The sequence below is a fragment of the Pseudomonas extremaustralis genome, assembly GCF_900102035.1.
Lineage (GTDB): Bacteria > Pseudomonadota > Gammaproteobacteria > Pseudomonadales > Pseudomonadaceae > Aquipseudomonas > Aquipseudomonas extremaustralis.
In genome coordinates, this window is sequence record NZ_LT629689.1 from 2,097,380 (window position 1) to 2,155,050 (window position 57,671).

A 57,671-nucleotide genomic window follows, 5' to 3' on the forward strand; every position below is an offset into this window, starting at 1 on the left:
GTCCACCTGGGGGCTGTCGATGTATTGACGCAGTTTCTCGGTGATTTCGACGCGCAACGCCGCCAGGGTCCGCCCCTTGGCGACCACTTCGCCGACATAGGGGTAGAACAGATTGCCGTCCGGGTTGACCAGCCGGCCGTTGGCGTCGATCTGCTGCTGCGGGCCAGAAGGCGCAGTCAGTTCGGGGTGATCCCACACGGTGATATACAGCGCATCGTTGGCACCGATCAGATAAGGCGCCGGTTTATAGTTCAATAATTCCGGCGCAATGGAATAAGGCACTTGAGTTGCCGCGTCCATGGCCAATAACTTCGGTGTAATTGGAATTAACTCCACGCGACTACTTTCAGCACCGCCTTCTTCGGTCAACGCTGCGGTATCCATATATTGACCGGGGGCAAACATGCAGCCTTGCAACAATGCAGCGGCCACGGCCGCCACAGAAAAAATACGCATCATGGTGCTAGGACACTCGCGATAATCGACAAGAAAAAAAGACCACTTGGGCGGGGAATCCAAGCGGTCTGAAAGCGGAAGGTTTACACCTTAGTTGCCGGTACCGGTGGTGCCGGTCGTGCCTGTGGTACCGGTGGTGGTGCCGCCGTTGGAGCTGCCGCCGCTGCTGGAAGCAGCGGCAACGCCGGCGATGAGGGCACTGCCGACGAGCAGGGTTTCACCTACCGTCACAGACCCCACCACCGTGGTATCGAGCCACAATGGCAACTCGGCGGCCAATGCGGAAGTACTCATTACACTGAGCAAAACGATAGCCAATGGTGTTCTCATAACAGACTCCTTATTGTCAGTGAGTAGCCGGGCCGATAGTGCCATCCAACTAAACAACGCACCAGCGCGGTCACGTTCAGTGCAAGTAGTTGAAAATAACGTTTTTCCGGCCAAGCGCCCGGCGGCCAATGCATTGCGGCGGCGCAAGTTATATAAAACGTTATTAATTGTCGGGAAACTTCAGATCCTGCCGTACTTGTCCTCGAAACGCACAATATCGTCCTCGCCCAGATAAGTGCCGGATTGCACCTCGATCAACTCCAGGGGATCACCCCGGGATTTTCCAGCGCGTGCACCTGGCCGATGGGGATATAAGTCGACTGGTTTTCCGAGACCAGGTACGTCTGCTCGCCATTGGTGACGCGGGCCGTGCCGCTGACCACGATCCAGTGCTCGGCGCGATGGTGATGCATCTGCACCGACAACTTGGCCCCCGGCTTCACAGTGATGCGCTTGACCTGGTAGCGCAGGCCATTGTCGACCGAGTCGTACATGCCCCAGGGCCGGTACACCTCGCGGTGGTTGAGATGCTCCTGGCGCCCGGCCTGCTTGAGCTGGTCGACGATGCCCTTGACCTGCTGCACCTGGTCCTTGTGGGCGACGAGCACCGCGTCCTTGGTTTCGACGATGATCAAGTCCTGCACCCCTACCGTGGCCACCAGCCGACTGTCGGCGTGCACGTAGGTGTCGCGGGTGTCCAGGACCAGCCCATCGCCGCGAATCACGTTGCCATCGGCGTCTTTCTCACTGGCGTCCCACAGCGCCGACCACGAGCCGATATCGCTCCAGCCGGCCCGCAACGGCACCATCACCGCGTCGTCGGTTTTTTCCATCACCGCGTAGTCGATCGAGTCGTCCGGGCACGCGGCGAAGGTGGCTGCATGTACGCGGGTAAACGGAAGATCCTGGCTGCCGCCTTCCAATGCCACGCGACAGGCTTCGAGGATGGCCGGCTGGAAGCGTTCCAACTCTTGCAGGTAGCGACTGGCGCGGAACATGAACATGCCGCTGTTCCAGAAATACGCGCCACTGGCCACATACGCCGCCGCAGTGACTTCATCGGGTTTCTCGACAAACCGTCGGACCCGATAACCGCCCTCGCCCACCGCTGCGCCTTGTTCGATATAGCCGTAGCCGGTGTGGGCGCTGGTGGGGGTGATGCCAAACGTCACCAGTTTGCCGTCCCGAGCCAGCGGCAGCGCCACTTCCAGGCTGGCATGAAACGCCGGGATATCTTCGATCAAGTGGTCGGCCGCCAGCACCAGCAGGATCGGGTCATCGGCCTCGGCCAGCGCCTTGCATGCCGCCAGCGCGATGGCCGGCGCGGTGTTGCGCCCCACGGGCTCGAGCAGGATGCTTGCGTGCTCCATGTCCAGTTGGCGCAATTGCTCGGCCACCAGGAAGCGGTGTTGTTCGTTGCAGATCAACTGCGGCAAGGCGACGTTGGCGCCTTCGAGCCGAGTGATGGTCTGCTGCAACATCGACAGGTGCGCATCGGTCAGGCGCAGGAACTGCTTGGGGTTCAGCTGCCGCGAGAGCGGCCACAGACGTGACCCCGAACCTCCCGCCATGATCACGGGTAATAACATGAGAGCATCCTTGGGAGAGAGAGTCAGAAATAGGCACGGGTGTTTTCATGCACCCGTGGGCTGATACGCAGTTCATCCTGGGGCCACCAATGGAATTGCTGGTGTTGCTCCGTGGGCGGTTGCAGGATTTCATCGTCGGCCAGCTCCAGGCAATAGCTGAGCACCACATAATGGGTGTCCGGGCCGAAACCGGCATTGGCAAACACGCTGTCATCGTAGAAGTGTTCGAACACCCCCAGCAGTCTGGCATTGGCGCGCTCAAAAGGCTGCCCCAATTCGTCGCGCGCAATGCGCCGGAACGCGTCATCCAGGCGTTCGTTCTTTTGAATGCGCCCGCCGGGCACGAACCAGTAACCATACGCCGGCCGATTGAGCCGCAGGCCCAGCAAGACCTCGTTGCGACTGTTGCGCACCACCAGGTCGATCGCCACCAACGGCGTCGACGTTACGACCGTATTGAAGGTCGGTAAATCAAGCCACATACCCGTCAAACCTGTGCCAGAAAACGTTGCAGAATGTGTTCCTTGTCAAGGAACTCCTTGGCGTAGTTCAACGCCACATTATTTCGTACGGGTAATCCCAGTACCCGTTCGATCCCCGCGTTCAACGCGGCGACGCACTCCGGTTCGATCAACACCGCAATGCCAGGGTGTTCCTCGCACAAGCGACCGAGGGTGGTGTCGGGGTCGGCGGTGATGATTGCGTTGCCGCCCACCGCCAGGATGTTGGTGAGCTTGGACGGCAACACCGCATCCGCCACCCCACGCTTCTGGATCACCAGATGCGCGTCGGCCGAGGCCAGCAGCGCCGGCAGATCGTCATAGGCCTGCAAGGGCGCAAACAGCACATTGCGCAGACCGTCGCGTTGTACGCGGTCCAGCAAGCGGGCCTTGCCGGTGCCCTGGCCGACGATCAGAAACACCAGGTCCGCGCGATCGGCATAGGCCTGGGCGGCATCGAGGATCAGCTCCAGACCCTGCTTTTCGCCGATGTTCCCCGAGTACAACAACACCCGCGCCCCGGACGGCACGCCCAAACGTTCCAGCAGTGCGTGGCTGCGCAGCACCTGGCGAAACCGTGCGGTTTCCGACCAGTTGGGAAAAAACACCAAGCGCTGGCCGTTCACGCCTTTGCCGCGGGCCTTGTCGAGCATGCCGCTGGAAATCGTCGAGACCCGGTCGAAGCGCCGCAACAGCCAGCGCTCGATGGCAAATGCCAGGCGGCGCACATATGAGCCGCCGCCGATCCCCAGCCCGAACATCGCATCCACTTCATAGTCCTGGATATGCAGCACCGAGCGCGCGCCACTGAGCTTGGCCAGCAACAGTGCCTGGGGCGCACAAAACAGCGTGGGCACCACCAGGATCACCAGGTCCGGTTTCCAGCGCAGTTGCCCCAGCACCGCCAGGCACGAACTGGCGGAAAAACTCACCAGGTGCAGCAACCGCGTCAACGTGCCGGGCTGGCGCGGCACATACAACGGGCAGCGGATAACGGTGACGCCGTCGTCCTGTTCGGTGCGATAACGCCACGACGAATAGCCCGCGCCCACCTGCCACTGCGGGTAGTACGGCGGCGCCGTCACCACCCGGACCTCATGCCCCTGCCCCGCCAGCCAGCGCGCCTGTTCGCCGCTGTACTTGCCGATGCCGGTGAGCTCCGGGCTGTAATTGATGCCATACAGGAGGATTTTCATCAGTGGCCCCGAGGCTGTTCGAGCGCGGCCAGATAAGCGTTGTAGGCATCGCGCAAACCGTCCTCGAGCGGCACGTAGGCCTCCCAGCCCAGAGCGTTGATACGGCTCACATCCAGCAGCTTGCGCGGCGCGCCGTCGGGCTTGCTCGCGTCGAAACGCAGACGCCCCTTGAACCCGGTGACCCGTACCAAGGCCTGGGCCAGTTCGGCGATGGTGCAATCCACGCCGGTGCCGACGTTCAAGTGCGAGCGCATCGGCTGGGTCTGCTCGCGGTAGCGCTCGGGGCTCAGTTCCATCACATGCACGCTGGCGGCCGCCATGTCGTCGACGTGAAGAAATTCGCGCCGAGGCCGGCCACTGCCCCAGATCACCACTTCCTCATCGCCACGCTGGGTGGCCTCATGGAAACGTCGCAGCAACGCGGCGATCACATGGCTGTTTTCCGGGTGGTAATTGTCGCCAGGCCCATACAGGTTGGTGGGCATCACGCTGCGGTAATCGCGACCATGCTGGCGGTTGTAGCTTTCGCACAGCTTGATGCCGGCGATCTTGGCCACGGCATAGGGTTCATTGGTGGGCTCCAGCGCACCGTCGAGCAACACCGCTTCGATCATCGGTTGCGGCGCGTGCACCGGGTAGATGCACGAGGAGCCAAGGAACAACAACTGCTCCACGTCATGGCGGTGGGCGGCGTGGATCACGTTGGCCTGGATCATCAGGTTCTGGTAGATGAAATCGGCGGGGTACGTCGCGTTGGCGTGAATCCCGCCGACCTTGGCGGCCGCCAGGTACACCTGGTCCACGCGATGCCGGGCGAAGTACGCCTGCACCGCCGCCGCATCGAGCAGGTCCAGCTCATCGCGGCTGGCCGTGAGGATCTGCGTATACCCCAGGGCCCACAGCCGGCGCACGATGGCCGAACCGACCATGCCGCGATGGCCGGCGACAAAGATCCGTGCATCAAGATCACGTGCCATGCTCAGTTCTCCACGGCGATCGGTGTGTCGTGCCCGTGGGAGCGCAACAGTGCGTGGCGCTGGGCGATTTTCAGGTCGGCACGGACCATCTCCGCGCACATCTCCTGGGCACTGATCTCCGGGGTCCAGCCCAGTTTCTGTTTGGCTTTGGACGGGTCGCCCAGCAGCGTCTCGACTTCCGCAGGGCGGAAGTAACGCGGGTCGACGCGCACAATCACATCCCCCACCAGAATGCCCGGCGCCAGGTCGCCGTCGATCTTCTCGACCACTGCCACTTCCTCCACGCCTGCGCCGACAAAGCGCAGGTACAGGCCCAGTTCCGCTGCCGACCAGCGAATGAAGTCACGCACCGAATACTGCACGCCGGTGGCGATCACAAAGTCTTCGGGGCTGTCCTGTTGCAGCATCATCCACTGCATGCGCACGTAGTCCTTGGCATGCCCCCAGTCACGCAAGGCATCCATGTTGCCCATGTACAGGCACTGCTCCAGGCCCAGGGCAATGTTGCTCAGGGCGCGGGTGATCTTGCGGGTCACGAAGGTCTCGCCACGACGCGGCGACTCGTGGTTGAACAGGATGCCGTTGCACGCATACAGCCCATAGGCTTCGCGGAAGTTCACGGTGATCCAGTAGGCATACAGCTTGGCCACCGCATAAGGCGAGCGCGGATAGAACGGCGTGGTTTCCTTTTGCGGGGTTTCCTGCACCAACCCGTACAGCTCGGAGGTGGAGGCCTGGTAGAAGCGGGTTTTCTTTTCCAGGCCCAGCAGACGGATCGCTTCGAGGATGCGCAAGGTACCCAGGGCGTCGACGTCGGCAGTGTATTCCGGCGAATCGAAGCTCACGGCAACGTGGGATTGGGCGCCGAGGTTGTAGATTTCATCGGGCTGGATCTGCTGGATGATGCGCGTCAGGTTCGACGAATCCGCCAGGTCGCCATAGTGCAGGATCAGGTTTTTATGCAGGGCCTGGGGGTCCTGGTAAATGTGATCGATGCGCTGGGTATTGAACGACGAAGAACGTCGCTTGAGGCCGTGCACCGTATAGCCTTTTTCCAGCAGCAGTTCCGCCAGGTACGAGCCATCCTGACCGGTGATCCCGGTGATAAGCGCAACTTTGTTCATGTCTGTCTCCCAATTGATAGGCGAGCGAAGGCCGACACCCAAACTTGGGTGTTTGTTAAAAACGCTCAGTTACTTCGGTGTGGGCAGGTTCAAGTTATGTCCGGTCAACTTGGAAAGTTCCCGGACAATGGCTTCCTTATCGTTTAAATGTGCAATGGCGGTTTCCAGCTCGAGCACTTTGGCGCCCACCAGAAAGCGGTACCAATAGCCTTGCAGCAGGTGATAGACCAGGCCGCTGCGGCCATCGAGAAATCCCAGTTGAATGAAGTAGCGCCACAAGAAATAGGCGGTCGAACTCAGGGTGAACGGCACGCGGTTATACACGCGGTTCTTCACCAGCCGCTTGGCCTTGGCCTGGAACGAACTCTGCCCGGTATGCAATTCATCGCGGATCGCAAACAACCCCAGGCGCGCGTTCAGCACTTCGATCGCTTCACGGGTGGCATAGCCGTTGTGCTTGGCGGTGAAGAACGTCAAGTCCCGCAGGTTATGGTCGGCAAACCCGCCCTCGAAGGTCACGGTGCGGCCCTCGGCCACCGAGATGTGCTCGTCCATCCAGCGGTCCTCCATGCGCCCCAGCCCCGTGCGCCACAATCGCAGCATCTTCAACGGATAACGCCCGCCATGGCGCACCCAGCGCCCCATGAAAATATGCTTGCGCTTGAAGTTGATGCCGGTGATGTCGCTGGCCAGCGTCGGCAAGCGCGTATTGATCTCGGCAGCCAGGTCGGCCTCGATGATCTCGTCGGCGTCCAGGCGCAGGGTCCAATTGCCGGTAATCGGCAAATGATCCAGCGCCCACTGGAACTGCTTGGCCTGGTTGACGAACGGATGCTGCACCACCAGCGCACCGTGGCGGCGGGCGATGTCGCAAGTGTCGTCGGTGGAAAACGAATCCAGCACCAGCACTTCGTCGCTGAAGGCACGCACGGAGTCGATGGCCCGGGCGATGTGCAGGCTTTCGTTGTAGGTGAGGATGATTACGCTGACGGTTTCGCGCGTCATGACGTCGACTCCTGCAAGTGGTGTGTACGCAAACGGATTTGCCGGGCCGGATGGCCGGCGTGCACGGTCCATGGCTGCGTAATGCTCTTGGTCACCAAGGAACGGGCCCCCACCACCACCCCATCGGCAATACAGACGCCCAGGGAGACAAACGCGTCGGCACACACCCACACGTGCTCCCCCAGCACAATCGGTTTGGCATACAACTGAAAGTTCCGACTGTTGTAGTCGTGGGAGCCACCACACAAATGGGCGCCCTGGGAAACCACGCTGTAGCGTCCGATCCGGATCAACGCCATGTTGTAGAGGGTGGTGCCATCGGCAATCCCCACGTGGTCGCCCAGCTCCAGATTCCACGGGGCCCAGACCTTTGCGCGGGGATAGACGTGCACACCTTTGCCCAGGCGTGCGCCGAACAGTTTGAGCAAAAACGCCCTCCAGGCATGAAACGGGCGCGGGCTGGGCCGGAACAGCAGCACGTAGACCATATTCCAGGCCTGACGGCGCAGCCGGTGTCCGAATGAAAACGATGGCGAGCAATGCGGGTCGTTACCTTGAAGAATCATGGGAGGCACTCCCGCACAATCTCCAGCAAGCGCTGGGCGCCACGGCTGATATGGAAACGCTCGGCAAAGCACGCCTTGGCGCGCGCGGACATCTGCCCGTAGCCAGGCACATCGAGTTGCAACCAGCGTTGCAGGTTGTGCACGGCGCCGGCCACCGTGTCTTCGCTGACAAACCCGACGGCGTCCTTCTCGATTTCGCGCCAGATATTGACCTTGTTACTGATCAGCACCGGTTTGCCGCAGGCCAGCGCCTCGGCCACGACCACACCGAAATTTTCCTGGTGGGAAGGCAGGCAAAATACTTCAGCCGCGTAAAACGCCCCCCACTTGGCCGCGCCCTGCAACATGCCCGGCCACGTCACGCGATGGGCGATACCCAACGCCACGGCCTGGGCCTTCAGCGCCTGCACCCAGCCGCCTTGATCGGGTCCGGCCATGACCAGGTGCAAACGCTCATCCTGGCCAGCGACCTCGGCGAAGGCCTGCAGCAGATGGTCGCAACCTTTCTTTTCATGGATCCGACTCAAGAACAGCACCACCCGTTTGCCCTTCAACTGCGGGTGATCACTGACGAAAGCCTCGGCCAAGCGCACGTCGTCGGACGGTGGGCTGGCGGTGCCATAGGCGGTTATCGTTTCATTGGCGCGGTACAACCAGAACGACTCGCGCGCACGGATCTTCTCTTCCTCACTGGTAAACACCACGCGCTTGGCATCCCTCAGCACCCGGTATTCCCCCCACGGCCAATACAACCACTTCTTCAAATGCTTGAGCGGATAGGCGCGCTTGAACCAGGGGTCGAGCATGCCGTGGGTATACACGATGTATGGCCGGCCCAACTTGTTCAGCACCTGGCGGGCGACATAACCGTGGTACTGCCACAACCCATTGATGATGAAAAAGTCGTAGTGCCGCGCGTGCTGTTCCAGCCATTGGCGGATGTTGCCGTTCAAGCCATAGCCGAACCGGCTCGGCCCGGTGAAGTGCACCGTTCCCGGATAGTCGACAGCGAAGTCCGCATCCAGCGTCAATACATCAACCCGATGCCCGTCCTGGACAAGCACCTTGTCAATTTCCCGAGCGGCATTGATGGGGCCGCCATTTTCCGGTTTAACCGAAGATATGATTCTTAATAACTTCAAGTGCTGTCGTCCGCTGATGCGTTGAGTTGATTCAGGTTTTCTTGCAGGCCGCGAGAATCAGGCAGGCGTAGAACACACCGAACGCCAGGAACGTGCCCTGCATGGTCATGACGCCGTTGAACAGGATCGGCGCCAGGAAACCGCAGAGCAGCAACGGAACACCCGTGCCCTGCCTGACCAGCGCTTTATAGGATTTGAGCAACAACCAGAGCAGCACGAAGATCCTGAAGAGGATAAACATCGCCCCGGCGGGAAGCCCCATCTCGAGGACGATCCGCGACCACTCATCCTCGGCCAGCAAGAACCCCGCGCCCTGCTCCCGCCCCGCGCGCAGCAGAGTCGAGGCCGCGTTGGTACCCGATCCGATACCGTGCCCCCAGAGCGGCGCATCATCGACCACGCGGGTGAACGCATACAGGCTGGAGAACGCCCGGGTCACCGGCGAGCCCTCACTGGCGACCGCGCTGCGGTTTCGCTCGACCAGTACCTGGTAGCTGTCGGTCGACATGAAGATCAGCAGGCTGACAAATAACCCCGCGGAAAGCAGGAACAACGCCAACAGGTTGCGTTGCGACTTCTTGATCAAGGCCACCACCAACGCCGCCAGCAAGACGATCGCCGCGTACGCATAAATGGACCTTGATCCGGTGAGGAAACACATCACCGCCACGGCCGCCGCCGACACCGCGAAGAGTACATAGCGTCGCGCGAACACCGCCTGGAACAGCGCCTTGTCAAAGACCGCCGCCACCAGGAAGGCAAAGCAGGCCGAGACATACACAACGTGGCCGGCGGTAAAGGTGAAGGTGCCATACGGCCTGACGACGCCGTCGGCAATCATGAAGATGAAGTCATCGTCACCAATGCCTTTGTTTACGTAGGCCTGGGGCCCGGACGAATACTGCAGCACCACCAGAACGCTGATCGGGATCGCGGAAAACAGCGTGATGCGCGCGAACCGATAGACATCCGTCAACCTCAGGGTCTTGCCGGCCACAAAGATCAAGGGGAAATACAACAGGTAGTTGCGCACGCCATAGCCGTAGATGACCAATCCTTCAGGGCTGCTCAATAAGAATGCGGACACCATTACAAAGAACACGATGACCAGTACGACGAAGTAAGCCGACACCAGGTTTTTCGAAAAGAAGCCGAACCTGAACGCGCACCAATAGATGTAAATAACAATCGGGTCCTTGATGAAATAAATGGCCGAGCTGAGCCCCGGTGCCACCCATTTGCGCAAGACCCCTTCAAACAGGATGAACAGGTAGATGAGCACGAACGCACTGACCACACGTTTGCGGTAGCGCTCGTGCAGGCTGACCCTTTCAAGGCTGGCAGAGGATTGCATCCAGCACCTCCCCGGCATAGCTGTCCCACGTCACGCCGCCGGCAGACAACACGGCGTTGTGCTTCAGCGCATTGAGTTTTTCCTTGTCGTCGGCCAATTCAACCAGGCGGGTGGCGATGGCTTCGGCGGACCTGATCGGCACCACGTAGCCATTGAAACCATCGACAATCAGGTCCGCCGCGCCGCAGTTCTGCGACACGATGACGGCCGTCCCCGTGGACAACGCCTCGCCCACCACCAGGCCAAACGCCTCGGCGAGTGACGGCAAGACCAAAACATCGGCCTCCATCAAGTGACGAATCACCTGATCGTGGGAAGCCGAGCTGAGCCACCGGTACTTCTTCAGCTCGGTATTGAGTGCCGGGTTGCGTCCATTGGCGTAGTCGCCGCCGATCACGGTGACGTCCAGCGCAATGCTGCTCGCGGCAAGATTCAGGGCTTCGAAAAAATACGAGATGCCCTTCTGTTGGGTCAGTGCACCGACAAACATCACCTTCAGGCGCGCGCCCGGCGGCACTGCCGTCTCCCGGCAGACCAGCGGCGCGGGTGCGCCGTAGGGCGTGACCGCGATGTTGTCGGGGGCAATGCCGTACTCACCCAGGGTTCGCTTGGCGAATTGACTCGCCACAATGATCCTGTCCGCCAACTCAAGCTCCGCGGTCTGTTTGCGCACGGTGTCGGCACTGATGTCCGGTATGCTCGCCCGCCAGGCTGGATTGGCCTCGCGTTCGTGATCAAGCATCCGGCACGCGTAGGCGATGGAACCGAAGGCCGCCTCATAATTGAGGGTGATCCCGCCTATGTCCCGGGACGCGCGGAACAAGCTCAGGCACTTGCCGTCATAGCCGTATACCTGGCTGGGTTTGCGAGGCGTCCGGTACAGGAAGTTGGCACTGGCCCGGTCAATGTGGTTGTACACATTTTCCGGGCAGAAAATGCCGCTGTTGCGCTGCGTCAGGCGATACCACTTGAGCTTGTCGCAGAGCACGCGAGGCACGTCGTAACGCGGATAGCTGTGCAGCAACGCACCGTCAACCTGATCGAACGTGCGTCGCAGGCACTCTTTGCCCACGACCGGCAGACGACACAGGAACGAGTCCTTGTGCAGCGCGAGCGAAGTGTGGAAGGAATGCAGCAACCGCCGTTGATTCAACGCGCGCAGCAACGCACGCACGTTCTGATTACCGACAGGATGGGCGACCAGGATCATCTTATTTCCCCATCCAGGCTTCAACGATGGCACTGGACCGGACCGGGCTGTAGGTAAACGTGCGCGCGGCCCGCAACCTGACGACCCGCGCCGGATTACCCGCCACGACCGTGAAAGGTTCCACGTCGCGGTTGACCACACTGCCCGCCCCCACCACAGCCCCTTCACCGATCGTCACCCCCGGCAGAATCATCGCGCCCGTGGCGATCCAGGCGTAATCACCGATCGCCACGGGGGCAACCTTCAACCGCCACGCGGGATCATCCAGGCCATGGGAGCCCGTCAGGATCCTCACGCCGTCATTGATCGCCACGTGGGCCCCGATCCGTACCGGTGCATGCAACTGGATAAAGGTGCGCTTGCCGATAAAGCTGCCGGTGCCGATGCTGAAACGCGCGACGCCGCCTTCGAACTCAACGTCGTTGAGCATCACCAGCGACCCCAGGGTGGCACCCTGTCGACGCAGCGCGCGTTGTCGAGTGTTGGCTTTGAGCAATCGCCCCAGCAACAGCACACGCTTGGCCAGGTACTTGAGCCCATCGAGCGTCAGCGGGTTCACTTTCAATCGATGGCGGATCAGGTCATTAATTAACACGGGCCATCCTCAGTTCAAGACGATGGAAACCGTGCTTGGCGAAGCAGAACAGAACCACCTCCGTTGCCACCAGCACATAGCAGACGCCAAGCAGGCCAAGGGTTTTGGCCAGGAAGAACACCGCCAGCAGGCTGGCCATCGACACCAGCATGAACACCACCGCGAAGGAGGTGTAGGAAGCCGTCGCCATCAAAGCCACCCAGTACACCTGCCAGGCCACATGGGTCAGTGCACCGATGGTCAGCACCAGCATGATGGTGGACGAGTAATCGTCTTTCCTGCCTGACCACACATCGAATATCGTCCCGCCGAACACCACCACCAAGACCCCCATCACACAGGCGATAGGCAGCGAAAACTTCAAGGCGTATCGAATCATCTTTCTGACCAATTGGTTGTCACCGACAGAGAACGCATAGGAAATCTCCGGCCAAAGCGACTGATTCACCACCGTCGAAAACTGCACCAGCACCCTCGAGATCGTGCGGTAAAGACCGAAGATCGCCGCATGGGCCGGAGACAGCAGCACCGACAACAGAATGATCAACCCCTGTACGTTCAGCGCCAGACCGATGGGAAAGGCCAGGGAGGCAATCGAGGGTTTGATCAAGGTGGTAAACGCCCGCCTGCCGATTGCCGACGAGTCGAAATGCAGGCCGATCCCCAACCGATTGGCAATCAGGTTTTTGCTGAGAATGCCGACCAGGCGCACGGTGAGCAGCGTCAGGCTGGTAGCGACCAGGCTGTGGGTGAACGACGCGCACAACAACGCAGCCGTCCACTCCAGCATCCTGATGACATTCATGATGAGTGCCGACAACGGCAGCGCCTTGCTGGCCCTGTAGCGTATCGAGATCATGTTGGTAAACAGACACAGCAGCGAATACCCCGTCAGCGCCGAAAGGATCAACACCCCATCACTGTTCCTGATGGCCTTGAGATTGAGTGCACTGAACAGATCGAAAAACGCCAGGGCGCCCAGGGTCAGCACCAGCACGCTGAGCCCGGCCATCAATAGAAACGCAAAGCTGGTGCTGTAGATCGCGCGGGCCACCCTGACGCGTCCTCGTTCATGCCAGATCACGACCTTGCTGGAAGCCGCGGTGGTCACGCCCAGGTCGGACAGCGCCAGATAGGTCGGGATCGCCGACAGCACGACCCACTCGCTGTAGGCGGCAAAGCCCCAGCTGGCGATCAACACCGGCACGCTGACCAGCTGGATCAACAGGTTGACCACCTGGCCAAACGAGTTGGCACCAATGCCATTGATGATTCTTTTGAGCACGCTCATGGGATGACCTATACCGTGCCGAGAGGTCGCCCAACGGAAATGTATTCAATGCCTTTCTTCAGCACGCTGACGGGGTCGTACAGGTTGCGTCCGTCAAAAATCAGCGGCTGCTTGAGTTGCTGTTTGATCACATTGAAATCCGGCGCCTTGAACACCTGCCACTCGGTGACAATCAGCAAGGCCTCGGCGCCCTTGAGGCAGGCCTCCTTGGTACCGCACAGACGCAAGTCCTCGCGGTCGCCGTAGATGCGCTGGGTCTCCTCCATCGCTTGCGGGTCGAACGCCTGGACCCTGGCGCCCGAACGCCAGAGCGCTTCCATCAGTACCCGGCTGGGTGCCTCGCGCATGTCATCGGTATTAGGCTTGAAACTCAGCCCCCACAGCGCAAAGGTCTTGCCCGCCAGCTCACCTTTGAAGTGGTTGGACAGTTTGTTGAACAGGGTATTTTTCTGTTCCGCATTGCGCCGCTCCACCGCCTTGAGCAGCGTGGCATCGAAGTCGATGCTGTCGGCGGTCTGAATCAACGCCTGGACGTCCTTTGGAAAGCACGAACCGCCATAACCTACGCCGGCGTAGAGAAAGTGATAGCCGATGCGCGGATCGGAGCCGATGCCCTGGCGCACCATCTCGATATCGGCCCCCAGTCTCTCGGCCAGGTTGGCCATTTCGTTCATGAAGCTGATCTTGGTGGCGAGCAGGCAGTTGGCGGCGTACTTCGTCAACTCGGCGCTGCGCACATCCATCACGATGATCTTTTCGTGGTTGCGATTGAACGGTGCGTAGAGTTCGCGCATGACGTCTTCGGCATGCTGGCTGGCAGTGCCGATGACAATCCGGTCCGGGCGTATGCAGTCAGCCACCGCACAGCCTTCCTTGAGAAACTCCGGGTTGGACACCACGTCGAAGGTCAAGTCGCTACGCTCACGCGCAGCCAGCATGGCGGCCACGCATGCACTGACCTTGTCGGCCGTGCCCACGGGCACGGTGGATTTATCGATGATGGTCAGCGGCACCTGCATGTGCTGGCCAATGGTCTCGGCCACCGTCAGCACATACTTCAGGTCAGCGGAGCCATCTTCATCGGGCGGCGTGCCCACTGCGATAAATTGCACTTCACCGTGTTTGACGCCGGCCACGGCATCGGTGGTGAAATTCAAGCGGCCGGCCCCGTGGTTTTCCTTGACCAGTGCTTCCAGGCCAGGCTCGTAGATCGGAATATGCCCCTGGTTCAAGCGCTCGACCCGATGGGCATCGATATCGACACACAGCACATCGTGGCCGACTTCGGCGAGTACCGCACCCTGGACGAGGCCAACATAACCGATACCAAAAACTGTGACTTTCATAGCGTTTCTCGTTGAACTTGCGGCCAGTGGTAAACGTGCTGGGCATGGGACTTCAATTGCCGACAGCTCGAGGTCAAACGCTGTCTGACTTGTATTCGTAGTTGTAATAGCTGTAGGCGCCGTACCCGTACTTGGCGGATGAGCGTTTCTCGATGCCGTTGAAAATCGCGCCTTTGAGTTCGATGCCGTTTTGTTCATAGCGACGCATCGTCAGCTCCACCTCGCGCACCGAGTTCATCTCGAAGCGGGCCACGATCAGGTTGGTGCCGGATTGACGGCCGACAATGGTCGCGTCCGTCACCGCGAGAAACGGTGGGGTATCCAGAATCACCAAGTCGTACAACGCGCTGACCTGTTCAAGAAACGCGGTGAAGTTGGCGTGCATCAATAATTCGGATGGGTTCGGCGGAATATGCCCGCGACCGATGACGTCAAGGTTGTCCACCGCGGTGTGGTGGATGGCCGCCGAGAGGTCGCAGCTCTTGGCCAGCAGATCGGACAACCCGTTTTCAGCCGACACCCCAAAGACCTTGTGCAAGTAGCCTTTGCGCATATCCACGTCCACCAGCAACACGCGCTGGCCAGAATGGGCAACCACCGCCGCCAGGTTCGCCGAGATGAATGTCTTGCCCACCTGCGGGCTGGGACCGGAGATCATCAGACGGTTATTCCCGGCCTCAAGCATGGCGAAATGCAGGCTGGTACGCAGGCTGCGCAACCCCTCGATAGCCAGGTCCGTTGGATTACTGACAGACAACAACTGCATCGCGTCGCTCTTGCCACTGCGATGGTTTCTCTGGTCAACGTCTTTTTGCAGCGCGCTGAAGGGGATGGCCGCATACACCGGCAGCCCGAGTTTTTCCAAGTCATTGGGGTTGGTGATGCCCCGATTGAGCGCCTTGCGAAACAGCACCAGAGCGATGGCGACAAACGCACCGAGCAGTGTGGCGATCACCACGATCAGCGCCTTCTGCGGCCTGACAGGATTGCGCAGGTCGACATCGGCGGCGTCGATCAGCCGCACATTGCCAACGGTGCCGGCGCGCATCACATCCAGCTCCTGATACTTGTTCAGCAACTGTGTGTAGATTTCGGTACTGACTTTCAGGTCGCGGGTCAGGCTCAGCAGTTCCTGCTGCGTGGTGGGCAGGCTCTCCACTTTCTTGGCCAAATCGTCCTGGCGCGCGGTTAGTTCAGCCAACTGGGTAAGCAAGGCGCGATACACCGGGTGCTGGGGCGTGAACTTTCGCTCGATTTCCGCCTGCTGCATCTTGAGTTCGGAGATGCTCGCATCCAGCGCAACGATCTGATCGAGGATGGCCTTGGCTTCCAGGCTGATGTCGATGGTTTTATTGCGTATCTGAAATTGATTCAGCGCCGCTTCCGCCTGTTCGACGTCCTTGCGCACCTGGGGCAATTGGCCCTTCAGGAACGCCAGGCTTTGGGCGGCCTCCGCCGATGTACGATCGATATTCTGCCGCACGTAGATCCGCATGACTTCATTGAGCACCTGAATCGCGGCGGCCGGCTGGGTGCTTTCCAGCGCCAGGCCGATGATGCCCGACTCCTTGCCGCGCTCCGCCACATCCAACAGTTTCTGATAGCGCAAAATGCTGGTCAGGCGCGGCGAACGCACGACGCGAAATTGGGTACCCGGATTGGCCTGCAGCGTCGCGACCTGCAACTTGATGCCATTGCTGTCGTAGAAACGCCCGACCTGACCGATAAGCAGAACGTGGTCGTCCTGATCGGACAGGGTAAAACTGTTGCCGCTGCCCGCCGTCAAGGTCAGTTCCTGGCCCAGCAGTTCGGTAGGCAGCTTGAGTTGCGAAAACGTCAGCGCCTCTCCGCCCCAGGCGAAACTGTCCAGCCCAAACCAAGGACTCGCCACCGCATGGGGCTCGGCAGGTTTGAAACGGCGCGCGATAAAGTCACCCACCAGCGGCAAGTACCGAGGCTTGACCTCAAGATCCAGGTTCAGATTATCGACGGCAGTACCGATGGTGATTCTCGAGCGGATCAGCTCGATTTCCGTCACCGTGGGCGACTCTTTCCCGAGGAGACTGCCGACATCCGAAAACCCCAGCATGTCGCTCTTCTTCGGTTCAACCTGAACCAACGCCGTCGCTTGATAGACGGGAGGCGACAACAAGGCATAGGTCGCACCCAGCGCCATAAAGACCATACTGATTCCACCGATCAGCCACTTATGATCCAGCAGCGTCCCCAGCAGCATCATAAAATCCAAATCGGTTTCTTCGGTGTTCTGTGAAATAAAAGCGGGTGCTGATCGCATAAGTCAGTTCTTTTTCTTACCAATAGTCAAGGAATGGCACAGGGTGCAAGACGCCCGGCTCCATGCACGTTTAACGACTTCACTCAATACACAAACTCTCACTAGAGCCTGACAAAACAATCATTAGACTTTTCAGTTAAAACCCACTTTTTGTAGTGCATTCGATACACACTTCAACTGTCGTGATCTGCCACAAGAAAGACAGACAAGTCCTCGCTGCCGCACTTAACCCACCAATCGCTGCGCCCATGCCTCGGCGGCTTGTTCGATCAATGCATAAGCGTGCACAAAGGCGGGTTTTCCTTGGCGATAGGGATCTTTGATCTCCCGGTTCTGCTGCCACTTACCCAAAAGGAACACCTTGCCCCTCGCCTCGGGGGCGAGATTGAGCACGCCTTCGATATGGCGTTGTTCCATGACGAGGACCAAGTCGGCATCACTCACCGCTTCACTTGTCAGCTGACGCGCCTTATGGGCGAGCGGGGTATGCCCATGCTCCTGCAGCAACTGTGAAGCGATAGGTTCCAAGGGGTGGCCGGGCAATGCCGCCAATCCCGCCGAACTCACTTCAATGTCAGAGGACGCCAATGCCGCACTCAGCAGTTTTTCCGCTGTCGGACTGCGACATATATTGCCGACGCATACGATCAAAATCCTATTGAACAAGGCAACCTCCCTCGCGCCGCATTGTATTAACCCTAAACAATTAGTTAAAAAAGCAGCCAGGCAATTATGATCACAACCTCTAATCCTCAGCCATCTCTCGAGGCAGACTAAAAATAACAAAGCGCTGATTAGCGGACAAAAAATAACATTAACTTACTTCCTCGCAGCCACGTAATAAAGTGCAAGTCGATTAGAGCAATGAGGCAAAACCATGAATACTGCTAAGTTATTGGTAGAGCGTATTGGCCTATTTCCTTCTTCGGGAAATATTCATATCGAGGTGAATAACTCGACACGCGTCGTCGAACGCATGCATGTGTTATATGCCGACAATTCCCTGGACAGCGACGAGTCCTGCTCGGGCCTGTCCATGGTCTTCGCCGATTGGCGCTTCAAGTTGCAGGTCAGCGATGCGCTGTCGGTATGCCTATGTGTGGAGAGTCGCGGTGATAGCCAGTTCATGCAGGTCAAGACCGCCGAACTGCTGGCCAATATCTCTGGCACCGAGGAGCGGCCATGAGCCGGTGGCGTATGTGTTGAGAACGCCGACGCCGGGCCTGGTGACTTCACTCGGCCTTGTCGTGCGCCGCACCATCCTGTCGCCAGTCAGGTTCCCGATGGGCCTGTTCAGCACCTGAAAGGCTCACCGCGACGCGGTTGAGCAGCAACTCGGCGTTGTACTTGGGCATCAGGGCACAGGCCAGCAGCGCGACCAGGCCGGCGCCGATGAAGGCCAGGGGAACCTTGACCTGCTCCGATTCAATCCGCCACAGAAACCCCAGAGCTGCGACCATCCCCAGGACTGCACCGGCCAGGGCCTCGTTGAGCGGGTGGATATAAGGCGCGACGCAATAGGCACTGAAAACACCACCGAGCAATACGCCCGTGAGCGCCGCGGGCCAGCGTAAGGCCGGATTGAATTGGCGCGCGATCAAACTCAGTCCCACGATCAACATCAAGCAGGTATTCATCGCATGGCCACTGAGTACCGCAATGTCCATGTACTGAAACGCCAAGCCCCAGCCTTTGAACAGCAACTTGCTCAAGGCAACAATCGAATACGTCAGACCTACCGTCATGACCCAGGTGCGAAGTGCCCAGGGAATGGAATATCTCAACCAGACGGCAATGATGATGGCGGCCGGAAACATCGCGGTAATCCCGCCATATTGTGCAAGTTCTGCGCGCATCATTCCCCAACCGTTGACGTATCCGCTTCGGCGCCCATCAGACCGTAGGCCTTGAGGAATTACAACGTTATCGATGGTCAGGGTTGTGCTGCCCCCCCCTGAGCCAGGGTCAGGCAGCGTTGCGGATTTTGTCCAGGGACGCCGCCACCCATTGGCCGAACGCATCCACCGGCCCTTGCAGGTTGCCGAGGAAGTGCGGGTAGATCAGCCATAAATCCATCACCGGCTTGAAGTCCTTGAGCGGCATCGCCGCCAGTTGCTCGCGATGGGCACTGCGTTCGAGCAAGGGGCGCGGGACCAGGCCCAGGCCCAGGCCGTCCGCCACCAGGCCCAGCTGCAACTCGGTGCCGAAGGTTTCCAGGTTGACCCGCAGGGCCAGGCCCTGATCCGACAACGTGCGCTGCAACCCCGCGCGAAAACCGCAGCCGTCCGGGTTCAGAATCCAGCCGTGCTGGTAAATATCGGCCAGCTTGCACGGCTTCTTCGGCAACTGGGTCTTGGCGCAGACCACCACCAGTTCCATCTTGCCGATGGACTGGCCGATAACGTTGTCCGGGAAGATCTTGCCCGCCGGAAACAGCGCCGCCGCCGCGTCCAGCTCGCCGCGTTCGATCTTGCCCACCAGTTGGCTGCCCCAGCCAGTGGCGACCTGGGCGCGCAGGTCGGGGTATTCGCTGCGCAGGTGCTTGAGCGCATCGAGCAGCACCACGTCGCCGATGGTCTGCGGCACGCCCAGGCGCAACACGCCGGTGGGCGGTGCGTCGGTGGCCACCAGTTCGCGCAGGGCATCCATTTCGCGCAGGATCAGCCGGCATTGCTCATAGACGCGGGTGCCGATCAGCGTAGGCTTGAGGGGTTTGGTATTGCGGTCGAACAGCTCCACCCCCAGCGCCTGCTCGAAGTTCTGCACGCGGCGGGTAATGGCCGGCTGGGTCAGTTGCAACGACTCGGCGGCATGGCTGATGGACTGGCAACGAATCACTTCGACAAAGGCATCGATATCGTCAATTTTCATTTGGGCCGCACATAGAGAACCGTCATTAAGATGTGTGCGAAGCATAGTTGCAGGAAAGCTGCGTGGATAGCTCGTGCTGTGATCGATAACGTCTAACGCTGTTCAGACCGGTTCTAAATTACCTTCAGCTATAAGCTAATCATTAAAAAACAGCATATTAACCAATAACATTATGCTTATATAAACCATCATCACCGACCCTACGATGGAATTGTCATGACCCAGGCCCGACACCCCGAGAGACTCAGAGCCTTCATAGGCGCCCTGGCCGAATTGATCGACGGCAATCCACGCGAAGGCGACCTGTTGCACCGTGGCGGCAAGCTGTTGGCGCAACTGGTCAGCCATGACGATTGGCTCCCCGATGCATTCGCCCAACCCGATCCCGAGCGCTACCAGCAGTTTCTGCTGCATGTCGATTCGCGCGAGCGGTTCAGCATCGTCAGTTTTGTGTGGGGGCCGGGGCAAAGCACGCCGATTCATGACCACCGGGTGTGGGGGCTGATCGGCATGTTGCGCGGTTCGGAGTTTTCCCAAGGCTTCGCGCGCGCCCCCGATGGCCGCCTGATCGCCGAAGGCAAGCCGATCCAATTGGTGCCGGGCCAGGTCGAGGCGGTATCGCCCAAGGTCGGCGATATCCACCAGGTCAGCAATGCCCACAGCGACCAGGTGTCGATCAGCATTCATGTGTACGGCGCCAACATCGGTGCGGTGCGCCGCGCGGTGTACCAGCCCGATGGCAGCGAGAAGCTGTTTATCTCCGGTTATTCCAACGATTTCCTCCCGAATATCTGGGATTTGTCCAAAGAAAAGAGCCCTGCCCTATGAGCACCGTGTCGACCCGTAGCTTCGCCCGGATTCGTCAGGCCCTGCTGGACCGTGAAGAAGTCGCCCTGGTGGACGTGCGCGAGGAAGCGCCGTTCGCCGAGGCCCACCCGCTGTTCGCCGCGAACATCCCGCTGTCCAAGCTGGAGCTGGAGGTGTACTCGCGCATTCCACGGCGTGATACCCAGGTCACCGTCTACGACAACGGCGAAGGCCTCGCCGCCCGCGCAGCCGAGCGTCTGGTTGCGCTGGGCTACACCCAGGTCAGCCTGCTCGAAGGTGGGTTGGACGGTTGGCGCAAGGCCGGTGGCGAGCTGTTCATCGACGTCAACGTGCCGAGCAAGGCCTTCGGCGAGCTGGTGGAGAGCGAGCGCCACACGCCGTCCCTGGCCGCCGAAGAGGTGCAGGCGCTGCTCGACAGCCAGGCCGATGTGGTGGTGCTCGACGCGCGCCGCTTCGACGAATACCAGACCATGAGCATTCCCACCGGCATCAGTGTGCCCGGTGCCGAACTGGTGCTGCGCGCCCGTGAACTGGCGCCGGACCCGGCCACCCGCATCATCGTCAACTGCGCTGGCCGCACCCGCAGCATTATCGGCACCCAGTCGCTGATCAACGCCGGCGTGGCCAACCCGGTTTGCGCACTGCGCAACGGCACCATCGGCTGGACCCTGGCCGGGCAGAAGCTCGCCCATGGCCAGTCCCGTCGTTTCGCTCCAACCTCCGTAGCCCATCGCCAAGCGGCCGCCGAGGATGCACGCCGCGTGGCCGACAAGGCTCGCGTCGGCCGTGCCACCTTCGCCGATCTGCAACGCTGGCAGCAGGAGGCGACACGCACCACCTACCTGTTCGATGTGCGCACCCCGGAAGAATTCGACGCCGGCCACCTGCCCGGCGCCCGCTCCACGCCGGGTGGCCAGCTGGTGCAGGAAACCGACCATGTCGCCAGCGTGCGCGGTGCGCGTCTGGTGCTGGCCGATGACGATGGCGTGCGCGCGAACATGTCCGCCTCGTGGCTGGCGCAATTGGGCTGGGAGGTATACGTGCTGGACGGCCTGCAACCGACGCACTTCAGCGACAAAGGTGCCTGGGTCGCCCCGGTGCCCGCCCCACCCCAGGCCGAATTGATCAGCCCGCAGACCCTCGCCGAATGGCTGGCCCATGGCGACACCGTGGTGCTGGATTTCACCGCCAGCGCCAACTACGTCAAACGTCATATCCCCGGTGCCTGGTGGGTCCTGCGCGCGCAATTGGCCGAGGCCCTGGCCAACGTGCCGGCCGCCCAGCGTTATGTGCTGACCTGCGGCAGCAGCCAACTGGCGCGCCTGGCGGTGGCGGAAGTCGAGGCCATCACCGGCAAGCCCGTGTTCCTGCTGCAAGACGGCACCACCGGCTGGATCAACGCGCAACTGCCGCTGGAAGAAGGTGAAACCCACCTGGCCTCCCCGCGTATCGACCGCTACCGTCGCCCGTACGAAGGCACCGACAACCCCAGGGAAGCCATGCAGGCCTACCTGGATTGGGAGTTCGGCCTGGTCGAGCAACTGGCCCGCGACGGTACCCATGGTTTCTATGTGATCTGAAATGACGGCGGCGCGGCGCCCAATCAGCCCGCGTACCCGCACCGTTGAACACTGGGTTCGATAATCGAACGGGATCGCACTTCTGCCACTCAAGTTCCGCGAGTGAATGCGGATAGTTCGAAGATTATTAATCCAGTGGTCTGCGGAGTACGTCCATGTTCGCCCATCTGAAAGTTCGCACCGGCATGCTTGGGGTGCTGCTGTTGTTTGTCGTCGCACTGCTGTTTTCGACCCTGAACGGTTGGCGGTCGGCGGTGCTCAGTCACAACCAGATCGACGAGTTGGGCCGCACATCGCGACAAATCGACGGCATCAACAACGCATTGCTGCTGGCGATCCGGACCAGCGCCAACGTGTCCTCGGCGTTTATCGAGATCGTCGGCGGGCGTACCGAAGACGCTGAAGCCCGTCTGGTGCGCAGCGAAGCGATCTGGAATGAAGCCATCGCCAAGGTCAATGCGTCGACCACTGACTTGCGTGACCCACAGCTGATGGCCCTCGCCGACGGTCTCAAGCAGGCATTCGACGAGTACGGCGCGGCCGTCGTCGGCCAGCGCGCCGCCGCGCGTGCGCACTCCGCCGAAGCCTATTTCCACGTGAATATCGCCGCAGGCAACGGCATGACCAAGCTTCAGGAGATTCGCGTCAAGCTGATCGGCGCACTGGATGCTCGGACCCAGGCGATCAACACCCAGGCGGCTGCGCGGCTACAGGCTGCGCAGACGCTGGCCATCGCCTTGATCCTGCTGACCCTGGCGCTCGCCGTCGCTTGTTGGTTTTTCATCTCGGGCACCGTCCTGCGTCCATTGCGCGTGGCCGGCGAGCACTTCAAGCGCATTGCCGGCGGCGACTTGACCCATGAGGTTGTCGCGCCCGGCCGCAATGAAATCGGCGAGCTGTTCGTTGAGCTCCAACGCATGCAAGCGAGCCAGCGCGAAACACTGATCCAGATCGGCGATTCGGCCACGCAGTTGGCCTCGGCCGCCGAAGAACTCAATGCCGTCACCGAAGAAAGCAACCGTGGCCTGCAGCAACAGGACATGCAACTGGAACAGGCCGCGACCGCCGTCAACCAGATGACCAGTGCGGTCGAAGAAGTGGCGCGCAACGCGGTGTCTACCTCACAGGCGGCCACCGCCTCCAATACGCTGTCGGAAAAAAGCCGCCAGCAGGTGCGCGAGAACATCGACGGTACGCAATCGATGACCGCCGAGATCCAGGACAGCGCCGAACGGATCCAGCACCTCGCCGATGAAGTGCGCAACATCGGCAAGGTGCTGGACGTGATCCGAGCCGTCTCGGAACAAACCAACCTGCTGGCCCTCAACGCAGCGATCGAAGCTGCCCGCGCCGGTGAAGCCGGGCGCGGGTTCGCGGTGGTGGCCGACGAGGTGCGCACCCTCGCCTACCGCACTCAGGAATCGACCCGCGAGATCGAACAGATGATTGCGAGCGTGCAAAGCACGGCCGAACAGGCGGTGGATTCGATGCGCAGCAGCACGGCGCGGGCGCGCGGCACCCTGGCGATCACCCAGGCGTCGGGCGTCGTGCTGGAGGATATCTTCGCGGCCATCGGCCAGATCAATGAGCGCAACCTGGTGATTGCCAGTGCCGCCGAAGAGCAGGCCCAGGTCGCCCGTGAGGTGGATAGCAACCTGGTGGCGATCCGCGACCTGTCGGCACAATCCGCGGCGGGCGCCTTGCAGACCAACGCCGCGAGCCATGACCTGTCGCGGCTGGCGGCCGAACTGAGCGGGCTGGTGGGGCGCTTTCGCACCTGATCCCGCAGGTTTGTCGAGGTGGTGCGCGGGCTCACCTCAACAAGCCGGCCCGCATCAGATGCAATAAAAGAATAATTAACCAACACATAATCAATTATTTTAATAATTAACATATAACCAAAAAGAACTTCACAGCAGGTTTTTATGGGCATAACGTGAACTCCTCACCGACCCCTTCTCCAGGCGGAGGTAAGCGAATCCTTATCACGATCTGCCTGGAGCCTGCATCCCATGGTCTTTACCACCCCGTTCAAACGCCTGCTCCTGGGCACCGCACTGGCCCTTGGCCTGGCCGCTACCGCAGCAGCCGCCGACCTGCAACCGCTGCGGGTGGCGAACCAGAAATCCACGATCAAGGCCCTGCTGGAAGTCTCCGGCGAGGCGAAAAACGTGCCCTATACCATCCAATGGTCGGAGTTCCCTTCCGCTTCGCCCCTGGGTGAAGCCTTGAATGCCAACGCCGTCGATATCGGCGCTCTGGGCGATGCACCTTACGTGTTCGCCCTGGGCGCCGGCGGGTCACTCAAGGTGGTCAGCATCATCCACGCCGAAGGGCGCAACACCACCGCCGTGGTGGTGCCCAAGGATTCGCCGATCAACACCGTGGCCGATCTCAAGGGCAAGAAAATCGTCACCGGTCGCGGGTCCATCGGGCACTACCTGGCAATCAAGGCCCTGGCCAGCGCCGGCTTGAGCACCCAGGATGTGCAGTTCATTTTCCTGCTGCCCAGCGAATCGCGCCTGGTACTGGATAACGGCACCGTCGACGCCTGGGCCACCTGGGACCCATATACCACCGTGGTCACCTCGCAAAGCCAGGCCCGTGTGCTGGTCAGCGGCAACACGCTGCTGAGCAACCACCTGTACCTCGCCGCCACCGGCCAGGCCATCGCCGACAAGCGCGCGCAATTGGATGACTTTGTCGCGCGGGTGGATCGCGCCTACGCGTGGGCCAACACCCACCCCAACGAATACGCCGCCGCCCAGGCCAAGATCACTGGCCTGCCGTTGGCCGTGCACGTGGAAGTGGCCAAGGACACGCGCCTGAACCCCGTGCTCATCGACGACGCCGTGATCAGCGGCCTGCAAGTGACCGCCGACACCTATCAAAAAGAAGGCCTGCTGACCCGTCACCTCGACGTGTCCCAGGGCTTCGACAAGAGCTTTAACGCCAAGCGTGTCCCCCTCGATCAAGCCTCACGCTAAAGGAGCAGAACATGAGCAAGCCACGTCAACTGAAACTCGGGGCCATGGTCCACGGTGTCGGCCACGGCTGGGGCGAATGGCGCCACCCGCAGGCCCAACCGAATGCCAGCACGGATTTTGGCTTCTACAAGCAGCAGACCGCACTGGCCGAAGCCGCCAAGTTCGACTTCGTGTTCATCGCCGACAGCCTGCATATCCACCCTAAATCCAGCCCGCACTACCTCAACCGTTTCGAGCCGCTGACCATCCTCTCAGCCCTCGCGGCACTGACCACCCATATCGGTCTGGTCGCCACCGTGACCGTCAGCTACACCGAGCCCTACCAGGTGGCGCGCCAGCTCGCGTCCCTGGACCATATCAGCGGCGGTCGCGCCGGCTGGAACGTGGTCACCTCATGGCTCAGCGGCACCGCCGACAACTTCAGCAAGGCCGAGCATCCCCCCCATGCCGTGCGCTACCGCATCGCCAAGGAGCACCTGGATGTGGTCAAGGGCCTGTGGGACTCCTGGGAGGACGACGCCTTTACCTACGACAAGCAGCGCGGCGAGTTCTTCAGCCCCGGCAAGCTGCATGCGTTGAACCACAAAGGCGAGTTTTTCTCGGTAAAAGGCCCGTTGAACATTGCGCGCTCGCGCCAGGGCCAGCCAGCGATTTTCCAGGCCGGCACCTCGGAGGCCGGGCGCAACTTCGCCGCGCAAAACGCCGATGCGATCTTTGTGCATGTGGACAGCCTCGACGAAGGCCTGGCCTACACCCAGGACCTCAAGCGCCGCGCCAAAAGCTTTGGCCGCGACCCCGACAGCCTGTCGATCCTGCCGGGTATCCGCCCGATCGTCGGGCGCGATGAGGCCGAGGTGGAACGCCGCTACCGGCAGGCCGTGGAGCTGGTCACCGTGGAGGACGCCATCGTCGCCCTCGGCCGCCCGTTCAACGACCACGACTTCAGCCAATACCCGCTGGACGCGCCCTTCCCGGAACTCGGCGACCTGGGCGCCAACAGCCAGAAAGGCGGCTCCGACCGCATCAAGCAACTGGCCAGGGACCAAGGCCTGACCCTGCGCGAAGTGGCGCTGCACTTCTCGCGGCCCAAGCGTGATTTCGTCGGCACGCCGGAACAGGTCGCCGATGCGATCCAGACCTGGTTCGAGCGCGGCGCCAGCGATGGTTTCATCGTCAACTCGGTACTGCCGGACGGCCTGCAGTACTTCACCGAGCTGGTGGTCCCGGTGCTGCAACAGCGCGGCCTGTTCCGCAGCGAGTACAGCGGCCATACCCTGCGCGATAACCTCGGCCTGGACGTGCCGGCCAACCGCTACAGCGGCGCCACCGAGGTCCAAGCCCAGCAAAACGCCCTGGCATAAACACCCCGCCCGACCTGCATACCCCCTGTAGGAGCGAGCTTGCTCGCGAAAAACGTCCAGGCAACGCGTTCATCCAGAATGCCCGCGTTATCGTTAACGATCTTCGCGAGCAAGCTCGCTCCTACGGTATTACGAGTGATCGCATCATGACCCAACCGTCTCTACGCTCCGTGGAAGTCGCCAACTTTGAAGCCCTGCTCGAACGCCTCAGCGCCGAGCTGGCCAGCACCGCGCAGCGGTACGACGAGAGCGGCGCCTTCCCCCACGCCAACTTCCAGTTGCTGCACGAGCATGGCCTGCTGGCGCTCACCGTGCCCAAGGCCCTGGGCGGCGGCGGCGCCGGTCTGTCCCAGGCCCGCAAGGCGATCAGTGCGATCGCCAAGGGCGAACCGTCCACCGCACTGATTCTGGTCATGCAGTACCTGCAACACACGCGCCTGCAAGACAGCAAGACCTGGCCCCAGCACCTGCGCAAGCGCGTGGCCGAGGATGCGGTGCGCAACGGTGCATTGATCAATGCCCTGCGCGTCGAACCCGACCTCGGCACCCCGGCGCGCGGCGGCCTGCCGGCGACCACCGCCGTGCGCACGGCCGACGGCTGGCGCATCAGCGGGCGCAAGATCTACTCCACCGGCAGCCATGGCCTGAGCTGGTTCAGCGTCTGGGCGCGCAGCGATGACCCGGACCCATTGGTCGGCGCCTGGCTGGTGCCCAAGGACAGCCCTGGCGTGAGCATCATCGACACCTGGGACCATCTGGGCATGCGCGCCACCTGCAGCCATGACGTGCTGTTCGACAACGTGCTGGTGCCACTGGACCACGCGGTCAGCGTCAGCCCCTGGAGCACGCCGCAACCGGAACTGGATGGCGAAGGTCTGCTGTGGATGTCGGTGTTGCTGTCCTCGGTGTATGACGCGGTGGCCCAGGCCGCACGGGACTGGCTGGTGAACTGGCTGGAACAACGCCAGCCGTCCAACCTGGGCGCCGCGCTGTCGACCTTGCCGCGATTCCAGGAAACCGTCGGGCATATCGACACCCTGCTGTTCGCCAACCGCAGCCTGCTCGACGCCGCCGCCGAAGGCCACACCCCGGCGGCCAGTGCGACGCAGTTGAAGTACCTAGTGACCCACAATGCCATCCGCGCCGTGGAACTGGCCATCGAGGCCTGCGGCAACCCCGGTCTGTCGCGCCATAGCCCGTTGCAACGGCACTACCGCGACGTGCTGTGCAGCCGCGTGCACACCCCACAGAACGACGCGATCCTGCAAGGCGTGGGCAAAGCGGTATTCGCCCAACGTCAGAAGGAACGCACATAAGCCTCTCATTTGATGCGGTAGTGAAAGGTGTTACGCACTGCCGGTACGGCGACCGCCTTGCCCTCGACGATCCTTGGCTGGTAGCGGAAGGTAGCCGCCGCCGCCAATGACGGCCGGATAAACAGCGGATGACAGCCCTCCAGCACCTTGGGGTGTTCCACGCGGCCCTGGGTGTTGACGGTGTATTCGACCGAACAGTCGCCTTCGATCTGCTTGTCCAGGGCGCGCTCGGGATAGTCCGGGGCTTCCTTGCTCAAGGGTTGGTATTGGCGGCTGTCAAAGGCCGGGACCGATGCAGGTGCGGTGGCGCGTGGGGTGGCTGCGGCCAGGCGTTCCTGGTTCAGCCGTTGTTGCTCCAGTTCGCGGTTGCGCTGTTCGGTGGCCTGGCGCTGTTGTTGCTGTTCGACCTTTTTCTCTTCGACCCGCTTGCGCGCCAGGGCGGCTTTCTCCAGTTTTCGCGCCTGGACCTGCGGGTCCACCGTGGGTTTCACCACTGCCGGCACCGCCGCAGGCTCCGGCGCTGGCGGCGTAACCGCCAGCGGTTCAGGAACCGGCGCGGGTACCGGTGCCGCCGGCAACATCACCAGTTGGGTATGCATCACCCGCGGCGCGTCCACCGGCGGCTTTTCCGTCGACCAGCCCAGCATCAGTGCCGCCCCTACGCCCACGTGCAGGGCCACCGCCAGGCTGGCGGCGAGGCTGTTTCTCCATACCCCGGAAGGCTGCCGGGGCGCCATCGCCAGCGTCGGATTGTGCATGGTCATCGCCGTCATTGCGGGGCCTCTGTCACCAGCCCCAGGTTGCTGACCCCGCCTTTCTGCAACACCGCCATGGCCGCCACCACACGGCCATAACCGGCGCTGTCGTCGGCGCGGATGTATACCTGGGTGTCGCTGCGTGCCGCCACCACCTGCATGACCTTGGCGCCCATCTCCTCCAGGGTCACGGCGCTGTCGGTCTGGTGCCGGGTGTCGAGTTCGGCGCCTAGGTTCCAGAAGTAGCCACCGTCGGCCTTCACCGACAACGTGAGGATCTGCTGGCGGGTATCGGTGGCCAGCGCCTCGGCGGCGACCTTGGGCAGCTCGACCTTCACGCCCTGGGTCAGCATCGGCGCGGTGACCATGAAGATCACCAGCAGCACCAGCATCACGTCGATATAGGGCACCACGTTCATCTCGGCCTTGGGCCCGTGCTTGCGTTGCGGCCTGACTAACATCGCAGTGCTCCTGTTCAGGCGGCCGCGGCCAGGTTGATCGGTGTACCGCGCAGGCTGCGATGCAGGCGCACTTGCAGTTCGTTGCCGAAGGCGTAGTAGCGGGTGAGCAAGGTCTGGCTGCGCGACGCAAAGCGGTTATAGGCAATCACCGCCGGAATCGCGGCGAACAGGCCGATGGCCGTGGCGATCAGCGCTTCGGCAATCCCTGGCGCTACCGTGGACAGTGTGGCCTGCTGCACCTGGGACAAGCCGAGGAACGAATTCATGATGCCCCACACGGTGCCGAACAGGCCGATGTAAGGGCTGACCGAACCCACGGTCGCCAGGAATTGCAGGCCCTTTTCCAGCTCGATTTCCTGCTCGGTGATCGCCACCTGCAGGGCGCGCTCCACACCTTCGAGCACCGCCGGATCATGGCTGTGCAGGTGTTGGTACTCCTGGACCCCAGCGATAAAGATCGGCGCGATGCCGCCCTCGTCCGCCTGCACAGCTTCGCGGTACAGCGCCTGCACATCCGGCGCCGCGCGAAAGCGCTGCACAAAATCGTTCATCTGCCGCTCCAGGTGCCGCAACACGCTGCCGCGCCTGATGATCAGGTACCAACTGAGCAAGGACGCCAGCAGCAACGTAACCATTACCGCCTTGACCAACAGGCTGGCGTCGCTGATCAAGCCCCAGATCGTCATATGTTCCATCGTCGCGTGCATGATGAATCTCCCCTATCCGTTTTAACGTGCAGTGATTAAAAAGCCGTGACCAAGTGATGACCGCTCACGGCAACTTCAATGCGCGGGTCACATCGCGCCAGGGCACGAACTTGAAGTTCTGGGTCTGCTCGGGCATGCGCTTGCGTCCGTCCTGGACCACCAGCAGGCCTTCGCTCCAGGGTCCGCCGAGGTTCAGCGCGGTGACTTCCAGGCCATCGGTTTCCGAGGCGCCGTCGATGCCGGCAGCGGCGTTCAAGCCGACCCGGAATGCACCGTGGACCGCGAACGGCGGCTCGGCATCCACCACCAGGTAGCTGTCATTGCCTTGGCTCGAGATCACCAGGTAATCGCGCTTGTCGCTCTGGTACAGCGCCAGGCCCTCGACATCCGCATGCAACTGCGGGCCGACCTTGATCACGCTGGTCAAGGTCGCCGGTTGGTCGGCGCGCGCATCCACCGCCCACACGCCGACGTCTTCCTCGCCGATGAACAGGCGCTGGCGCTGGTCGTCGGCCACGCAGCCTTCGGGCTGGCTGTCGACCTTGAACTGGCGCACCAGCTCACCCTGCACACGGCCATCCGGGGCGCTGAGGCGGTATTGCAGGAAGGTGCCGTCCTTGCCGTTGGCGATCGCATAGAGCTCGCCGCTGACGGGCTGGAACAGGCAGATGCCATAGATTTCCTTAAGGGGCGTCGGCACTTCACCGGCTTCGCGCAGTTCGCCGCTTTGGCGGTCGATGCTGAACAGGCTCAGGCTGTTGTGATCGCGATTGCTCGCCACGGCCAGGTCGACGGTGTGCTGGCCGAGCTTGAAACGGGGGCGCACGTCGACGTTGTTCAAGCGCCCTACCGCCAATTCCTGCAACAGCTTGCCGTCGAGGTCGTAGGCCAACAGGCCCTGTTTCTTGTTGGTACCGAGTACGCGGCTTTTTGCAGGTTGCTCGGGGTGAATCCAGATCGCCGGGTCATCCGCCGCATCGCCCTGGCGCCCGACCGGATCGCTCTGGCGCAGCGCAGCGACTTCCGGCAGCACCGGTTCAGCGGCTACCGGTTTGGCCTGCCAACCGAGCGTGCCCTGGTACAGCTTGCCGCTGTCATCGTCACGTACCAGCAGTTGTTGACCGTTGAGGCTCAGCTGCTCCGGTTCCTTCAGGCCCGGCAGGGCCAGGCTCGACTGCTCCTGCCAACGCTCGCCGGTGTGCTGGAACAGGTGCAGTTGCGCGGTCTTCGGGTCCAGCGCGACCATCCCCCCCGGCATCAGCGCCATGGCTCCGGCGTGGCGCTTGGGATTGTCGAACAGCGCCACCGGCGTGCGTTTCACCTCCGCTTCCGGGTGCGCCGGGTAGGCCCACCAGCCGACGTTGTCCTCATTGACCACCAGTTGCCCCGTGGCGTCATCCACCTGGCAGAACTGCGCCGACGGCGGCAATGGCACGCTGCGCACCCGCTGCGCCTGGTCGAGCAGCGTCGCGCCATGACCCACCAGCCACTGCTCGCCCTTACCCTCTTCGCCCACCAGGAACACAAAGAGGTTGGCAGCCCCATCGCGGTACAGGCACAGGCCGTTCACCGGGAAGTCGCGGGGTGGCAGGTACAACGGTTGACCAAAGGTCCTGGCGGCGGCATCGAGGTTGATCAGCACGGCCTGCTGGCGATGGTTGTCGAGGCTGGCGACCAGCACTTGAGCACCGGCGGCGCGGGTGTCGAGGCTGCTGAAGTTGCCGTCGAAGCGCGCCCGTTCGGCGCCGTTTTTGTCGACCAGCAACAGGCCGTCGCGGGGGCTGGCGGCCAGGCGTTCGCTGGCGTTGGGCAGGAAGACGACGGCTTCGGCATTCAGGTTCGGGGCCCAGGGGGTCAGGGCCAGGTCGGCGGCGAAGACGTAGCCGTTGGTGACCAGGGCCATCAGCAGGCAAAGCTTGGAAATTCTCATGAACAAACAAAATCCTTGTTTTGCAGGGGCGAGCTTGCTCGCGAAGCACGTCAACGATGACGTGGACCGTCTGGATGCACGCGGTGCGCTGGCGCTTTTTGCGAGCAAGCCCGCTCCTACAGTGGGGTGTGGTGGGGGTTAGAAATGGGTGAAGGTCAGGCCGACTTTGTAGGTCGGGCCGTACTCTTCGTACTGGCCGTTGTAGCTGCGGTTGCCGGTGTAGACGAAGTACGACTCATCGGTGAGGTTCTGCGCCTCGAAGCTCACCTGCAGGTTCTTGGTCAGCGAGTAGCGCGCGCTGAAATCGACGAAGGTCTGTGCGTCGACGTGCAGGTCGTGGGCCTTGTCGTTGATCGAAGCCAGCTCGTAGAGGTAGGCCGACTTGTAGTTGGCCGACAGGCGCAGGCTGAGCTTGTCGTTTTCCCAGCCGAGCATCAGGTTGCCGACGGTGTCCGACTGGTTGGGCAGGCTGATGTTGCGTTTGCGGTTGCGACCGCTGCTGCTGTCGAAGCCTTCGATGTCCGCGCTGGACCGGCTGAAGGTAGAGTTGGCGCCGATCAGCAGGCCGTTCCAGGGTGCGGGCAGCCAGTCGAATTTCTGTGAGTAGGCCAGTTCCAGGCCGTAGAGCTTGGCGCTATCGCCGTTGGCGTAGGTGTGGGCTTCGGCGAAGTTGGTCCAGGCGCCGGTGCCGGCCAGGTCGTTGTTGTAGACGAAATTCTTGATGTCCTTGTAGAACACGAACGCCGACACGGTTCCGGCGCGGCCCATGAAGTGTTCGATGCCCAGGTCCAGATTGCTCGACTCCAGGGGCTTGAGGTCCGGGTTGCCGAAAGTGGCTTCGTCATCGTCGATGACAAACCCCGGCGCCAGTTGGCCGAAGGTCGGGCGTACCACGGATTTGGTCCAGGCCGCGCGCACTTGGGTGTTTTTGTCGATCTGGTAGCGCGCATGCAGGCCCGGCAGCCAGTGGTGATAGCGACGCTTGGTCTCGGTGGGGGTGAACACGCCATCGGTGGCGCCGGTGCCCTTGGCTTCGAACTCGGTGCCCTCGTAGCGCAGGCCGGCGATAAAGCGCCAGTCGTCGATATCGACGGTATTCATCAGGTAACCGGCGTTGATGTCTTCGCGAATGGTGAAGTCGTTGACCCGCGATTCGGTCTCGTCATAGAAATCCGCCGCGTTGAGGCTGCCGATCAGTTGCTTGATGCGGCTGGCGCTGATGCCCGGCCCGTAGTTGCCGAGACGGTAGTCGACGCTGCCCTTCTGGAACTGGGTGAGGTTGAGTTGGTCGGCGCTGAAGCCCAGGGTGTCGAAGTCTTTGTAGACCCAGGCTTCCAGGTCGTTGTCTTTGTGGCGCCGACTGACCTTGCCACCGAACTTGACCTGGGACGCATAGCCGCTCAGGTCGTAGTCGCGGGCCAGGTCCAGGCGCAGGTTTTTCTCGGTGTCCTTGGTGTTCTGTTTTTCCCAGTCGACTTTGTCGAGGGTGAAGTTCCTGGCGTCGTAGAAGCCGCTGCCGATGATCGGGCGTGGCTTGTCCGGGTCGTAGAAGCCGCTGTTGGCGAAATCGCCGCCGTCAAAGGTGGCGCCGGCAATATGCGCCGGGCTGTCTTCGCTGGACTGGCTGTAGCCGGCCTGGCCGCTGAGGGTCCACAGGCCGAGCATGCGTTCGCCGCCGAACACGTAGGACTGGATTTTCTGGGTTTCTTCCCGGTTCTTCAGCTTGCGCTTGGCTTCGGCGTCGCCCAGCTCCCCGGCGGCCTGGGGATCGGCGAATTCGAGACTGGTGGAGTTACGGGTTTCGGTGTCGGTGTAGTGGCTGTAGAGGGTGCGCAGGTAGTAGCTGCTGAGGTCATCGGGCTTGTAATCGAAGTTCAGGCCGCCGCCGGCGCGCTCGCGGCTGATGTCATAGTCGCGCTGTTCGAACTCGCTGAGTTTGGCGCCGCTGGTGAAGTCCCAGGTGCCGCCGGTTTCGACGTTGTCCGAGCCGAAGTCGCGCTTCTGCCAGCTCAGCGCGGCCGCCACGCCGAAGTTGTCGATGCCATCGCCAAGGCTGAAACGGTCACTGGCGGCGCCGGAGAATTTGGGGCTGGTCTGGTGGGTGTTCTTGTCGTAGCTGGCTTCGGTGCTGCCGGTGTAGAACAGGCCTTTGTGGTCGAACGCCGACAGGCTCTTCACATCGACGGTGCCGCCCAGGGAGTTGGCGTCCATGTCCGGGGTCAGGGTCTTGATCACCGACAGCGACTGCACCAGTTCCGAGGGCAGCACATCGAGAGCCACGGCGCGGCGCTCGCTTTCCGGGGCGGGCACCAGGGTGCCGTTGATGGTCACGCTGTTGAGGTCCGGGCCCAGGCCGCGCACGCTGACAAAACGCCCTTCGCCCTGGTCACGCTCCACGCTGATCCCCGGCAGGCGCTGAGCCGCTTCGGCGACGTTTTCATCCGGCAACTGGGCCACGCCGTCGGCATGTACCACGCTCTTGATGCTGTCGGAACTGCGTTGCTCCTTGAGCGCCTGGTCGATGGCGGCCGCCTGGCCGACCACGTCGATGTGTTCGGTGGTGGCCGCGTCGGCCGCATAGAGCCGCTCGCTGGTCATCGCCAGGGCCAAGGCGGTAAGCGTAAAGCTGACGAGCCCGGTGCGCTTGTACATGAAATCCTCCCCAAGAGTCCGTTGGCGCCAGGCAAAGGGCCCGGCAACTGGGAGGGCACGCTAGGGTCGGGGGATGACGGTTCTATGACAAGGATCGGCGCAAAGCCCCGAAAACCGGGGGTTTGAGCGGGTTCTGGGGGTGGAATGAGCTGAAATGACCTCAACCGATCTGATGTGGAAGGGGGCTTGCTCCCGATCGCGGTGGGTCGGCCAGCTGTTTTTTCACTGATGCTCCGCTATCGGGAGCAAGCCCCCTCCCACTTTTTTTGATCGTTGGTGTGTTTGAGATGAGCTGATCCGACCCTCCCCCGCCGTCATCCAACCGTCACATCCCTCTGCTGTGCTGGCAGCCATCGCTCATTTTCCGAAGGACCCGCGGCCATGTTTTCCGTGCTCAAACCCCACCGCTGGAAACTCACCCTGCTGCTGCTCGCGGCCAATCTGGGGCTGATCCTGCACCTGGCCTGCGGCGAGCTCAAAAGCGTCAGCGAGTGGGTGTGGCTGGACATCTTCGGCGAAGGCGGCTCGGCCCTGCTCGCCCTGGTATGGCTGGGGCTGGTACTGAAAAGCCGCCCCGCCGGACGCGTCACCAACTACCTGGCGCTGGGCCTGTCGTGCATTTTCTTTTCCTGGTGGATCGACAGCCTCGATGAATTCATCCGCCTGCCCGCCAGCATCACCTGGGACCACTGGCTGGAGTCCGGGCCGATGCCGGTGGGCATGATTCTGCTGACCATCGGCATCTACCACTGGCACCGCGAACAACTGGCAATCAGTGCGCAGATGGAAAAACGCGAGCGGCTGTTTCGCGAGCATCGGCTGTTTGACAAGCTCACGCCCCTGGCCGGCGCCGACTACCTCAAGCGCCAGTTGGCCGACAGCCTGCAGGACAGCCGCGACCAGCAGCAACCGCTGTCGCTGCTGGCCCTGGACCTGGACAACTTCGCCGCGATCAACCGGGCCTACGGGCATGCCGAGGGCGACGCGGTGTTGCAGGCCCTCAGCCATTTGCTGCTGCTCAACCTGCGCCGCCAGGACCTGCTGTGCCGCCTGGCCGGCGACCGCTTCGTAGTGCTGCTGCCCAATACCGGCGAGCGCCAGGCCCGGGAACTGGCGCTGGAGTTGCAGCACGCCGTGCGCAGCCTGGCCCACAAGACGCGCCTGCAGGGCGAGCGCCTGCAACTGGCGGCGACCACGGCGGTGGTGATGGCCCTGGACGAGCCACCCCAGGACTTGCTCAAGCGCCTGAACCTGGCGCTGGCCAGGGCCAAGCAACCGCTGGCGAAAAGTGCCTGAGATGGCCGTCAAAACCAGTTGGTATGAAAGCGACAGCCGCTTCATCCCCGGACATTACCAACCCGCCACGCTGATCGACCTGGCGTTGTCCCGCGACATCGACAGCCATCGCCTGCTGCGCGGCACCGGGCTGTTCCATGAGGACATTCTGGCCGGTCACGCGCGCCTGAGCCCGCAGCAGTTCCTCGGCCTGATCGGCAACAGCCGCAAGCTGCTGGACGCCGACGACAGCAGCTTTCTCTTCGGCCAACGCCTGCTGCCCGGCTATTACGGCGCGGCCAGCCACGCCCTGGGCCATGCGCAGAACTTGCACCAGGCGCTGGAGATCCTGATCCAGCAACAGGTGCTGCTCAGCCCATTGGTCACCCTGCAACTGGAGCTGGATGAGCACCACGCCTACCTGTATTGGTTGGACAGTTGCGGTGCCGGCGAGCATTGGCGATTCCTGCTGGAAGCCAGCATGACCTCACTGGTTGCCATGAGCCAATGGCTCGGCGGCCAGCGCCTGCCGTGGGTGTGCAGTTTCAGCCACGCCGAGCCGCGTTACGTCGAACAGTACTGGGTGCACCTGGGGGAAACCACGCGCTTCGAGCGTCCGCTGGACATGATGTGCATCCCCCGCCAATACCTCACCGGCGCCTGGCCCGGCGCGTCGGCCACCGCCGGCCAGGTCGCACGTCGGCACGCTCGCGAGCAGATCGAACAACTGGGCTTTGCCGCCAGTTTTCTCGACTGCCTCTACGAGTACCTACACGATCAGGTGCGCCAGCCGCCCAGCCTGGAACAAGCCGCCCTGGCCTTCGCCATGAGCCCGGCGACCCTCAAGCGCAAGCTGCACAAGCACCACACCGGTTTTCAACAGCAGGTCGACCGGGTGCGCAAGCAGGTGGCGCTGCACCTGTACCAAGTCAAGGGCTACAGCAATGACGAGGTGGCCGCGTACCTGAACTTCAACGACGCGGCGAATTTCCGCCGCGCGTTCAAGCGCTGGACCGGCAGCACACCCAACCTGATCCGCCAGTTGTTCAACAACCGCTAGCCAGGCGCTCGCGCAAAAACTCCACCAGCGCCTGCACCGGCCGTGAGCTTTGCCGATGCTGGGGATACACCGCCGACAGGGTCAGGGGGTCGGGGGCGAAGTCGTCGAGGATGCTCACCAGGCGGCCGTCCTTCAGCGCGTCGCCGACGATAAAGGTCGGCAAGTAAGTGACGCCCAACCCGGCGATGGCCGTGTCGCGCAGCAGCTCACCGTTGTTGACGCGCATGCGCCCGCTGACGCTCAGCGCCTGTACCTTGCCCTTGAAGCGCCATTGCACCTGGCGACCATGCCCGTAGGGCAGGCAATCGTGGTCGGCGAGGTCATCGGGCAGCAACGGCGTGCCGTGCCGCGCCAGGTAGTCGGGGCTGGCGCAATACACCCGTGGGATGCTGGCGATGCGGCGCGCGATCAAGGTGGAATCTTCCAGGGTGCCGATCCGCAGCACCAGATCGTAGCCTTCGCCGATCAGGTCCACGGGGCGGTCGCTGAGGTCGACTTCCACCGACACCAGGGGATGGCGCTGCAAGAACAGCGGCAGCAGGCAACCCAGGTGGGCCATGGCGAACGACAACGGCGCGCTCAGGCGCAACGTGCCACGCGGCTCGCTGTTCTGGCCGGCGATGCCCTGCTCCACTTGCTCGACTTCACCGAGCAGGCGCAAGGCGGACTCGTAGTAACTCTGGCCCAGGGGGGTGATATCCAGGCGGCGGGTGGAGCGGTTGAGCAAGCGCACGCCCAGGCGGTCTTCGAGCTGGATCAGGCGGCGGCTGACGAATTGCTTGGACAGTCCCAATTGCTCGGCGGCGGCGGTGAAGCTGCCGGATTCCATGACCTGGCAGAACAGGCGCATGTCTTCGAAGGGGTTCATTGTCGCTTCTCGGTGGACAGTTTGGAGTCTTATAACCGGATGGTCGCGACACCACAAATCAAATGTGGGAGGGGGCTTGCTCCCGATGGCGATGGTTCAGACACAGAGGCTGTGACTGTCACACCGCTATCGGGAGCAAGCCCCCTCCCACAAGGCATTACCGGCGTTACTTGGCGGTGAAGGCCGAGTAGCTGTTCATCAGGTTGCGGTAGTTGGGAATACGCGTCGACAGCAGGTTGGCCAGGCCTTCCATGTCGTTGCGCCAGTCGACCTGCAGCTCGCAGGCTACGGCGAACCAGTTCACCAGTTGCGCGCCGGCCGCGGTCATACGGGCCCAGGCCGCCTGTTGCACGGTTTCGTTGAAGGTACCGGAAGCATCGGTGACCACGAACACGTCAAAGCCTTCGTCGAGGGCGCACAGGGTCGGGAACGCTACGCATACGTCCGTCACCACACCGGCGATGATGATCTGCTTGCGGCCGGTGGCCTTCACGGCCTTGACGAAATCTTCGTTGTCCCAGGCGTTGATCTGGCCAGGGCGCGGAATGTACGGCGCGTCCGGGAACAGTTCCTTGAGTTCGGGCACCAGCGGACCGTTGGGGCCGCTTTCGAAGCTGGTGGTGAGGATGGTCGGCAACTTGAAGAACTTCGCCACATCGGCCAGCGCCAGCACGTTGTTCTTGAATTCGTTGGGGGAGAAATCCTGCACCAGGGAGATCAGGCCAGTCTGGTGATCGACCAACAGCATCACGGCGTCATCTTTGTTCAAGCGCTTGTAAGTCATGGGTTAACTCCTTTGTGGTTTGGGGTATCAGAACGCAAAGCACGAGCAGCCGAACGCGCCCCAGAAGCCCTGGAAGTCGCTGACTGGCACGTTGGAAAGACGCGCTTTTTCATGGCCATGGGCATGCACGCCGCACGGGCCGCTGCATTGGTGAACCTGCGCTTGCAGCGGCGAAGCGGGCCGCCAGTGCCCCGGCACCTTGACCACCGGCGACCAGTCCGGCAGCACCGGCACACGCGGCGGCGCGTAGTCCTCGAAGTCGCCGGCGCCGTACACCACCTTGCCGCCGACCACGGTGAGCACCGATTCGATCCACTTGATGGCTTCTTCATCGACGCTGAAAAAATCCGCCGAGAGCGCGGCGACGTCCGCCAACTGGCCGACCTTGATCTGGCCCTTCTTGCCCTGCTCGGACGAGAACCAGGCGCTGCCGTGGGTGAACAGTTCCAGCGCGGTCAGGCGCGGCAGGCCTTCGGCGTGCAACGCCAGGCCGCCGACGGTGCGACCGCTGACCATCCAGTACAGCGAGGTCCATGGGTTGTAGCTCGACACCCGCGTGGCGTCGGTACCGGCGCCGACCGGCACGCCTTCGGCGAGCATGCGCCGGATCGGCGGCGTGGATTCGGCGGCCTTGGCGCCGTAGCGGTCGACGAAGTATTCGCCCTGGAACGCCATGCGGTCCTGGATCGCAATCCCGCCGCCGAGGGCGCGCACGCGCTCGATATTGTGCGGGGTGATGGTTTCGGCATGGTCGAAGAACCACGGCAAACCGTTGAACGGAATGTCGCGGTTGACCTTCTCGAACACGTCCAACATGCGCGAGATCGATTCGTTATAAGTGGCGTGCAGGCGGAACGGCCAACGCTGCTCGACGAGGTGGCGCACCACCGGTTCCAGCTCCTGCTCCATGGTCAGCGGCAGGTCCGGGCGCGGTTCGAGGAAGTCTTCGAAGTCGGCGGCGGAGAACACCAGCATCTCGCCGGCGCCGTTGTGGCGCAGGTAGTCATCGCCCTGGTGCAGGGTGACGCTGCCGGTCCAGTTTTTGAAATCGCTGAGTTCTTCCTTGGGTTTCTGGGTGAACAGGTTGTAGGCGATGCGCACCGTCAACTGTTCGTCCTTGGCCAGTTGCTCGATCACCGCGTAGTCATCGGGGTAGTTCTGGAAACCGCCGCCAGCGTCGATCGCACTGGTGAGGCCGAGGCGATTGAGTTCGTGCATGAACTGGCGGGTGGAGTTGACCTGATATTCCAGCGGCAATTTCGGCCCTTTGGCCAGGGTTGCGTAAAGGATCATCGCGTTGGGACGCGCCACCAGCATGCCGGTGGGGTTGCCGTTGCTGTCACGCACGATCTCGCCGCCCGGCGGGTTCGGGGTGTCTTTGGTGTAGCCGGCCACGCGCAGGGCAGCGCGGTTGAGCAAGGCGCGGTCGTACAGGTGCAGCACGAACACCGGGGTGTCCGGCGCGGCCTGGTTGAGTTCTTCGAGGGTGGGCATGCGTTTTTCGGCGAACTGGAATTCGTTCCAGCCACCGACCACGCGCACCCATTGCGGTGTGGGGGTGCGGTCGGCCTGGTCCTTGAGCATGCGCAGGGCATCGGCCAGGGACGGCACGCCTTCCCAGCGCAATTCAAGGTTGTAGTTCAAGCCGCCCCGGATCAGGTGCAGGTGCGAGTCGTTGAGGCCAGGGATGACCGTGCGGCCCTTGAGGTCGATGACCTGGGTGCCGCTGCCGCGCAAGGCCATGGCCTCGCCATCGGTGCCCACGGCGACGAAACGCCCCTGGTGGATAGCGACGGCGGTGGCGCGCGGGTTTTCACGGTCCACGGTGTGGAACTGGCCATTGAACAGAATCAGATCGGCGTTCATAGGGTTTCCTTTACAGAGGCTTCGAGCCAGGGAGCGAACAGGCGGGTGGCCGCCGGCATCAGCAGGTAGACCACCAGCAACACGATGGTCAGGGTCACCAGGAAGGTGGCGACCACGTAGTTGGACAGGAACGGGTGCAGGCGCAATATCGGCCCCCACACGATCGGCACCAACAGGGTCAGCGGCAGGATCACTAACAGCGTGACCACCGCCTGCTTCCAGCGCGGCGGCTTGGCGGCGCTGTCGGCCAGGGGCGCGAACCAGAACTCATTGACCGCGCCGATTTCGGTGTTGTCGCCGTCGGCCAGCATCGGGGTGGCTTCGGCGATCAGGGTTTTGCGTTCGGGAGAGTCGAGCCAGGTTTGCAGGTCATCGGTGGAGCGGTAGCGCAACACGCAAGTGAACAGCGCCAGGCCGTTCTGTTTGCTGCGCACCACATCCACACCGAGGTGGCCGGGACGCTCGCCGGCGATGCGCACAGTGCGGCGCAGCCAGGCTTCGTAGTCGGCTTCCAGGCCTTGCTTGATCAAGTGTTTGACGACCAGGGTGACGACTTCGTCGGGTCCTGTTTTGACTGCCGGATCCATGGGGTGCCCCTCTGCTTCTGGAGTTCAGCGATGAGGGGAGTCTGGCGGGGATGGGAGGGGGAAAATTGGATGTACGTGCTGTTTGGATTCGGCCCTTACCGCCGGTCACCTTACTGTGGGAACTGGCGAGGGGCGTCAACGATGACGCGGTAAACCAGGATCAACGCGGCGGCCTTGGGGTTTTCGCGAGCAAGCTCGCTTCTACAGGTGGGTCGGTAATGGAATTACGCGCAATGCTCGCACCGATTTGTAGGAAAAACTGGAGTAGATCTCCTTCACACAAGGCAACGCCTGCAACACTTCCCGCGCGAATTCACCGAACGACTCCAGGTCCTTGGCCACCACTTCCAGCAAGAAGTCATAGCGCCCCGACACGTTATGGCACGCCACGATCTCGGGGATCTCCAGCAAGCGCTGTTCAAACGCCCGGGCGATCTCCTGGGTGTGGCTTTCCATCATGATGCTGACGAACGCCGTCACCCCATACCCCAGCGCCTTGGGCGAGAGGATCGCCTGGTAGCCGCTGATCACCCCGCTCTCTTCCAGGTTGCGCACCCGGCGCCAGCATGGGGAGGTGGTCAGGGATACACGGTCGGCCAGTTCGGCCACGGTGAGACGGGCGTTACCTTGCAGGGCGTTTAACAGGGCTTTGTCGGTGCGATCCAGGCTGATGGGCATAATGTGCCTCGAATTGTTGTTTTTATCGGGATTTCATCCCCTGACAGGGAATTTAGCAGCAAACTTTGCAACGTTCGGCCGTGATTATGAGCATAGCATTGTAGGAAATAAGGAGCGTCCGACATGAACAATAAACACAATGCATTCGGCTTTTCCACCCGTGCCATCCATCACGGTTATGACCCCAAGGACCACCACGGCGCCCTCGTCCCGCCGATCTATCTGTCGGCCACTTTCGCCTTCCCCACCGCCGAATACGGCGCCGCCTGTTTTGCCGGCGAGGCCAGTGGCTATTTCTATACGCGCATTTCCAACCCGACCCTGGCGCTGCTGGAATCGCGCATGGCCAGCCTGGAAAACGGTGAAGCTGCGGTGGCGTTCAGTTCCGGCATGGGCGCGATTGCCGCGACGTTCTGGACCCTGTTGCGCCCCGGCGACGAAGTAATCGTCAGCCAGACTCTCTACGGGTGCACCTTTGCCCTGCTGCACCACGGCATCGGCGAATTCGGCATCAAGGTGCGGCATGTTGACCTCACCGACCTGGCGGCCCTGCAAGCCGCACTCAGCCCCGCCACACGGATGATCTACTGCGAAACCCCGGCCAATCCCAACCTGCAACTGGTGGACATCGCCGCCGTGGCCGCCCTCGCCCACCGCCAGCCAGATGTGACCGTGGTGATCGACAACACCTACTGCACGCCCTACCTGCAACGCCCCCTCGACCTCGGCGCCGATGTGGTGGTGCACTCGGCCACCAAGTACCTCAGCGGCCACGGTGATATCACCGCCGGTATCGCCGTGAGCAGCCAGGCCCCGGCCCAGCGCATCCGCCTGCAAGGTCTCAAGGATTTGACCGGCGCAGTGATGTCGCCCCAGGACGCGTCCCTGCTGATGCGCGGGCTCAAGACCCTGGCCCTGCGCATGGACCGCCATTGCAGCAATGCCCAGGCCGTGGCCGCAGCCTTGCAGGCGCATCCGGCGGTGGAACGGGTGACGTATCCAGGGCTGCGCTCGTTCGCGCAGTACGAACTGGCGGCGCGGCAGATGAAACTGCCCGGCGGCATGATCGCCTTCGAGCTCAAGGGCGGGATCGACAGCGGCCGCCGCTTCATGAATGCACTCAAGCTGTTCACCCGCGCCGTCAGCCTGGGCGATGCCGAGTCCCTGGCCCAGCACCCGGCGAGCATGACCCATTCCACCTACACCCCGGAGCAACGGGCAGAGCATGGGATCAGCGAGGGCTTGGTGCGGCTGTCGGTGGGGCTCGAAGACATCGCCGACCTACTGGCGGATGTGCGCCAGGCGCTGGGCAAATGCACCCGCGCCCTGCCGCGCCAGGCCTCGATGGCGCTCAACGAGAAGGCTAACTAAGCAGTCTTGACCTTCAAATGCCGCGCATACCAGGGCCGTTTCGGCACGCGCTTGAACAGGCCCTGCAACAGCCCTTCGTCTTCGCCGAAGGTGATGCGCAACGCCAACTTCATGGTCTCCGGGTCCATCTCCATCGACCGGCCCATCTGCAACCCCGGCGTGGTGCTACAGCCATGGGTGTCCGGGCCCAGCCAGGGATCGCCCACTTCCACCCAGCGCCCCGGTGCGAACCAGGCCACGCCGTCGACGTCCAGGCGGCTGACTTCGCCGGGGTGGAAGCGTTCGTGGGCGCGGTACCAGTCTTCGATACGGTCGTCGATCCAGCCGTGGAAATACCAGAACACCGGGCTGACGTGGGACGAAAACGGGTCGCCCAGAAAGTCGTTTTCCGCCGTATACCAGCGCGGGGCGAAGTCCGCCGGGTCGCGGGCAAAGGGGACTGGCGCACCGTTGGAGGGATCGCGGGGCACCGAGGCCCAGCGCATATGCAGCCAGTCGTGCAGGCCCAGTTCCATTTCGGAGCCGAGCTGGCCCAGGGTCAGCCTGGCCAGGTAGCGCGGGTCGCGGTATTGGGATTCCCAGACCTGGAAGTTGCTGTGGTAGGTCTCGGCAGCCTTGATGTCACTGACCCATTGGCTGTAGTCGCGGTCATCCGGCGCGGTCCAGGCGGGTGGCAGGGCGAAGCCGTCATGGTTGTCGAAGTAACGCAGGAAGCCCTGGCGATCACGCTCCAGCGCCGGTTGGGGCGCGGGGAATTGCGCCCATGAAGGCAAGTGCTGCATGGAGCGCGCAGTGCCGAGCATGTGCCGGTGCATGAAAAAAAAGTCGATGCCCGAACCGTTGCGGTCCTTGTGTTTGCCCCGCGCATCGCGCTCCTTGCCGCGCGGCCCGGGTTGCCAGCCGATGCCGCGCAGGGCGTCGCGTTTGTCCTCGGAGAGTTTGTGCCACTGGTCGCGGCTGGCGTGCCACAGCTGGTGAAACAGGCGGTGCTCGGGGGAAATCAGCCAGGCCAGCAGGGTCGGGTTGAGGCCGATGCGCTGGCGGGCTTCGGGGAACCGGTGTTTGTGCGCGATGCAGCGGTTGTCGCGCTCGGTCAGCGCCAGCGGGCGACCCAGCTCGAAGATCTGCCCGCTGAGGGTGCCGCTGCCGGCGTTGGCAAAGTCGGCCCAGACCTCGTCGAGGGTCATCTTGAATTCATAGGCGGGGCTGCCGTCGGCCGTATCGCGGTCGATCAGCCGCCAGTAGAGCAAGGCGCCGTCACCGCTCAGCACATCACCGAGTACGCGATAGCGCGGTTCACCCTCGGCGCGCAGGTTCTCGGCGGTGTCCAGGTAGCCGCGCAGGCCACGGCCACGGGGGGCGATGTCGAGCAGCAGCGCCAGGCCTTGCAGCGGCAGGCCCTTGAGGCCGGCATCGCGGCCTTCCAGGCGCAGGCTCCAGACCCCGCGCAAGCGGTTCGCCAGGTGTTGGCCGGCGGTGTCGGCCAGGTCCACCGTGGCTTCGCCGGGGGTGATGGGCAATTGGTCTTCACGCGTCAACTCGCGATGGGCATAAAAGGCCGCCGGCACGGCAGCACCGGTAAGCGCCAGGCCGGCGATGAACCCACGTCGAGAGATGGTCATTGTCTACCTTAGGAAACGGCTTTATCAGAGCTAGAACGTTTGCCCGCCGGGGAAATTTACCAGCCTGCCTTGCCCGCTAAATTTTGCCGCCGATCACTCGTTCCTCCCTGATAGCGAAGGCCTCAACTGACTGAGACGGCAATGACAAAACCACGTTCGAAAAAGGCGCTGTATATCGGCTTGCCACTGGCACTGGCCATCGGCGCCGGCTTGCTGGTCTGGGATCACTGGTTCAGGGGCAACGCCGGCTACCCGCTGGAAGTGATCAAGCAGGCTGATGAGATGCAGGACCGCCTGCTCTCTTTCGACAGCCACATCACCGTGCCGGTGGATTTCGGCACCGCCGGCAACGAGGTCGACAAGGACGGCAGCGGCCAGTTCGACCTGGCCAAGGCCGCGCGCGGGCGCCTGTCCGGTGCGGCGCTGACGATTTTCGGCTGGCCGGAAATCTGGAACGGCGCCAACGCCCCCCACAAGCCCACCGACGGCTTTGTCGAAGCGGCACGCAACGAACAGGAAGTGCGCTACAAGATCATCAGCGCCATGGTGCGCGACTACCCCAACCAGGTCGCCATCGCCTACACCCCGGACGACTTCCGCCGCCTGCATGGCGAGGGCAAGTTTGCGATCTTCATGAGCATGCTCAATGCCTATCCCCTGGGTAACGACCTGAACCAGCTGGACCTGTGGGCCGCGCGCGGCATGCGCATGTTCGGCTTCAGTTACGTGGGCAACAACGCCTGGTCCGACTCGTCGCGCCCGCTGCCGTTTTTCAATGATTCGGTGGACGCCCTCGACGGCCTCTCGGACATCGGCAAGCAAGCGGTGCAGCGCCTCAATGACCTGGGGGTAATCATCGATGTGTCGCAGATGTCGACCAAGGCCCTCGAACAGGTGGCGCAGTTGAGCCGCACACCGATGGTGGCCTCCCACTCGGCGCCGCGCGCGGCGGTGGACATCCCGCGCAACCTCAGCGACAAGGAGCTGCAACTGATCAAGCGCAGCGGCGGCGTGGTGCAGATCGTAGCCTTCTCCGCCTACCTGCGCCCGCTGAGCCAGCCGACCCAGGACAAGCTCAACCGCCTGCGCGCCCGCTTCAACCTGCCGCCCCTGCCCAACCTGGCCGTGGCCCTGATGCCGGGCGACGCGATCATCGCCGCCTGGCCCGAGCACACGTTCGGCGAGTACGCCAGCGCGCTGTACGCCATCCTCGACGAAGAACCCAAGGCCACCCTCAAGGACCTGGGGGATGCCATCGACTACACCGTGCGCAAGATCGGCATCGATCACGTCGGCCTGGCGTCGGACTTCAACGACGGCGGCGGGATCGACGGCTGGAACAACGTCGGCGAGATCCGCAACGTCACCGCCGAGCTGATCCAGCGCGGTTACTCCGAAGCCGACATCGCCAAGCTATGGGGCGGCAACTTTCTGCGGGTGTGGGACCAGGTACAAAAAGCCGCCAGGCCCTTGGCCAACCACCCATCTTCCACGCCGTAAACGCATGGGGCGCACACGCCCCTGCCGCCGGCGCTTTTTCCGTTGAACCAGAGGCCCACATGACACCATCCAACGCCCTGATCCCCCTGGCCCTCACCGCCCTGTGCGCGGCGCTGCTGCCCAACCTGGCCCACGCCGCCACGCCGCAACCCGGCAAGGTGTTCAAGGACTGCAAGGACTGCCCGGAAATGGTGGTGCTGCCTGCCGGGACATTCACCATGGGCACGCCCGAAAACGAAGTCGGCCGCGAACCGGACGAAGGCCCGATGCATGCCGTGACCTTCGCCAAGCCGTTCGCCATGAGTCGCTTCCAGATCACCGCCGGCGAGTGGGACAGCTATATCCGCCAGACCGGGGTGAAGATCGCCGACGGCGATACCCGCCCCGGCCGCGAATGCATCGCCAGCAAGCCGCGCTACCCCCAGGGCCCGCGCCAGCCGGCGGTGTGCATGGACATGGATGACATCAAGCACTACGTGGCCTGGCTGTCGAAAAAGACCGGACAGGCGTACCACATGGTCAGCGAAGCCCAACGCGAATACGCCGCGCGCGCCGGCTCCAGCGGACCCTTCCCGTTTCCGTTCGACGAGGGCAAGGGTTATAGCATCGCCGAGCATGCCAACACCTATGGCCCGGCGGATGGCTACAGTTTTTCCTCGCCGGCGGGCAGCTACCCGCCGAACGCCTTCGGCATGTACGACATGCACGGCAACGTCTACGAGCGTGTGGCCGACTGCGAACACCCCAACTACATCGGCGCGCCCACCGACGGCAGTGCATGGATGGAACCGAACTGCGAGAGCTACCAGATCCGTGGCAACGACTGGGGCGAAGCGCCGGTGTTTTCACGTTCGGGCAACAGCAACAACATCTACCCGCAGACACGCGGGGACTGGATCGGCTTTCGCGTCGTCCGTGACCTCTAACCCCCACCTGTAGGAACCAGCTCGCTCGCGAAGCACCCAAGCACGCCGCGCTCCTCCAGGATGAGCGCGTTATCGTTGGCGATTTTCGCGGGCAAGCCCGCTCCTACAGGGGGCGTCGGGCTAACCGTTCCAGGCCTTCATGCAACGCCGGGAACAGGCTGTTGTTGAAGTTGTTCCAGCGCAATTCGAGGATGGTGTCGTCCGGGGAAATCTCGGTCTTGAGCACGTCGTGGAATACTTCGCCGGAGTCGATGCCGTTGTCCACGTAGTGGAACGACGCGCCGGTCAGGTACAGCGGCTCGCACGGCTTTGTCTCCTTGGTCACCCAATCCACCACCTGGCCACGGGCACCGTATAAGGCGTTCCAGGTGGCATAGGCGCCACGGCGCTCATAGGGCGATTCGAGACGGGTAATGCCTGGGTGAATATTCATGATCCGCCGCGCAAACGGCGCCCCCGGACGCACCAGCTCGTCGAGGATCACCAACAGGCCGTCCAGCACCACGACATCGGCCTTCAGCTCCACCAGCGTGTCATGCAGGCGCCGTTCGAAATCCTGCTTGCCGGCAATATGCTCCGCGCTACCCCGCGGCAGGCGGCGGTAGGTGGATGGCACGCTCAACAGCAAATCGTTGACCAGACGGCCCTGCACCCGCAGGTCCGCCGGATACAGCCACTGGCGGCCCGGCTGGTAGGCAAAGCCGTAGTCGGCGACCAATTGCCGGTCACGGGGGTTCTGCTCGTCGTCGTCATACACCACGCCCACCAGGTTATAGGCCTCGCCCAGCGAGGTGTCGTTGAGCGACCCCACCAGAAATTCCAGCACCGACTTCATATAGCGCTTGTGATCCTTATAGGCCACCGGCTGCCCGGCCTTGTCGGCAGCGGCATTGCGCAGGGACCACACATACACCAGGTTCTTTCTCGTCATTGTTTCGCTCTCGCTGGATCAATCCGGCACGCGACCCTACGCGTGCGCCTACCCAACAAGAACGAACCAGGCCCCGGGCAATTTATCCGCCACCGCCGGGCACACCGCGCTAAATACTCGCACCGACGCTTCGTTTGTCATGGGTAAGGGTCTGCGTGCCCAGCCCCCTCCATTCACTTTCCGGGAAGTACCTATGACCGACCCCAAGCGCGGCGCCTTCAACGGTTTGCTCGCATTGCTCAGGCCCTTTCGCGCCATCGTGACCGTGTCCGTCGCCCTGGGCATGGCCGGCGGCCTGGCCATCACGTTGCTGCTGGCGACCATCAATAATGCGCTGCACTCCGCCGCCGGGATGACCCAGGGGGTGATTCTGACGTTTGCGGCGTTGTGTGTGCTGGCGCTGGTCAGTTCGATCATTTCCGATATCGGTACCAATTACGTCGGCCAACGGATCATTGCCGCCCTGCGCAAAGACCTCGGTGAGAAGGTGCTGTCGGCGCCTATTGAGCAGATTGAGCGCTACCGCACACACAAGCTGATTCCGGTCCTGACCCATGACGTGGACACCATCAGCGACTTTTCCTTTTCGTTCACGCCTCTGGCCATCGCCACCACGGTCACCCTGGGCTGCCTGGGATACCTGGCATACCTGTCAGTACCGATGTTCCTGATGATGGTAGTAGCGATCATGATAGGTACTGCTGTGCAGTACGTGGCTCGCTCGGCGGGCATCAAGGGGTTTGAAGCCGCTCGCAACCAGGAAGACGAGCTGCAACGCTACTACACCGCCATCGCGTCGGGGGCCAAGGAGCTGCGCATCCACCGACCGCGTCGCTACCGGATGAATACCCATCGCATCCAGGCCACTGCTGACCGAATCGGCGATATCCAGATTCGCTCGGTCAACATCTTTATCGTCGCCAAGACCTTCGGTTCCATGCTGTTCTTCGTAGTCATCGGCCTGGCGCTGGCGTTCCAGGCCTACAACCCCAACCCCGACCCGGCGGTGATCACCGGTTTTGTGCTGGTGCTCTTGTATATGAAGGGCCCGCTGGAGCATGTGGTGACCGCACTGCCGATCGTCAGCCGCGCACAGATCGCATTCTCGCGCATCGCCGAACTGTCCGAGCGTTTTTCATCCCCCGAGCCGCATCTGCTGCTGGACGACAGCGAAGCTCCCAAGCCCGAAGTCCGCAGCCTCGAACTGCGGGGCGTGACCTACAGCCCACCGCCGGTGGAGGGCACCGAGCCGTTTCACCTGGGGCCGATCAATCTGAGCATCAAGCATGGCGATATCGTGTTTATTGTCGGCGAGAATGGTTGCGGAAAGACCACCCTAATCAAGCTGCTGCTGGGTCTGTATCAACCACAGGCAGGGGAAATCCACCTCAACGGTGAAGCCGTGATCGCCCCTACCCGAGATAATTACCGCCAGTTGTTCACCACGATTTTCGCCGACTATTACCTATTCGACGACCTGGTCCAGGGCGGCGGGCAGACATCGTTGGACAGTGCCGCGCAATATCTGGATCGCCTGGAAATCGCCCATAAAGTCACCATCAAGGACGGAGCGTTCAGCACCACCGATCTGTCCACCGGCCAACGCAAACGCCTGGCGCTGGTCAACGCCTGGCTGGAAGAACGCCCGATGCTGGTGTTCGACGAATGGGCCGCCGACCAGGACCCGGCCTTCCGCCGGATCTTCTATACCGAGCTGCTGCCGGACCTCAAGCGCCTGGGCAAGACCATTATCGTGATCAGTCACGACGACCGCTATTTCGATATCGCCGACCAATTGGTGCGCCTGCGCGCCGGCCAGGTCGTGCGCGAAATGGTACCCGCGTGAATTTTCTTTTCCGGGTTTCCCAACTAGGAACGTCTCACTAACGTTAATGAGAAACAAACTCATAAACGACTACAATCTGCCCAATCCAATATAGAAGAGAAAGCATCCATGTCAGTAAGACTCGGTCTCAGTCCCTTGAGCAAAGCGCTATCCATGCGCATAGCCTTGAACGTCAACCTGAAGCCATGCGCCCTTGCACTGGCGGTTTCTTTAACGTTGTCGGGCTATGTACAAGCTCAAGAGATCGAGATTGACATTCCTGCACAGCCGTTGGGGACGGCACTGCAGGAATTTGGCCGCCAGACCAACCTGCAGGTGTTGTACAGCCCGACGGATGTGCAGAATAAAAGCAGCACTGCGGTGAAAGGCAAGCTGGAACCAACGCAGGCTATCTCCGCCCTGCTCAAGGACACCGGCATTAGCTACAACCTGCTGGGCAACAACGTCACCATCACCACCAGCACCTCCTCGGGGTTGGAACTGGGGCCTACCCAGGTCACCGCCAACCAGTTGGGTACGGTCACCGAAGGGACCGGTTCCTATACGCCAGGAACCATCGCTACGGCTACCCGCATGGTGCTGACCCCGCGTGAAACACCTCAGTCAATCAGTGTCATCACCCGTCAGCACATGGACGATTTCGCGCTCAACTCCATCGATGACGTGATGCGCCATACCCCAGGCATTACCCTGTCTACCCTGGACAGCGAGCGCACCAACTATTACTCACGGGGATTCTCGGTCGAGAACTTCCAATACGACGGCATCCCTACCTTGCGTAACTCGGCCTATTCGTCCGGGCAAACCCTCAGTGACATGGCGATCTACGACCGTGTGGAAATCCTCAAGGGGGCCAGTGGCCTGTTGACGGGTGCCGGGGCGCCTGGGGCCACCATCAACCTGATCCGCAAAAAGCCTACCCGTGAGTTCAAAGGCAGTGTGGAACTGGGTGCGGGAAGCTGGGACAACTACCGTTCCCAGGTCGACGTCAGCGGGCCGTTGACCGACAGCGGCAACGTGCGCGGCCGCGCCGTGGCGGCTTACCAGGACAAGCACTCGTTCGTGGACCGCTATGAGCGCAAGACCAATGTGTACTTCGGCACCCTGGAAGCAGACCTCGACGAAGACACCCTGCTGACCGTGGGCTTCGACTACCAGAACAGCGACCCTAAAGGTTCTGGCTGGTCGGGTAGCCGTCCCCTGTTCGACCGCAGCGGTAACCGCATCGATGTAAAGCGCTCGTTCAACAACGGCGCCAAGTGGAGCAGCTGGGAGCAATATACCCAGAGCGTGTTCTCCACTCTGGAACACAATTTCGACAACGGTTGGGTCGTGAAGGGGCAATACACCCATCAGTTCAGCGGGTATGACGCACCGATGGGTGCGATCCAGCTTGGCCCATTCACTGCAACCGGTCTGTCGACGCTCTATGCGAACAAATTCACCGGCCATACCCGCGCCGACTCTGGCGACATCTATGCCAGTGGTCCATTCAGCCTGGGCGGCCGAGAGCACGAATTGGTGATTGGTGGCTCTGCCTCGAACTCCCATTGGAAGGGTAAAGACTACGGCTCACCCACCTACGCCAACGGTCGCGTGGTCGACTTCTGGAACTTCGACGGCAACTTCGCAGAGCCGGATTGGGGCACGCCGACCAGAGTCATCGATGAAACCACTCGGCAAACAGCAGGCTACATGACCGCGCGCTTCAACCTGACGGATGACTTGAACGTCTTCCTCGGCAGCCGCTTAGCCAACTACTGGCTGACAGGCGATAACAAATCCACTGAAACCGGTAAGGTCGTGCCCTACGCCGGCGTCACCTACGACCTGAACGACAACTTCACCGCGTATGCCAGCTACAGCGAAATCTTCATGCCGCAGGTGTATAGCCGCGACAGTGAGAACAAGCTGCTTGAACCTGACGAAGGCAAGAACTACGAAGTGGGTGTGAAGGGCGAGTTCTTCAATGGGGGGCTGAACACCAGCCTGGCCTACTTTGAAGTGCATGAAACCAACCGCGCAGAAGCAGATGCGCTGTACAACGCCAACCCGACCAACTCCGCCATTTCATATGCCTACAAAGGCATTACCGCCAAGACCAAAGGCTTCGAGGCCGAGCTGTCCGGCGAACTGGCCCCTGGCTGGCAGGCACAGGCGGGTTATACCCACAAAATCATCCGCGACGAGAATGGCGACAAGGTCTCGACCTGGGAACCCCAGGACCAGGTCAGCTTCTTTACCTCCTACAAACTCAAAGGGGCCCTGGACCGCCTGACCATCGGCGGTGGCGCACGCTGGCAGGGCAAGGCCTGGCAAGACGTGTACAACAGTGGCAAGAGCCGTTACGAAGAATTCTCCCAGGAAGCCTACTGGGTGGTTGACGCAATGGCCAAATACCAGATCACCGACAACGTCTCCGCGACGCTTAACGTGAACAACCTGTTCGATAAGTACTACTACACCAACATCGGCTTCTATAACACCGCCTACTACGGTGACCCGCGCAACGTCATGCTGACCACGCGCTGGAACTTCTAACGGCCAGTCGTTGCACGCAAGCCCCAAGACCCCCCGCCCTCAGGCGGGGGTTTTCTTTGCCCATGGATAAACCACCGGGCAAAAAAACACCGGCGCGAGGCCGGTGTCCGGGAGTAAGGAGGCGTGGTACTGGCTAGTGCCTGGCGCCTTTCAGAGCAGAAACAAATGAGGCGATGAATTCAGGGTTGTCGACGATTCGATCATGGGTCGTATCGATGACCACCGACGCGTGCACCCCATGGCCAATCCCCTCTTCAAGCGCGGAGCAGATGACATGTCGATCATTGGCAGACTTGCTTTGTGCAGCCCACCAGCAACTTACTGGCGCCGCGATAGGAGAATAATCGGCATCCTTCAAGCGCTCATCGAGCATGTGCTTCAACGCCCACGACACCTCCAGCTCGCCCCCCTGGCGCAGTTCGTCGCGCAGGCTGACAAACACCTCGCCAAGGGCCAAATGTGCCCACTCACAAAACGCCTTCCATTGCTGATCAGCCGCGGTACCGGCGTGCTCAATATCTTGCCAGGCCTGGGTAATGGCCTGCGCCGACTCAGGCAACATGACCGTCAGCAATTCCACGCGTTTGTCGCCTGGCCCCAATGATTCAACGGCGGGTTTGAGCCACTTGTCCCTGTCCCAGAACGCCTTGACGCGCATCGGCGGAGGCGCATCGATGCACCCCAGAAAGGCCACATCCGCGCCCCGAGCCTCCAGATACGCGGCAACCTGCAACGAGAGATTGCCGCCCAGCGACCACCCGGCCAAGTAATACGGCCCGCCCGGCTGGGTCACCAGAATCTGCCGGGCATAGTCCTCGACCATGGCATCCCACGTCGGCACAGGGCTTTGCGGATCCATCAGTGCGCGGCAAATGATGCCCTGTACGGGCATCTCCAAGCGCAAGGCCATACCGATGGCCTTGTAGCAATGTACCGAACCGAAGCTTGGGTGAAACAGGAACAATGACGGGCCGCCCTTGCAGCCATTCAAGTCAACGATAAGCGAGGGCTCCCGTTCATCCAGCGTACTGCGTGCCAACGCTCTCACGGTTGAACGCGTCATCAATTGGTTGACTGTGAGCACCAGCCCACATTGAAGCGCCAGACGTTCTTTCACCACCAGTAGCAGCAACGAATGCCCGCCAAGCTCGAAAAAATTATCGTCCAAACCGACCCGATCGACCCCCAGCACCTGTTGCCATATCTGCGCAATCTGCTGTTCCAGCGCCGTGTGAGGTGCTGCATAGTTGCGTTGCTGGCTGCCAGCTTCAGGGCGCGGCAGCGCCTTGCGCTCCAGTTTGCCGTTGGGGCTCAGCGGCATATTTTCCAGCAAGACCCACTGGGCCGGCACCATAAAGGCCGGCAGGTAGGTTGAAAGATGGGCGGCGAGGGTTTCACGCCAATGCGGCAATGGCTCATCAAGTACCACGTAACCCACCAGTTGGGTACCGTCCAGCGCTAACACCGCGGTTTCGCGTACCCATTGATGTTCAAGCAGGCGTGCTTCGATCTCACCCAACTCGATACGCAGGCCGCGTAGTTTGACTTGATGGTCGATGCGCCCGGCGTACTCAATGACCCCGTCTGGACGGTAACGTGCCAAGTCTCCGGTACGGTACATCCGCTCCCCGGCCCCGAAGGGGCTGGCGACAAAACGCTCGGCGGTCAGTACCGGCTGGCGATAATACCCACGCGCCAGGCCCTTGCCCGTCAGGTACAACTCGCCCAGGACACCGATCGGCACCGGTTCCAAATGACCGTCCAGGATGTGGCAACCCAGATTGGCGATGGGCTTTCCAATGGGCACGGCATCCTTGCCTTCGTCGACACAGGTCCAACTGGTGACATCGATGGCCGCTTCCGTGGGACCATAAAGGTTGTACAACCGAGCCTGTGGCAGCTTGGCGAACACCTGCTGCTGCGCATCGACCGGCAAGGCTTCACCACTGCAGATGATGCGCTTCACGCTGCTGCAGCTGCCCACCGGACCATGCTGCAGGAAGGCTTGCAACATCGACGGAACAAAGTGCAGCGTGGTAACCCCCTCACGCTTGATCACCTCCACCAGCTTCGCCGGGTCACGGTGATCCCCCGGCGCGGCCATCACCAAGCGGGCGCCGCTGAGCAAAGGCCAGAAGAACTCCCACACAGACACATCAAAACTGAACGGCGTCTTCTGCAATACCGTATCGCTGGCGCCCAAGGCATACGCCTGTTGCATCCAGCACAAACGGTTGGTGAGGGCCGCATGACTGTTGCCCGCCCCCTTGGGTTTCCCGGTAGAACCAGAGGTGTAGATCACATACGCAAGGTGCTCGCCACTCACAGCCACGCTAGGGTTGGCCTCATCGTAAACGTCCAGCCATTGCCCGTCGCCATCCAAGTCAATGCGTTGTACGTTGTCTGTGACCGGCAGTGTCAAGTGAGACTGGCTGAGTAACAGGTTTACCGCACTGTCCTCCAGCATGTAGCACTGGCGTTCCTTAGGGTATTCCGGGTCAACGGGCACGTAGGCACCGCCGGCCTTGAGGATCGCCAACAGGCCAACGACCATCTCCACCGAGCGTTCCATTGCCACGCCCACCAGGCTGTCCGGGCCAACACCCCGCGTGATCAAGGCATGGGCCAAGCGGTTGGCGCGACGGTTCAGGGCGTCGTAGCTCAACTGCATCGCGCCAAACGCCAGGGCGGGTCGGTGCGGAGTGCATTCGGCGTGCTCTTCAAACAGTTGATGCACAGTCTTTTCAAGGGGGTAAGCGGTAGTCGTCGCATTCCAGGTAGCGACGATCTGCCGACGCTCCTCCGCGTCCAGCATCACCAACGTATCAACCAAGGCCTCGGGCTCGGCAACCATTGCACCGAGCAGGCGTCGCCAGTGTCGCGCCATACGTTCGACGGTCGCCGCATCGAACAGATCGGTTGCATAACCAAATGAAGCGCCGATACCCGACGCTTCCTCCGAGACGTTCAAGATCAGGTCGAACTGAGCCGTTCGGCTCTCCCAATCCAGTCCCTCCAGCACCAGGCCGGAGGTTCCCGGCTCACTCTCGTGGGCTGTTCCTCGGTTCTGGTGGTTGAACATCACCTGGAACAAAGGGCTGTAACTCAAGCTGCGTTGCGGACGAAGCGCTTCCACCAGTTGCTCGAAAGGCAGATCCTGATGCGCCTGGGCTTCCAGCACCCGCTGACGGGTCTGACGCAACAGCGCCAGCGCGCTGGTATGCTCGTCCACATCGGCTTTGAGTACCTGGGTGTTGACGAAAAACCCTACCAGCCGCTGCGTCTCCACGCGGTTCCGGTTGGCGGTCGGCACACCGACACGGATGTCCCGTTGCCCGCTGTAGCGATGCAGCAGGGCCTGAAAGGACGCCAGCAGCACCATGAAACTGGTTGCCCCTTCACGCTGCGCCAGCGCCCGGACTCCCGCGGCCAACTGATCATCCAGCACCACGTCCAGGGCCGCCCCCCGAAAGCTCTGCGAGGCCGGGCGTGGCCGGTCCAGAGGCAGCTCCAACACCGGTTGATCACCGCCGAGCACGCCTTGCCAGTATTCCAACTGGCGTTGTTTTTCCCCCGCTTCCATCCAACTGCGCTGCCACAGGGCATAGTCCGCATACTGGATCGGCAGCGCAGGTAACTCAAACTCAAGACCCCGGCTGTAGGCCGTATAGGCCTGCACCACTTCCTCCACCATCACTTGCATCGAAGCACCGTCGGAGATGATGTGGTGCTGTACCAGAACCAGTACATGGTCCAGTTCTGACAGGCGCAGCAGGGTCATGCGTAAAAGTGGGCCACGCGCCAGGTCGAACGGGTGTGCAATGGCCTGCTCGACGCGTGCCTTCAATTGGCTTTCAGCAAGGGTTTCAGGTTCCAGCACCACAGCATAGGTGGGCTGGATCTCCTGGCGCATGCCTTCACCGACCTGCCTGAACTGTGTACGCAGGCTCTCATGCCGGGCGATCAGCGATTCAAAACTCTTCTGCAACGCGACAATATCCAGACGACCTTTGAGTCGCAAGGCACTGGGAATGTGATAAACCGCGCTTTGTGGGTCCAATTGCCAGAGAAACCACTGACGCTCCTGAGCGTACGAAAGCGGCAAGGCAGTCGCTTCAAGCCGTACCTGTGGGATCGGCAGGTTGGCCGGTGAAACGCCTTCCTGCAGCATCTTCTGCAGGTAGACCTTGCGCTGCTCAAGCGGTAGCCCGATAAATCGCTGCATGATTCTGTACGCCATCTGGTCGTCCATTACCGCTGCTCCATTTCGTCGAGGAGTGAATCCAGGAACGCCAACTTCTCTGTGCTGACACCGCTGCCCAGCGCTTGCAGATGATCCGCCAGTTGCCCGAGCCGGGTATGCTGGAACAGCTCATGCACGCTGATCTTCACGCCCAACTCCAACTGAATGCGCGACATCACATTGATCACCAGCAGCGAATGCCCACCCAGCTCGAAAAAGTTGTCATTCAAGCCCACTTGCCTAACGTCCAACACCTCCTGCCAGATCGCCGCCAGTTGCTTTTCAAGGTCGCTGTGAGGCGCCGCATACTGGCCCTGCACAACTTGGTTGTCGGGTTCAGGCAGGGCCTTGAAATCCAGCTTGCCACTGGGGCTTAACGGCATGTGCGGCAGACGCACGAACTGCTTGGGCACCATGTAGTCCGGCAACTGCGCCTGCAACGCGCTGCGCAAAGCCTGGCCGTGCTCGGCGTCATCCGGGGCTGAAGAGCGAGCCACGTAGTAGCCGATCAATTGGGCGCCGCCGCTGCCCTGGCGCAGAATCACCTCAGCCTGGACGACATCGGCCTGCAGCATTACCCGCGCACGGATTTCCTCCAATTCAACCCGGAAGCCGCGAATCTTGATCTGATGATCCAGGCGTCCCAGGTATTCCAATGCGCCGTCGTCGGCCCACCGCACGCGGTCACCGGTGCGATACAGCCGCGCACCGGAACTGTCGAACGGGTCTGCGACAAAGCGCTCAGCCGACAACCCCGGTCGCCCGAGATAGCCGCGCGCCAAGCCGGAGCCACCGACGCACAGCTCGCCGGCAACACCGACCGGGACCGGGTTCAGATCCCCATCCAATACGCGGCAAATCACATTGCCCAACGGCCGGCCAATCGGCGAACGCACACCCTCCTCCAGGGAACAGGCCCACCATGTCGCGTTGATGGTCGTTTCAGTCGGACCATAGCGGTTGTGCAGTACCACAGTGGGAAGGGTCCGCAGGATCTGATCACGCAGGTCGGCCGTCAGTGCCTCCCCGCCAGAGAACACTCGGCGCACGCTGGAACATTGGGCAACACCCGGCGTTTCAATGAACAATTGCAAGAGTGATGGCACAAAATGCAGTGTGGTCACGCCGAATGCCTGGATCAGTTCCAT

At 61.9% G+C, this 57,671-nt stretch carries 46 protein-coding genes and 1 pseudogene (2 of these 47 running past the window's edge); 14 read left to right on the forward strand and 33 right to left on the reverse strand.

Annotated features, from left to right (window positions below; genetic code table 11):
* From BLR63_RS09745 to BLR63_RS09825, 17 genes and pseudogenes are all read right to left on the reverse strand, one after another.
* Positions 1 to 459: the 5' end (the start) of a polysaccharide biosynthesis/export family protein gene (locus tag BLR63_RS09745; RefSeq protein ID WP_010564341.1), read on the reverse strand. The gene continues 654 nt to the left of window position 1, outside the view; the window shows 459 of its 1,113 coding nt (coding positions 1-459); it begins with the start codon at positions 457 to 459; the stop codon falls past the left edge of the window.
* Positions 460 to 546: 87 nt separating this feature from the next.
* Positions 547 to 786, reverse strand: a complete 240-nt coding sequence (locus BLR63_RS09750) for a hypothetical protein (RefSeq protein ID WP_042946648.1) — start codon at positions 784 to 786, stop codon at positions 547 to 549.
* A gap of 180 nt (positions 787 to 966) precedes the next feature.
* Positions 967 to 2,375, reverse strand: a pseudogene (locus BLR63_RS09755) (mannose-1-phosphate guanylyltransferase/mannose-6-phosphate isomerase).
* 23 nt (positions 2,376 to 2,398) lie between these two features.
* Complete coding sequence (locus tag BLR63_RS09760) at positions 2,399 to 2,857, reverse strand: GDP-mannose mannosyl hydrolase (RefSeq protein WP_010564338.1); 459 nt, start codon at positions 2,855 to 2,857, stop codon at positions 2,399 to 2,401.
* Positions 2,858 to 2,862: 5 nt separating this feature from the next.
* On the reverse strand, positions 2,863 to 4,071 hold the full coding sequence (locus BLR63_RS09765; RefSeq protein WP_010564337.1) for a glycosyltransferase WbuB: 1,209 nt from the start codon (positions 4,069 to 4,071) through the stop codon (positions 2,863 to 2,865).
* Positions 4,071 to 5,048: a GDP-L-fucose synthase gene (fcl, locus tag BLR63_RS09770; RefSeq protein WP_010564336.1), complete on the reverse strand. Its 978-nt coding sequence runs from the start codon at positions 5,046 to 5,048 to the stop codon at positions 4,071 to 4,073. The genes BLR63_RS09765 and fcl overlap by 1 nt, the downstream gene beginning before the upstream one ends.
* Before the next feature lie 2 nt (positions 5,049 to 5,050).
* Positions 5,051 to 6,172, reverse strand: coding sequence for a GDP-mannose 4,6-dehydratase (gene gmd, locus BLR63_RS09775; protein ID WP_010564335.1), 1,122 nt, complete (start codon positions 6,170 to 6,172; stop codon positions 5,051 to 5,053).
* Positions 6,173 to 6,241: 69 nt separating this feature from the next.
* Entirely contained in the window at positions 6,242 to 7,177 is a 936-nt protein-coding gene (locus tag BLR63_RS09780; RefSeq protein WP_010564334.1) for a glycosyltransferase family 2 protein, read from the reverse strand.
* Positions 7,174 to 7,743, reverse strand: a complete 570-nt coding sequence (locus tag BLR63_RS09785; RefSeq protein WP_042946646.1) for an LbetaH domain-containing protein — start codon at positions 7,741 to 7,743, stop codon at positions 7,174 to 7,176. The genes BLR63_RS09780 and BLR63_RS09785 overlap by 4 nt, the downstream gene beginning before the upstream one ends.
* Positions 7,740 to 8,807, reverse strand: a complete 1,068-nt coding sequence (locus BLR63_RS09790) for a glycosyltransferase (RefSeq protein ID WP_231998154.1) — start codon at positions 8,805 to 8,807, stop codon at positions 7,740 to 7,742. Before BLR63_RS09790 ends, BLR63_RS09785 begins: the two co-directional genes overlap by 4 nt.
* A 109-nt stretch (positions 8,808 to 8,916) precedes the next feature.
* The gene (locus BLR63_RS09795) at positions 8,917 to 10,239 is read right to left on the reverse strand and encodes an O-antigen ligase family protein (protein WP_010564331.1); all 1,323 of its coding nucleotides are present in this window, start codon (positions 10,237 to 10,239) and stop codon (positions 8,917 to 8,919) included.
* Positions 10,217 to 11,449 (reverse strand): glycosyltransferase family 4 protein, encoded by a 1,233-nt coding sequence (locus tag BLR63_RS09800; RefSeq protein WP_010564330.1) that lies wholly within the window; start codon positions 11,447 to 11,449, stop codon positions 10,217 to 10,219. Before BLR63_RS09800 ends, BLR63_RS09795 begins: the two co-directional genes overlap by 23 nt.
* A 1-nt stretch (position 11,450) precedes the next feature.
* Positions 11,451 to 12,044: an acyltransferase gene (locus BLR63_RS32115; protein WP_269458104.1), complete on the reverse strand. Its 594-nt coding sequence runs from the start codon at positions 12,042 to 12,044 to the stop codon at positions 11,451 to 11,453.
* Positions 12,034 to 13,335 carry a lipopolysaccharide biosynthesis protein gene (locus tag BLR63_RS09810; protein ID WP_010564328.1) on the reverse strand — a complete coding sequence of 434 codons (1,302 nt, stop codon included), beginning with the start codon at positions 13,333 to 13,335 and terminating at the stop codon, positions 12,034 to 12,036. Before BLR63_RS09810 ends, BLR63_RS32115 begins: the two co-directional genes overlap by 11 nt.
* A gap of 8 nt (positions 13,336 to 13,343) precedes the next feature.
* Entirely contained in the window at positions 13,344 to 14,681 is a 1,338-nt protein-coding gene (locus BLR63_RS09815) for a UDP-glucose dehydrogenase family protein (RefSeq protein WP_010564327.1), read from the reverse strand.
* A 73-nt stretch (positions 14,682 to 14,754) separates the two neighbouring features.
* Positions 14,755 to 16,977, reverse strand: coding sequence for a polysaccharide biosynthesis tyrosine autokinase (locus BLR63_RS09820; protein WP_010564326.1), 2,223 nt, complete (start codon positions 16,975 to 16,977; stop codon positions 14,755 to 14,757).
* A gap of 225 nt (positions 16,978 to 17,202) precedes the next feature.
* A complete protein-coding gene (locus tag BLR63_RS09825; RefSeq protein WP_010564325.1) occupies positions 17,203 to 17,643 on the reverse strand; it encodes a low molecular weight protein-tyrosine-phosphatase in 441 nt (146 codons plus the stop codon).
* Positions 17,644 to 17,854: 211 nt separating this feature from the next.
* Between BLR63_RS09825 and BLR63_RS09830 the strand changes: the two genes are divergently transcribed.
* Positions 17,855 to 18,163 (forward strand): phosphomannomutase, encoded by a 309-nt coding sequence (locus BLR63_RS09830; RefSeq protein ID WP_231998155.1) that lies wholly within the window; start codon positions 17,855 to 17,857, stop codon positions 18,161 to 18,163.
* 46 nt (positions 18,164 to 18,209) lie between these two features.
* Here BLR63_RS09830 and BLR63_RS09835 read toward each other — a convergent pair whose 3' ends face one another.
* Together BLR63_RS09835 and BLR63_RS09840 are read right to left on the reverse strand one after the other, a co-directional pair.
* Positions 18,210 to 18,833 carry a hypothetical protein gene (locus tag BLR63_RS09835; protein ID WP_231998156.1) on the reverse strand — a complete coding sequence of 208 codons (624 nt, stop codon included), beginning with the start codon at positions 18,831 to 18,833 and terminating at the stop codon, positions 18,210 to 18,212.
* Positions 18,834 to 18,942: 109 nt separating this feature from the next.
* On the reverse strand, positions 18,943 to 19,848 hold the full coding sequence (locus BLR63_RS09840; RefSeq protein ID WP_010564322.1) for a LysR family transcriptional regulator: 906 nt from the start codon (positions 19,846 to 19,848) through the stop codon (positions 18,943 to 18,945).
* 216 nt (positions 19,849 to 20,064) lie between these two features.
* Between BLR63_RS09840 and BLR63_RS09845 the strand changes: the two genes are divergently transcribed.
* The 6 genes from BLR63_RS09845 (at position 20,065) to BLR63_RS09870 (ending at position 27,920) form a co-directional block, all read left to right on the forward strand.
* Positions 20,065 to 20,676 (forward strand): cysteine dioxygenase family protein, encoded by a 612-nt coding sequence (locus BLR63_RS09845; protein ID WP_010564321.1) that lies wholly within the window; start codon positions 20,065 to 20,067, stop codon positions 20,674 to 20,676.
* Entirely contained in the window at positions 20,673 to 22,256 is a 1,584-nt protein-coding gene (locus tag BLR63_RS09850) for a rhodanese-related sulfurtransferase (RefSeq protein WP_010564320.1), read from the forward strand. The genes BLR63_RS09845 and BLR63_RS09850 overlap by 4 nt, the downstream gene beginning before the upstream one ends.
* A 155-nt stretch (positions 22,257 to 22,411) precedes the next feature.
* Complete coding sequence (locus BLR63_RS09855) at positions 22,412 to 24,037, forward strand: methyl-accepting chemotaxis protein (RefSeq protein WP_010564319.1); 1,626 nt, start codon at positions 22,412 to 22,414, stop codon at positions 24,035 to 24,037.
* Positions 24,038 to 24,268: 231 nt separating this feature from the next.
* A complete protein-coding gene (locus tag BLR63_RS09860; RefSeq protein WP_010564318.1) occupies positions 24,269 to 25,243 on the forward strand; it encodes an ABC transporter substrate-binding protein in 975 nt (324 codons plus the stop codon).
* Positions 25,244 to 25,254: 11 nt separating this feature from the next.
* Positions 25,255 to 26,604 (forward strand): LLM class flavin-dependent oxidoreductase, encoded by a 1,350-nt coding sequence (locus BLR63_RS09865; RefSeq protein WP_010564317.1) that lies wholly within the window; start codon positions 25,255 to 25,257, stop codon positions 26,602 to 26,604.
* Positions 26,605 to 26,750: 146 nt separating this feature from the next.
* Positions 26,751 to 27,920: an acyl-CoA dehydrogenase family protein gene (locus tag BLR63_RS09870; RefSeq protein WP_010564316.1), complete on the forward strand. Its 1,170-nt coding sequence runs from the start codon at positions 26,751 to 26,753 to the stop codon at positions 27,918 to 27,920.
* A 5-nt stretch (positions 27,921 to 27,925) separates the two neighbouring features.
* On the opposite strand, the gene BLR63_RS09875 is transcribed toward BLR63_RS09870, so the two are convergent.
* The 5 genes from BLR63_RS09875 to BLR63_RS09895 form a co-directional block, all read right to left on the reverse strand.
* Positions 27,926 to 28,693: an energy transducer TonB gene (locus tag BLR63_RS09875; RefSeq protein WP_010564315.1), complete on the reverse strand. Its 768-nt coding sequence runs from the start codon at positions 28,691 to 28,693 to the stop codon at positions 27,926 to 27,928.
* Positions 28,690 to 29,136 (reverse strand): protein TolR, encoded by a 447-nt coding sequence (gene tolR, locus BLR63_RS09880; protein WP_010564314.1) that lies wholly within the window; start codon positions 29,134 to 29,136, stop codon positions 28,690 to 28,692. The genes BLR63_RS09875 and tolR overlap by 4 nt, the downstream gene beginning before the upstream one ends.
* Positions 29,137 to 29,150: 14 nt before the next feature.
* Positions 29,151 to 29,843, reverse strand: coding sequence for a protein TolQ (gene tolQ / locus BLR63_RS09885; protein ID WP_010564313.1), 693 nt, complete (start codon positions 29,841 to 29,843; stop codon positions 29,151 to 29,153).
* Positions 29,844 to 29,907: 64 nt separating this feature from the next.
* Positions 29,908 to 31,773: a phytase gene (locus tag BLR63_RS09890; protein WP_010564312.1), complete on the reverse strand. Its 1,866-nt coding sequence runs from the start codon at positions 31,771 to 31,773 to the stop codon at positions 29,908 to 29,910.
* Between the two features lie 138 nt (positions 31,774 to 31,911).
* Positions 31,912 to 34,425, reverse strand: coding sequence for a TonB-dependent receptor (locus BLR63_RS09895; RefSeq protein ID WP_010564311.1), 2,514 nt, complete (start codon positions 34,423 to 34,425; stop codon positions 31,912 to 31,914).
* 381 nt (positions 34,426 to 34,806) lie between these two features.
* On the opposite strand from BLR63_RS09895, the gene BLR63_RS09900 reads away from it, so the two are divergent.
* Positions 34,807 to 35,721, forward strand: a complete 915-nt coding sequence (locus BLR63_RS09900) for a GGDEF domain-containing protein (RefSeq protein ID WP_010564310.1) — start codon at positions 34,807 to 34,809, stop codon at positions 35,719 to 35,721.
* Position 35,722: 1 nt separating this feature from the next.
* On the forward strand, positions 35,723 to 36,760 hold the full coding sequence (locus BLR63_RS09905) for an AraC family transcriptional regulator (RefSeq protein ID WP_010564309.1): 1,038 nt from the start codon (positions 35,723 to 35,725) through the stop codon (positions 36,758 to 36,760).
* Here the strand turns inward: BLR63_RS09905 and BLR63_RS09910 are convergent.
* The 5 genes from BLR63_RS09910 to BLR63_RS09930 all read right to left on the reverse strand — a co-directional run bounded on the left by BLR63_RS09910 (position 36,747) and on the right by BLR63_RS09930 (position 41,543).
* A complete protein-coding gene (locus BLR63_RS09910) occupies positions 36,747 to 37,628 on the reverse strand; it encodes a LysR family transcriptional regulator (protein ID WP_010564308.1) in 882 nt (293 codons plus the stop codon). The genes BLR63_RS09905 and BLR63_RS09910 overlap by 14 nt on opposite strands.
* Before the next feature lie 166 nt (positions 37,629 to 37,794).
* Positions 37,795 to 38,412 carry an isochorismate family cysteine hydrolase YcaC gene (gene ycaC / locus BLR63_RS09915; RefSeq protein WP_010564307.1) on the reverse strand — a complete coding sequence of 206 codons (618 nt, stop codon included), beginning with the start codon at positions 38,410 to 38,412 and terminating at the stop codon, positions 37,795 to 37,797.
* A 27-nt stretch (positions 38,413 to 38,439) separates the two neighbouring features.
* Positions 38,440 to 40,278 (reverse strand): amidohydrolase, encoded by a 1,839-nt coding sequence (locus BLR63_RS09920; RefSeq protein WP_010564306.1) that lies wholly within the window; start codon positions 40,276 to 40,278, stop codon positions 38,440 to 38,442.
* A complete protein-coding gene (locus BLR63_RS09925) occupies positions 40,275 to 40,865 on the reverse strand; it encodes an antibiotic biosynthesis monooxygenase (RefSeq protein WP_010564305.1) in 591 nt (196 codons plus the stop codon). The genes BLR63_RS09920 and BLR63_RS09925 overlap by 4 nt, the downstream gene beginning before the upstream one ends.
* 201 nt (positions 40,866 to 41,066) lie before the next feature.
* Positions 41,067 to 41,543: an Lrp/AsnC family transcriptional regulator gene (locus BLR63_RS09930; RefSeq protein WP_010564304.1), complete on the reverse strand. Its 477-nt coding sequence runs from the start codon at positions 41,541 to 41,543 to the stop codon at positions 41,067 to 41,069.
* Between the two features lie 123 nt (positions 41,544 to 41,666).
* Here BLR63_RS09930 and BLR63_RS09935 point away from each other — a divergent pair, with 123 nt between their 5' ends.
* Positions 41,667 to 42,914 carry a methionine gamma-lyase gene (locus BLR63_RS09935; RefSeq protein ID WP_010564303.1) on the forward strand — a complete coding sequence of 416 codons (1,248 nt, stop codon included), beginning with the start codon at positions 41,667 to 41,669 and terminating at the stop codon, positions 42,912 to 42,914.
* Here BLR63_RS09935 and pvdP read toward each other — a convergent pair.
* Positions 42,911 to 44,536, reverse strand: a complete 1,626-nt coding sequence (gene pvdP / locus BLR63_RS09940) for a pyoverdine maturation tyrosinase PvdP (RefSeq protein ID WP_010564302.1) — start codon at positions 44,534 to 44,536, stop codon at positions 42,911 to 42,913. The genes BLR63_RS09935 and pvdP overlap by 4 nt on opposite strands.
* 141 nt (positions 44,537 to 44,677) lie before the next feature.
* On the opposite strand from pvdP, the gene pvdM reads away from it, so the two are divergent.
* Together pvdM and pvdO are read left to right on the forward strand one after the other, a co-directional pair.
* Positions 44,678 to 46,036 (forward strand): pyoverdine-tailoring dipeptidase-like protein PvdM, encoded by a 1,359-nt coding sequence (gene pvdM / locus BLR63_RS09945; protein ID WP_010564301.1) that lies wholly within the window; start codon positions 44,678 to 44,680, stop codon positions 46,034 to 46,036.
* Positions 46,037 to 46,095: 59 nt separating this feature from the next.
* The gene (gene pvdO / locus BLR63_RS09950) at positions 46,096 to 46,962 is read left to right on the forward strand and encodes a dihydropyoverdine dehydrogenase (protein ID WP_010564300.1); all 867 of its coding nucleotides are present in this window, start codon (positions 46,096 to 46,098) and stop codon (positions 46,960 to 46,962) included.
* 103 nt (positions 46,963 to 47,065) lie between these two features.
* Here the strand turns inward: pvdO and BLR63_RS09955 are convergent, their stop codons facing one another.
* Positions 47,066 to 47,893 (reverse strand): formyltransferase family protein, encoded by an 828-nt coding sequence (locus BLR63_RS09955; protein ID WP_010564299.1) that lies wholly within the window; start codon positions 47,891 to 47,893, stop codon positions 47,066 to 47,068.
* A gap of 193 nt (positions 47,894 to 48,086) precedes the next feature.
* On the opposite strand from BLR63_RS09955, the gene BLR63_RS09960 reads away from it, so the two are divergent.
* Both BLR63_RS09960 and BLR63_RS09965 read left to right on the forward strand, forming a co-directional pair.
* The gene (locus BLR63_RS09960) at positions 48,087 to 49,739 is read left to right on the forward strand and encodes a cyclic peptide export ABC transporter (RefSeq protein ID WP_010564298.1); all 1,653 of its coding nucleotides are present in this window, start codon (positions 48,087 to 48,089) and stop codon (positions 49,737 to 49,739) included.
* Between the two features lie 153 nt (positions 49,740 to 49,892).
* The gene (locus BLR63_RS09965) at positions 49,893 to 52,280 is read left to right on the forward strand and encodes a TonB-dependent siderophore receptor (protein WP_010564297.1); all 2,388 of its coding nucleotides are present in this window, start codon (positions 49,893 to 49,895) and stop codon (positions 52,278 to 52,280) included.
* 133 nt (positions 52,281 to 52,413) lie between these two features.
* Here BLR63_RS09965 and BLR63_RS09970 read toward each other — a convergent pair whose 3' ends face one another.
* The gene (locus BLR63_RS09970) at positions 52,414 to 56,532 is read right to left on the reverse strand and encodes an amino acid adenylation domain-containing protein (protein ID WP_010564296.1); all 4,119 of its coding nucleotides are present in this window, start codon (positions 56,530 to 56,532) and stop codon (positions 52,414 to 52,416) included.
* Positions 56,532 to 57,671, reverse strand: the final stretch of a protein-coding gene (locus tag BLR63_RS09975) for a non-ribosomal peptide synthase/polyketide synthase (protein WP_231998157.1). Its footprint extends 13,005 nt past the window's final position; 1,140 of the gene's 14,145 nt are visible here — the last part of the coding sequence; its start codon lies beyond the right edge, outside the window — the gene reads right to left on this strand; its stop codon occupies positions 56,532 to 56,534. Before BLR63_RS09975 ends, BLR63_RS09970 begins: the two co-directional genes overlap by 1 nt.

Bases quoted from the DNA above. Each gene is read 5' to 3' on its own strand.
- BLR63_RS09850 (WP_010564320.1), top strand. From the start codon at position 20,673: ATGAGCACCGTGTCGACCCGTAGCTTCGCCCGGATTCGTCAGGCCCTG.
- fcl (WP_010564336.1), bottom strand. From the start codon at position 5,048: ATGGCACGTGATCTTGATGCACGGATCTTTGTCGCCGGCCATCGCGGC.
- BLR63_RS09955 (WP_010564299.1), bottom strand. From the start codon at position 47,893: ATGACGAGAAAGAACCTGGTGTATGTGTGGTCCCTGCGCAATGCCGCT.
- BLR63_RS09860 (WP_010564318.1), top strand. From the start codon at position 24,269: ATGGTCTTTACCACCCCGTTCAAACGCCTGCTCCTGGGCACCGCACTG.
- BLR63_RS09960 (WP_010564298.1), top strand. From the start codon at position 48,087: ATGACCGACCCCAAGCGCGGCGCCTTCAACGGTTTGCTCGCATTGCTC.
- BLR63_RS09865 (WP_010564317.1), top strand. From the start codon at position 25,255: ATGAGCAAGCCACGTCAACTGAAACTCGGGGCCATGGTCCACGGTGTC.
- BLR63_RS09930 (WP_010564304.1), bottom strand. From the start codon at position 41,543: ATGCCCATCAGCCTGGATCGCACCGACAAAGCCCTGTTAAACGCCCTG.
- BLR63_RS09830 (WP_231998155.1), top strand. From the start codon at position 17,855: ATGAATACTGCTAAGTTATTGGTAGAGCGTATTGGCCTATTTCCTTCT.
- BLR63_RS09855 (WP_010564319.1), top strand. From the start codon at position 22,412: ATGTTCGCCCATCTGAAAGTTCGCACCGGCATGCTTGGGGTGCTGCTG.
- ycaC (WP_010564307.1), bottom strand. From the start codon at position 38,412: ATGACTTACAAGCGCTTGAACAAAGATGACGCCGTGATGCTGTTGGTC.
- pvdM (WP_010564301.1), top strand. From the start codon at position 44,678: ATGACAAAACCACGTTCGAAAAAGGCGCTGTATATCGGCTTGCCACTG.
- BLR63_RS09910 (WP_010564308.1), bottom strand. From the start codon at position 37,628: ATGAACCCCTTCGAAGACATGCGCCTGTTCTGCCAGGTCATGGAATCC.
- BLR63_RS09970 (WP_010564296.1), bottom strand. From the start codon at position 56,532: ATGGACGACCAGATGGCGTACAGAATCATGCAGCGATTTATCGGGCTA.
- BLR63_RS09760 (WP_010564338.1), bottom strand. From the start codon at position 2,857: ATGTGGCTTGATTTACCGACCTTCAATACGGTCGTAACGTCGACGCCG.
- BLR63_RS09905 (WP_010564309.1), top strand. From the start codon at position 35,723: ATGGCCGTCAAAACCAGTTGGTATGAAAGCGACAGCCGCTTCATCCCC.
- BLR63_RS09780 (WP_010564334.1), bottom strand. From the start codon at position 7,177: ATGACGCGCGAAACCGTCAGCGTAATCATCCTCACCTACAACGAAAGC.
- BLR63_RS09840 (WP_010564322.1), bottom strand. From the start codon at position 19,848: ATGAAAATTGACGATATCGATGCCTTTGTCGAAGTGATTCGTTGCCAG.
- BLR63_RS09900 (WP_010564310.1), top strand. From the start codon at position 34,807: ATGTTTTCCGTGCTCAAACCCCACCGCTGGAAACTCACCCTGCTGCTG.
- BLR63_RS09750 (WP_042946648.1), bottom strand. From the start codon at position 786: ATGAGAACACCATTGGCTATCGTTTTGCTCAGTGTAATGAGTACTTCC.
- tolR (WP_010564314.1), bottom strand. From the start codon at position 29,136: ATGTTAGTCAGGCCGCAACGCAAGCACGGGCCCAAGGCCGAGATGAAC.
- BLR63_RS09845 (WP_010564321.1), top strand. From the start codon at position 20,065: ATGACCCAGGCCCGACACCCCGAGAGACTCAGAGCCTTCATAGGCGCC.
- BLR63_RS09785 (WP_042946646.1), bottom strand. From the start codon at position 7,743: ATGATTCTTCAAGGTAACGACCCGCATTGCTCGCCATCGTTTTCATTC.
- BLR63_RS09935 (WP_010564303.1), top strand. From the start codon at position 41,667: ATGAACAATAAACACAATGCATTCGGCTTTTCCACCCGTGCCATCCAT.
- pvdP (WP_010564302.1), bottom strand. From the start codon at position 44,536: ATGACCATCTCTCGACGTGGGTTCATCGCCGGCCTGGCGCTTACCGGT.
- BLR63_RS09810 (WP_010564328.1), bottom strand. From the start codon at position 13,335: ATGAGCGTGCTCAAAAGAATCATCAATGGCATTGGTGCCAACTCGTTT.
- BLR63_RS09920 (WP_010564306.1), bottom strand. From the start codon at position 40,278: ATGAACGCCGATCTGATTCTGTTCAATGGCCAGTTCCACACCGTGGAC.
- BLR63_RS09870 (WP_010564316.1), top strand. From the start codon at position 26,751: ATGACCCAACCGTCTCTACGCTCCGTGGAAGTCGCCAACTTTGAAGCC.
- BLR63_RS09965 (WP_010564297.1), top strand. From the start codon at position 49,893: ATGCGCATAGCCTTGAACGTCAACCTGAAGCCATGCGCCCTTGCACTG.
- BLR63_RS09820 (WP_010564326.1), bottom strand. From the start codon at position 16,977: ATGCGATCAGCACCCGCTTTTATTTCACAGAACACCGAAGAAACCGAT.
- BLR63_RS09800 (WP_010564330.1), bottom strand. From the start codon at position 11,449: ATGATCCTGGTCGCCCATCCTGTCGGTAATCAGAACGTGCGTGCGTTG.
- BLR63_RS09925 (WP_010564305.1), bottom strand. From the start codon at position 40,865: ATGGATCCGGCAGTCAAAACAGGACCCGACGAAGTCGTCACCCTGGTC.
- BLR63_RS09795 (WP_010564331.1), bottom strand. From the start codon at position 10,239: ATGCAATCCTCTGCCAGCCTTGAAAGGGTCAGCCTGCACGAGCGCTAC.
- tolQ (WP_010564313.1), bottom strand. From the start codon at position 29,843: ATGCACGCGACGATGGAACATATGACGATCTGGGGCTTGATCAGCGAC.
- BLR63_RS09765 (WP_010564337.1), bottom strand. From the start codon at position 4,071: ATGAAAATCCTCCTGTATGGCATCAATTACAGCCCGGAGCTCACCGGC.
- gmd (WP_010564335.1), bottom strand. From the start codon at position 6,172: ATGAACAAAGTTGCGCTTATCACCGGGATCACCGGTCAGGATGGCTCG.
- BLR63_RS09835 (WP_231998156.1), bottom strand. From the start codon at position 18,833: ATGCGCGCAGAACTTGCACAATATGGCGGGATTACCGCGATGTTTCCG.
- BLR63_RS09875 (WP_010564315.1), bottom strand. From the start codon at position 28,693: ATGACGGCGATGACCATGCACAATCCGACGCTGGCGATGGCGCCCCGG.
- BLR63_RS09815 (WP_010564327.1), bottom strand. From the start codon at position 14,681: ATGAAAGTCACAGTTTTTGGTATCGGTTATGTTGGCCTCGTCCAGGGT.
- BLR63_RS09890 (WP_010564312.1), bottom strand. From the start codon at position 31,773: ATGAGAATTTCCAAGCTTTGCCTGCTGATGGCCCTGGTCACCAACGGC.
- pvdO (WP_010564300.1), top strand. From the start codon at position 46,096: ATGACACCATCCAACGCCCTGATCCCCCTGGCCCTCACCGCCCTGTGC.
- BLR63_RS09895 (WP_010564311.1), bottom strand. From the start codon at position 34,425: ATGTACAAGCGCACCGGGCTCGTCAGCTTTACGCTTACCGCCTTGGCC.